This is a genomic window from Pseudoalteromonas sp. AWH4_217 (assembly GCF_056161105.1).
Genome location: NZ_JBSWYM010000012.1, coordinates 1 through 57,671, shown reverse-complemented (window position 1 = coordinate 57,671; position 57,671 = coordinate 1). Strand labels below are relative to the sequence as shown.

General features: G+C 46.9%; 48 protein-coding genes, 2 pseudogenes and 1 riboswitch (1 of these 51 running past the window's edge). Of the genes and pseudogenes, 29 read left to right on the top strand and 21 right to left on the bottom strand.

Going from position 1 to position 57,671, the window contains the following annotated elements; genetic code table 11:
• Nucleotides 1-283, top strand: partial view of a hypothetical protein gene (locus ACXAH1_RS15710; protein ID WP_475197919.1) — the end only. The gene continues 455 nt to the left of window position 1, outside the view; only the last 283 of its 738 coding nucleotides appear in the window; its start codon lies off the left edge, out of view; the stop codon is at nucleotides 281-283.
• A 73-nt stretch (nucleotides 284-356) separates the two neighbouring features.
• Here the strand turns inward: ACXAH1_RS15710 and ACXAH1_RS15705 are convergent, their stop codons facing one another.
• The gene (locus ACXAH1_RS15705) at nucleotides 357-1,322 is read right to left on the bottom strand and encodes a hypothetical protein (RefSeq protein WP_475197916.1); all 966 of its coding nucleotides are present in this window, start codon (nucleotides 1,320-1,322) and stop codon (nucleotides 357-359) included.
• Nucleotides 1,323-1,513: 191 nt separating this feature from the next.
• Here ACXAH1_RS15705 and ACXAH1_RS15700 point away from each other — a divergent pair, with 191 nt between their 5' ends.
• The 4 genes from ACXAH1_RS15700 to ACXAH1_RS15685 all read left to right on the top strand — a co-directional run bounded on the left by ACXAH1_RS15700 (nucleotide 1,514) and on the right by ACXAH1_RS15685 (nucleotide 3,380).
• The gene (locus ACXAH1_RS15700; RefSeq protein WP_475197915.1) at nucleotides 1,514-1,702 is read left to right on the top strand and encodes a hypothetical protein; all 189 of its coding nucleotides are present in this window, start codon (nucleotides 1,514-1,516) and stop codon (nucleotides 1,700-1,702) included.
• A gap of 212 nt (nucleotides 1,703-1,914) precedes the next feature.
• Complete coding sequence (locus tag ACXAH1_RS15695) at nucleotides 1,915-2,262, top strand: DUF5329 family protein (RefSeq protein WP_475197914.1); 348 nt, start codon at nucleotides 1,915-1,917, stop codon at nucleotides 2,260-2,262.
• Nucleotides 2,263-2,482: 220 nt separating this feature from the next.
• The gene (locus ACXAH1_RS15690; protein ID WP_475197913.1) at nucleotides 2,483-2,839 is read left to right on the top strand and encodes a cupin domain-containing protein; all 357 of its coding nucleotides are present in this window, start codon (nucleotides 2,483-2,485) and stop codon (nucleotides 2,837-2,839) included.
• Nucleotides 2,840-2,879: 40 nt separating this feature from the next.
• The gene (locus tag ACXAH1_RS15685) at nucleotides 2,880-3,380 is read left to right on the top strand and encodes an N-acetyltransferase family protein (protein WP_475197911.1); all 501 of its coding nucleotides are present in this window, start codon (nucleotides 2,880-2,882) and stop codon (nucleotides 3,378-3,380) included.
• A gap of 82 nt (nucleotides 3,381-3,462) precedes the next feature.
• Here ACXAH1_RS15685 and ACXAH1_RS15680 read toward each other — a convergent pair whose 3' ends face one another.
• Together ACXAH1_RS15680 and ACXAH1_RS15675 are read right to left on the bottom strand one after the other, a co-directional pair.
• Nucleotides 3,463-4,071, bottom strand: coding sequence for a LysE family translocator (locus ACXAH1_RS15680; protein WP_475197910.1), 609 nt, complete (start codon nucleotides 4,069-4,071; stop codon nucleotides 3,463-3,465).
• A 47-nt stretch (nucleotides 4,072-4,118) separates the two neighbouring features.
• Nucleotides 4,119-4,502, bottom strand: a complete 384-nt coding sequence (locus ACXAH1_RS15675) for a nuclear transport factor 2 family protein (RefSeq protein WP_475197908.1) — start codon at nucleotides 4,500-4,502, stop codon at nucleotides 4,119-4,121.
• Nucleotides 4,503-4,798: 296 nt separating this feature from the next.
• Here ACXAH1_RS15675 and ACXAH1_RS15670 point away from each other — a divergent pair, with 296 nt between their 5' ends.
• From ACXAH1_RS15670 to ACXAH1_RS15655, 4 genes are read left to right on the top strand one after another with little or no spacing between them, the layout of a single operon-like run.
• On the top strand, nucleotides 4,799-6,076 hold the full coding sequence (locus ACXAH1_RS15670; RefSeq protein ID WP_475197907.1) for a diguanylate cyclase domain-containing protein: 1,278 nt from the start codon (nucleotides 4,799-4,801) through the stop codon (nucleotides 6,074-6,076).
• Entirely contained in the window at nucleotides 6,073-8,052 is a 1,980-nt protein-coding gene (locus tag ACXAH1_RS15665; RefSeq protein ID WP_475197905.1) for a TonB-dependent receptor plug domain-containing protein, read from the top strand. The genes ACXAH1_RS15670 and ACXAH1_RS15665 overlap by 4 nt, the downstream gene beginning before the upstream one ends.
• Complete coding sequence (locus ACXAH1_RS15660) at nucleotides 8,045-8,551, top strand: YfiR family protein (RefSeq protein WP_475197903.1); 507 nt, start codon at nucleotides 8,045-8,047, stop codon at nucleotides 8,549-8,551. Before ACXAH1_RS15665 ends, ACXAH1_RS15660 begins: the two co-directional genes overlap by 8 nt.
• 47 nt (nucleotides 8,552-8,598) lie before the next feature.
• Nucleotides 8,599-9,363 (top strand): DUF429 domain-containing protein, encoded by a 765-nt coding sequence (locus ACXAH1_RS15655; protein WP_475197902.1) that lies wholly within the window; start codon nucleotides 8,599-8,601, stop codon nucleotides 9,361-9,363.
• 55 nt (nucleotides 9,364-9,418) lie between these two features.
• On the opposite strand, the gene ACXAH1_RS15650 is transcribed toward ACXAH1_RS15655, so the two are convergent.
• A complete protein-coding gene (locus ACXAH1_RS15650) occupies nucleotides 9,419-9,952 on the bottom strand; it encodes a dihydrofolate reductase family protein (protein WP_475197901.1) in 534 nt (177 codons plus the stop codon).
• 98 nt (nucleotides 9,953-10,050) lie between these two features.
• Here ACXAH1_RS15650 and ACXAH1_RS15645 point away from each other — a divergent pair, with 98 nt between their 5' ends.
• The 5 genes from ACXAH1_RS15645 (at nucleotide 10,051) to ACXAH1_RS15625 (ending at nucleotide 13,620) form a co-directional block, all read left to right on the top strand.
• Complete coding sequence (locus ACXAH1_RS15645) at nucleotides 10,051-10,614, top strand: TetR/AcrR family transcriptional regulator (protein WP_475197899.1); 564 nt, start codon at nucleotides 10,051-10,053, stop codon at nucleotides 10,612-10,614.
• A gap of 207 nt (nucleotides 10,615-10,821) precedes the next feature.
• On the top strand, nucleotides 10,822-11,298 hold the full coding sequence (locus ACXAH1_RS15640) for a GNAT family N-acetyltransferase (RefSeq protein WP_475197898.1): 477 nt from the start codon (nucleotides 10,822-10,824) through the stop codon (nucleotides 11,296-11,298).
• A gap of 173 nt (nucleotides 11,299-11,471) precedes the next feature.
• The gene (locus tag ACXAH1_RS15635) at nucleotides 11,472-12,563 is read left to right on the top strand and encodes a YHYH protein (RefSeq protein ID WP_475197896.1); all 1,092 of its coding nucleotides are present in this window, start codon (nucleotides 11,472-11,474) and stop codon (nucleotides 12,561-12,563) included.
• A gap of 17 nt (nucleotides 12,564-12,580) precedes the next feature.
• Nucleotides 12,581-13,093 carry a hypothetical protein gene (locus ACXAH1_RS15630; RefSeq protein WP_475197893.1) on the top strand — a complete coding sequence of 171 codons (513 nt, stop codon included), beginning with the start codon at nucleotides 12,581-12,583 and terminating at the stop codon, nucleotides 13,091-13,093.
• A gap of 332 nt (nucleotides 13,094-13,425) precedes the next feature.
• On the top strand, nucleotides 13,426-13,620 hold the full coding sequence (locus ACXAH1_RS15625) for a hypothetical protein (RefSeq protein ID WP_138543098.1): 195 nt from the start codon (nucleotides 13,426-13,428) through the stop codon (nucleotides 13,618-13,620).
• A gap of 93 nt (nucleotides 13,621-13,713) precedes the next feature.
• Here the strand turns inward: ACXAH1_RS15625 and ACXAH1_RS15620 are convergent, their stop codons facing one another.
• Complete coding sequence (locus tag ACXAH1_RS15620) at nucleotides 13,714-14,523, bottom strand: sulfite exporter TauE/SafE family protein (RefSeq protein WP_475197892.1); 810 nt, start codon at nucleotides 14,521-14,523, stop codon at nucleotides 13,714-13,716.
• A gap of 435 nt (nucleotides 14,524-14,958) precedes the next feature.
• Between ACXAH1_RS15620 and ACXAH1_RS15615 the strand changes: the two genes are divergently transcribed.
• From ACXAH1_RS15615 to ACXAH1_RS15605, 3 genes are all read left to right on the top strand, one after another.
• Nucleotides 14,959-15,933, top strand: coding sequence for a DUF1852 domain-containing protein (locus ACXAH1_RS15615; protein WP_054016280.1), 975 nt, complete (start codon nucleotides 14,959-14,961; stop codon nucleotides 15,931-15,933).
• A gap of 29 nt (nucleotides 15,934-15,962) precedes the next feature.
• Nucleotides 15,963-16,991, top strand: coding sequence for a methionine synthase (locus ACXAH1_RS15610; protein ID WP_475197889.1), 1,029 nt, complete (start codon nucleotides 15,963-15,965; stop codon nucleotides 16,989-16,991).
• 215 nt (nucleotides 16,992-17,206) lie between these two features.
• Nucleotides 17,207-18,241, top strand: a complete 1,035-nt coding sequence (locus ACXAH1_RS15605; RefSeq protein WP_475197888.1) for a Kelch repeat-containing protein — start codon at nucleotides 17,207-17,209, stop codon at nucleotides 18,239-18,241.
• 50 nt (nucleotides 18,242-18,291) lie between these two features.
• Here the strand turns inward: ACXAH1_RS15605 and ACXAH1_RS15600 are convergent, their stop codons facing one another.
• On the bottom strand, nucleotides 18,292-20,466 hold the full coding sequence (locus tag ACXAH1_RS15600) for a phosphatidylinositol-specific phospholipase C domain-containing protein (protein ID WP_475197886.1): 2,175 nt from the start codon (nucleotides 20,464-20,466) through the stop codon (nucleotides 18,292-18,294).
• 771 nt (nucleotides 20,467-21,237) lie between these two features.
• On the opposite strand from ACXAH1_RS15600, the gene ACXAH1_RS15595 reads away from it, so the two are divergent.
• Nucleotides 21,238-21,675 carry a cupin domain-containing protein gene (locus ACXAH1_RS15595; protein WP_475197884.1) on the top strand — a complete coding sequence of 146 codons (438 nt, stop codon included), beginning with the start codon at nucleotides 21,238-21,240 and terminating at the stop codon, nucleotides 21,673-21,675.
• Nucleotides 21,676-21,960: 285 nt separating this feature from the next.
• Here the strand turns inward: ACXAH1_RS15595 and ACXAH1_RS15590 are convergent, their stop codons facing one another.
• The 3 genes from ACXAH1_RS15590 to ACXAH1_RS15580 form a co-directional block, all read right to left on the bottom strand.
• Complete coding sequence (locus ACXAH1_RS15590; RefSeq protein ID WP_475197883.1) at nucleotides 21,961-22,932, bottom strand: Gfo/Idh/MocA family oxidoreductase; 972 nt, start codon at nucleotides 22,930-22,932, stop codon at nucleotides 21,961-21,963.
• A 14-nt stretch (nucleotides 22,933-22,946) separates the two neighbouring features.
• Nucleotides 22,947-25,379: a TOMM precursor leader peptide-binding protein gene (locus tag ACXAH1_RS15585; protein ID WP_475197881.1), complete on the bottom strand. Its 2,433-nt coding sequence runs from the start codon at nucleotides 25,377-25,379 to the stop codon at nucleotides 22,947-22,949.
• Nucleotides 25,380-25,472: 93 nt separating this feature from the next.
• Entirely contained in the window at nucleotides 25,473-25,673 is a 201-nt protein-coding gene (locus tag ACXAH1_RS15580) for a hypothetical protein (protein WP_475197880.1), read from the bottom strand.
• Between the two features lie 202 nt (nucleotides 25,674-25,875).
• Between ACXAH1_RS15580 and ACXAH1_RS15575 the strand changes: the two genes are divergently transcribed.
• Nucleotides 25,876-26,196: a hypothetical protein gene (locus tag ACXAH1_RS15575; protein WP_475197878.1), complete on the top strand. Its 321-nt coding sequence runs from the start codon at nucleotides 25,876-25,878 to the stop codon at nucleotides 26,194-26,196.
• Between the two features lie 407 nt (nucleotides 26,197-26,603).
• Here ACXAH1_RS15575 and ACXAH1_RS15570 read toward each other — a convergent pair whose 3' ends face one another.
• Nucleotides 26,604-27,725: a heme-binding protein gene (locus ACXAH1_RS15570; RefSeq protein WP_475197877.1), complete on the bottom strand. Its 1,122-nt coding sequence runs from the start codon at nucleotides 27,723-27,725 to the stop codon at nucleotides 26,604-26,606.
• 484 nt (nucleotides 27,726-28,209) lie between these two features.
• On the opposite strand from ACXAH1_RS15570, the gene ACXAH1_RS15565 reads away from it, so the two are divergent.
• The 3 genes from ACXAH1_RS15565 (at nucleotide 28,210) to ACXAH1_RS15555 (ending at nucleotide 31,917) form a co-directional block, all read left to right on the top strand.
• Nucleotides 28,210-28,830, top strand: a complete 621-nt coding sequence (locus tag ACXAH1_RS15565) for a glutathione S-transferase family protein (RefSeq protein ID WP_475197876.1) — start codon at nucleotides 28,210-28,212, stop codon at nucleotides 28,828-28,830.
• 501 nt (nucleotides 28,831-29,331) lie between these two features.
• Nucleotides 29,332-31,275, top strand: a complete 1,944-nt coding sequence (locus tag ACXAH1_RS15560; protein WP_475197875.1) for a RecQ family ATP-dependent DNA helicase — start codon at nucleotides 29,332-29,334, stop codon at nucleotides 31,273-31,275.
• A 327-nt stretch (nucleotides 31,276-31,602) separates the two neighbouring features.
• Nucleotides 31,603-31,917, top strand: a complete 315-nt coding sequence (locus ACXAH1_RS15555; protein ID WP_475197873.1) for a hypothetical protein — start codon at nucleotides 31,603-31,605, stop codon at nucleotides 31,915-31,917.
• Nucleotides 31,918-32,417: 500 nt separating this feature from the next.
• On the opposite strand, the gene ACXAH1_RS15550 is transcribed toward ACXAH1_RS15555, so the two are convergent.
• Nucleotides 32,418-32,594, bottom strand: coding sequence for a hypothetical protein (locus ACXAH1_RS15550; protein WP_475197871.1), 177 nt, complete (start codon nucleotides 32,592-32,594; stop codon nucleotides 32,418-32,420).
• Between the two features lie 434 nt (nucleotides 32,595-33,028).
• Between ACXAH1_RS15550 and ACXAH1_RS15545 the strand changes: the two genes are divergently transcribed.
• Nucleotides 33,029-33,511, top strand: a complete 483-nt coding sequence (locus ACXAH1_RS15545) for a GrpB family protein (protein WP_475197869.1) — start codon at nucleotides 33,029-33,031, stop codon at nucleotides 33,509-33,511.
• Nucleotides 33,512-34,024: 513 nt separating this feature from the next.
• On the opposite strand, the gene ACXAH1_RS15540 is transcribed toward ACXAH1_RS15545, so the two are convergent.
• Entirely contained in the window at nucleotides 34,025-34,336 is a 312-nt protein-coding gene (locus ACXAH1_RS15540; protein WP_475197868.1) for a hypothetical protein, read from the bottom strand.
• Nucleotides 34,337-34,897: 561 nt separating this feature from the next.
• On the opposite strand from ACXAH1_RS15540, the gene ACXAH1_RS15535 reads away from it, so the two are divergent.
• Together ACXAH1_RS15535 and ACXAH1_RS15530 are read left to right on the top strand one after the other, a co-directional pair.
• Nucleotides 34,898-35,422 (top strand): hypothetical protein, encoded by a 525-nt coding sequence (locus ACXAH1_RS15535; protein ID WP_475197866.1) that lies wholly within the window; start codon nucleotides 34,898-34,900, stop codon nucleotides 35,420-35,422.
• A gap of 95 nt (nucleotides 35,423-35,517) precedes the next feature.
• Nucleotides 35,518-35,940: a hypothetical protein gene (locus ACXAH1_RS15530; RefSeq protein WP_475197865.1), complete on the top strand. Its 423-nt coding sequence runs from the start codon at nucleotides 35,518-35,520 to the stop codon at nucleotides 35,938-35,940.
• A gap of 24 nt (nucleotides 35,941-35,964) precedes the next feature.
• Here ACXAH1_RS15530 and ACXAH1_RS15525 read toward each other — a convergent pair whose 3' ends face one another.
• From ACXAH1_RS15525 to ACXAH1_RS15510, 4 genes are all read right to left on the bottom strand, one after another.
• The gene (locus ACXAH1_RS15525; RefSeq protein WP_475197864.1) at nucleotides 35,965-37,830 is read right to left on the bottom strand and encodes a pentapeptide repeat-containing protein; all 1,866 of its coding nucleotides are present in this window, start codon (nucleotides 37,828-37,830) and stop codon (nucleotides 35,965-35,967) included.
• A gap of 388 nt (nucleotides 37,831-38,218) precedes the next feature.
• Nucleotides 38,219-39,445: a DUF1552 domain-containing protein gene (locus ACXAH1_RS15520; protein WP_052713331.1), complete on the bottom strand. Its 1,227-nt coding sequence runs from the start codon at nucleotides 39,443-39,445 to the stop codon at nucleotides 38,219-38,221.
• A 30-nt stretch (nucleotides 39,446-39,475) separates the two neighbouring features.
• On the bottom strand, nucleotides 39,476-42,646 hold the full coding sequence (locus tag ACXAH1_RS15515; RefSeq protein WP_475197862.1) for a DUF1592 domain-containing protein: 3,171 nt from the start codon (nucleotides 42,644-42,646) through the stop codon (nucleotides 39,476-39,478).
• 12 nt (nucleotides 42,647-42,658) lie between these two features.
• Nucleotides 42,659-44,401: a cellulose binding domain-containing protein gene (locus tag ACXAH1_RS15510; RefSeq protein WP_475197861.1), complete on the bottom strand. Its 1,743-nt coding sequence runs from the start codon at nucleotides 44,399-44,401 to the stop codon at nucleotides 42,659-42,661.
• Between the two features lie 289 nt (nucleotides 44,402-44,690).
• A riboswitch (cyclic di-GMP riboswitch) is annotated at nucleotides 44,691-44,773 on the bottom strand.
• 403 nt (nucleotides 44,774-45,176) lie between these two features.
• Between ACXAH1_RS15510 and ACXAH1_RS15505 the strand changes: the two genes are divergently transcribed.
• Both ACXAH1_RS15505 and ACXAH1_RS15500 read left to right on the top strand, forming a co-directional pair.
• Nucleotides 45,177-49,949: a DUF3320 domain-containing protein gene (locus tag ACXAH1_RS15505; RefSeq protein ID WP_475197859.1), complete on the top strand. Its 4,773-nt coding sequence runs from the start codon at nucleotides 45,177-45,179 to the stop codon at nucleotides 49,947-49,949.
• A 163-nt stretch (nucleotides 49,950-50,112) separates the two neighbouring features.
• Nucleotides 50,113-50,895 (top strand): class I SAM-dependent methyltransferase, encoded by a 783-nt coding sequence (locus ACXAH1_RS15500; protein ID WP_475197857.1) that lies wholly within the window; start codon nucleotides 50,113-50,115, stop codon nucleotides 50,893-50,895.
• 27 nt (nucleotides 50,896-50,922) lie between these two features.
• Here the strand turns inward: ACXAH1_RS15500 and ACXAH1_RS15495 are convergent, their stop codons facing one another.
• On the bottom strand, nucleotides 50,923-51,282 hold the full coding sequence (locus ACXAH1_RS15495; RefSeq protein WP_475197855.1) for a hypothetical protein: 360 nt from the start codon (nucleotides 51,280-51,282) through the stop codon (nucleotides 50,923-50,925).
• 566 nt (nucleotides 51,283-51,848) lie between these two features.
• Here ACXAH1_RS15495 and ACXAH1_RS15490 point away from each other — a divergent pair.
• A complete protein-coding gene (locus ACXAH1_RS15490; RefSeq protein WP_475197853.1) occupies nucleotides 51,849-52,874 on the top strand; it encodes a fibrinogen-like YCDxxxxGGGW domain-containing protein in 1,026 nt (341 codons plus the stop codon).
• Nucleotides 52,875-53,971: 1,097 nt separating this feature from the next.
• On the opposite strand, the gene ACXAH1_RS15485 is transcribed toward ACXAH1_RS15490, so the two are convergent.
• The 3 genes from ACXAH1_RS15485 to ACXAH1_RS15475 all read right to left on the bottom strand — a co-directional run bounded on the left by ACXAH1_RS15485 (nucleotide 53,972) and on the right by ACXAH1_RS15475 (nucleotide 56,852).
• Nucleotides 53,972-54,784 (bottom strand): sugar nucleotide-binding protein, encoded by an 813-nt coding sequence (locus ACXAH1_RS15485; protein WP_475197851.1) that lies wholly within the window; start codon nucleotides 54,782-54,784, stop codon nucleotides 53,972-53,974.
• Nucleotides 54,785-54,810: 26 nt separating this feature from the next.
• Entirely contained in the window at nucleotides 54,811-56,466 is a 1,656-nt protein-coding gene (locus ACXAH1_RS15480) for a 4Fe-4S cluster-binding domain-containing protein (RefSeq protein WP_475197849.1), read from the bottom strand.
• A gap of 125 nt (nucleotides 56,467-56,591) precedes the next feature.
• On the bottom strand, nucleotides 56,592-56,852 hold the full coding sequence (locus ACXAH1_RS15475; protein WP_475197847.1) for a hypothetical protein: 261 nt from the start codon (nucleotides 56,850-56,852) through the stop codon (nucleotides 56,592-56,594).
• Nucleotides 56,853-57,076: 224 nt separating this feature from the next.
• Between ACXAH1_RS15475 and ACXAH1_RS15470 the strand changes: the two are divergent.
• Nucleotides 57,077-57,223, top strand: a pseudogene (locus ACXAH1_RS15470) (transposase); the annotation flags it as partial.
• Between the two features lie 220 nt (nucleotides 57,224-57,443).
• On the opposite strand, the pseudogene ACXAH1_RS15465 reads toward ACXAH1_RS15470, so the two are convergent.
• Nucleotides 57,444-57,671 (bottom strand): annotated as a pseudogene (locus ACXAH1_RS15465) (transposase); the annotation flags it as partial.

Sequence of the window (57,671 nt, the reverse complement as noted above, 5' to 3'; positions counted from 1 at the left end):
TGAGCAAAACCAGGCAATTTTTTATGAGCTTATCAATGAGGACTCTAATGCGGATAAGCAGCTCGATTATGAGGGTGAGCTCATTTTTGCTTTGAGTCGCCTGGATGGCTCCGGCTATACCGAAATTATTCAAGGCTATACTGAAATAATAACTCAGGCTGTGAACAACGAGGGTAACTTGTTGCTTGTATTTTCCAAGCAGGAACAGGTGTTTAGTGCACTGATTGACCTGAGTACTTTTAAGCTACTCGATAAACGCACTTTACCTAAAGTGGGTGACTAGGTAAGCGCAGGTTGATCGCTGAGAAATGAGGCACTTATGAAGGTGCCTCTGCGTACTTGCTCAGTTTCTATATTTAGAGACAACTAACAGGGCAGGTATCAGGACCCAGCGGGTTCTTTCTGCGCTGACTGTCTAATTGTATTTCCAGTGTGTCAGAGAGCTTAACGTTTAAAGAAGCGGAGTGCGTGGTATAGCCCAGTGAATTACCAGAGATTGAAATACGGACTGACTGCCCACTGATGATGTGCTGAATAGCATCTTTTGCCTTTACACCTAAATCTTCACCACCATAGAAAAACTCACCGCTCGGGATGGCTTTATCCAGGGAGAAAATAGTACGGGAACCCGTTAGTTTATCACTGTTAATGGCACCGTAAACCATGCTCGATAGCTTGGACTCAACAAAGTTGTCTATCAGGTTTGACAAGCCAGGAATGCTGATCCCCAAAAAGCGGGTTTCAAAGTCAATATTCAGGTTCACCGGGTTAACTCTGATGTTGCTAACTTCACCACTATAAGGATTGTAGTCTGCAGTTGCCCAGATTTCAGGAGAATTGATTTTGCCATAGGCTTTGAAAATAAAGGATGGGGTGTTTTTTAACGTAATTTTTGCCGTAGAGCTAATACCTATACCACCTGCCTTAGCTAAAATACGGCCGCCAGATTCACGTAATTCAAATACCAAAGGTCCATTGAGGTTGGTGTTTACATAGTCCAGGTCAAAGCTGCCATTGAGGTTAGAGTCAATACTCTGATACACCTTTTGGCGGATATCAGCTTCGAGTGCTTGCCTGCGATAAGAGGTTTTTGTCAGTACTGATTTTACGTGATTGTTTCTGTCCAGTGCACAGCCTTGATAGCCTTTATAAGAAACAGACGCGGTAACCCGGGTAACATAATCGTCCCTATGGTGTTGCTCAAATAAACTGTAGAAATCACACTCACCGATATTGTTGTTGATTGCGGCTGATGCCATACCAGGCAAAAAACTAGTGCCTAAAACCGCTGCCAGTGTCAGTGCTTTTACTTTTGTACTCATCTTTCATTTCCTTTGTATTTTAGTTTTGCGCAACAATTTATCTACTTATGTTTCCAAACATCAAGAGAATAAATATTAATTTTTAATTAAATGGGCTGTAACCCATCTTTTTTCTAAGGTAAAAGTGGCCTGACAAAGTGGTTTTGGCGAGTTGTTGCGGTTGAATACAGATCCTCAATAAACTGGATACTGTGCGCGTTGAAGTGAGTAATAAAGACGAATATAGCTGGATTGCGCAAGGAAACCTGCGTCTTCGCGAACTGAGCAAGATAAGTAACTGCAAAGTGCAGGTTGAGGTGTTTGAAGGCGACCACAGCAGTCTCTTCGGTGAACGGATCAGCGAGCGAGTATTGCCATACTTGGTGACCTTGTTCAATTAATTAAGACAGGCATACTTCAGATTGAGCCTGCGATATTCAGTTCAATGATGAAGCAAGGTATGTTAACAAAGTGAATGACAACCGGCCTCTGTGAAGCAGGTTTATCGCGCAAGTGCAACATAGTGAACGTCAAAAAAATGATGAGAAATTTAAACTAATCGTCCTGAGAGGGCGTCAAACAACCCATACCTTTTTTATAATTGGAAACTGTTATGTTGAGTGTATTTTTGTTTGGTACGGTACTTTTGACTGCTCAAAGTTCTTCGATAAGTGAAATCAACCATCTTCTCATGTATGTCGCAAAGACCCAGTGCCGGTATGAACGTAATGGTACGCTACACACCGGTGCAGAAGCTGTTGAACACATACAGAAAAAATACGAGTATTTCTCTGAAGACATAGGGACAGCAGAAGAATTCATTCAGCATGCCGCAACCAAAAGCAACTTGTCGGGCAAGCACTATCTGGTGCATTGTGACGGGCAACCGCCATTAAGAAGTAAAGACTGGCTGTTGGATGAACTGTCCACGTATCGCTTGTCGACGAATAACAGTGAATAAAAGTAAGGCCTGCTACCTGAATTATATAGGCTTGTAAACAAGGCTCTGACGAAAGAATAGATACCACAGGTGGTACTTGTGCGATCACTACATGTTCTGTAAAAGGGGGTTAAATAACAAAACACGGAATGACGCTAAATGGATTACCTCTATGCTGTTGTACTCTGGTAACCGTATAGTGATACAAAGTACTGTAAAGGGCATTTACACAGGAGCAACCATGACCCCAGTTTCAAAAAATAACGCAGAGCATTATCAGTGGGGAGCGCAGTGTGATGGCTGGCATTTGGTCAAGTCGACAGCGCTCAGTGTGATACAGGAACGCGTGCCACCCTCAGGGGCGGAACGCCGACATTATCACAGCCATGCAGAGCAGTTTTTCTTTGTGTTAAGTGGCGTGGCCACGCTGGAAGTGGATGGTACTGTTCATACATTACAGTCACACCAGGGTCTGCATGTACCTGCCGGTATTGCTCATCAGCTAAGTAATACACATCATGAAGACCTGATATTCATCGTTACTTCAACGCCGCCCAGTCACGGTGATAGGGTTGAATTTGTGGCGACACACAACTGAATCGATTTATAAGTACAATAATAATGTAAGGATTACCCATATGATTACCTATCGACTCGCGCCAGCAACAGAAGCTGACATCTTAAAAAAACTATTATGGCAGCACGGTCAGAATGAATGGAACTACCTCACCGAAGCTGGAGTTAATGCCGAATTTGAGCTGCTCAAGTGCGGTGCAGCAAGTGCTGTGGTGGCAGTACAGAATGATGAAATTATCGGCTTTGCGGTGCTGATTGCAGGCGCCCACAGCCCGGATTACCTGGTCAAATATACCAATCACAGAACGATGTATTTTATCGGTGATGTGGTGGTTGCGAGTCAGCATAGCGGTAAAGGAGTTGCCACAGCTCTGCTGCAAGCTTGTATCGAACAGGCAAAGCAAGCTGGTGGTGAAGTAGTCCTAATTGAGCGGCATGAAGAGAACTTAGCTTCTGCGGGTATGATGCGAAAGGCAGGGTTTCATATTGTGGATACGTTTTTTGACCCGGACAAACGTAGTGCCGGGTCACAAAACAGCTGTATCCTTTCAATAGCATTATAACATCGAACTTAACCGAGTCTTTGAGGCTCAGCTTAGTCTGTTACGGACCACACAAATGCCAGTGTGGTCGTTACTGAAACTCTCAGCGCATAGCAACCGTCACACCAGATGCTGTCAGTGCTGAACCGGCACATCGGTTGAGCAAGGTGAGTCGTCGTGGTGTTGATATCAGTTTTCTGGCCTGACCACCCAAATAAACATAGCCCAGATTAACTGAGCCAAATGCCAGCGTTGCACATACCATGATCCCCAAAATATCCACATAGGTCATACTTTCTATGGCCACAAAGGTGGGAAACAAGGCGACATAAAAAACAATGGCTTTGGGGTTACTCAGCGTGAGCAAAAAGCCGCTGAGTATGGCCGAGCGTGTACTGGGGGTTGCGGTGTTTGTCAGCGTTGTATCGGGTTTGGACAGTAGTAGGGAAATTCCCATCCAGATCAGATAAGCGGCACACAGGTACTTGATGATGACAAAGGCGCTGCCCAGCACTTCGGCGACGACAGCCAGACCTGAAATCGCAAGTAAAATGAACACATAGTCGGCCAGCAGTAAGCCCAGTGTCATACTTATACCTCGCTTATAACCACTGGCAACGGAGGCTGAAGTAATCGCGAATACGGCGGGGCCGGGTATGACGGCGACAAGAAACATGGCAATAAATAATGCGAGATAATGTTCAAAGGTCATGCACTCTATCCTTTTTGGCTCAATAAAACATCCAGACTGATCATATCTCAGCTTACGTCTTTAATATAAGTGATTTTGTTATTGTGGAATCGAAATTGGGTTTCGCCCCTAAGCTCTAGTGTATCTCCTGCGCTCAAGCCATTTGGCAAGTCGGCTGCCAGGGTTGCCTGATATTGAATGTAGGCTGTAACCGCATACTCCCCCAGAGCCAGCTCGGTAATCGTCTGTTGACGGGTTTCGAATAACGCGGCGCTTTTTGCGGCGAGTTGTTCGAATGCCACTTTACCTTGAGTACGTGTTGTTATCTCGCCATTTGCTTCGTTTTCAAAAACGATCTGTTCATCCAGCAGCGCAAGCATAGCGCTAATGTCAAAGGTGTTGTAGGCGTGAATATAAGCCTCGATCAGGTCAATATGGTTGTGTGCTGACATGTAAATTCTCCTTATTTAAAACATGTGGGTCGCCCTGACTTTGCACAGGGTAAAGTCATTAAATCGACTGGCGCATTGTTTGGCAAGTGGCTTACTGGCAAATACAGCTAAAACATGCATGGTCAGGAAAGCGCAGCTGAATGCCCCTATCTGAGGTAACTGAACGGCTCAGCAAACGCTTTTGAATTGCAATAAACTCAATAAATTTCGTGAATTACCTGCTACTTACTGTTTTTTGTACAGCTCTCTTCTATATTTATTAAGACAATACAGTCATCTGGTTTATTGGGGGGCACTTGCGCGAGCCGTTACCATCTATGTCTCTGGTAAAGAGACTCACCCAGCTAAATTTGTCGGTGATGGCAAGTAGCATGCTATTGGTGTTCTCACTGACATCCATTTTGCTGTGGTTTGTCGTTCGTGACCGTCAGGCCGAAGCTGCTGAAATTAATCTTGCTCAACTGGCACACAATGTGGTGCCTATGCTGGTATTCAACGATGTAGATACCGCAACCAAAGAGCTCACACTGGTTGGGATCAAAAAGGATGTGCTGTTTGTGTCTTTGCGAAAAACCTCCGGCGAAGTATTCAGTGAATATGCCGACCCCAGTTTTGTTCCTTCCTCTGCACTATATCAGCAAATAGGATCTGAACCTCAGCGCGAGTACGAGGGCGTGCGAATGCGCTTATATTACCCGGTTGCGATTAAAGGCAAAGTCGAGGGTGATCTCATAATGGTGATCGATCTTACCAGTATGATGTACTGGTATTTGCATCTGGTACTGATGTTAGCGCTACTGATTGCTGCCTTGTTTACGGTGTCGGCTTTTCTGCTATCGCGTGTACAGCGCAAAGCCCTGACGCCTCTGATAGCTCTGTCAGAGCTGGCCCAGCGGGTATCCAGTGAGCATAACTTTCAGTTGCGGGCAACCGTGATCCGGGACGATGAAATCGGCATTCTGACCCGTAGTTTTAATGAACTGCTTAAACGTGTCGATATTTCTCAGGCCGAACTGCGCCAACAATTAGAGCAGGAACAGGCGCAGGGTCAGCAACTCAAACAAATGGTACGAACCGACCCGCTCACTAATCTCCCTAATCGGGTTGCATTAAATCAAATGCTCAAAGAGATTACCTGCGAGGCATGCATGCCAAGACCGCTCAGTTGTCTTATGTTCATTGACTTAGACAACTTTAAATTCGTCAATGACAACTATGGGCATGATGCCGGCGACGAAACCCTCATTGAAGTTGGTAAGCGGATTAGTGCCATGATCCGCAGTGATGATTTGTTATGTCGATTAGGGGGCGACGAGTTTGCATTGCTTCTGCCAAGCATAGAGTCGACAGAAAACGCAGAAAAACTGGCTGCAAGGATAGTCACCATTATTAACCGGCCTATTGTCATAAAAGATACTGTGATGCCAATTGGTATCAGTATTGGTCTTGCTTATACTCCGCTGGATGCCAGCGCACCTATGGACTTGTTAAATTGCGCCGACGATGCCATGTACGCGGCAAAACGTGCGGGTAAGAACAACTTTAAGGTCTTTAGTAAACAGGCATCAGTATGAAACAGTGTTATCTTATTGCCGGACTCATGGGCGTGTTGTCGCTCAGTGTTCAGGCAAAAAATGACCCACTCCCGGATCTTGAAGACTTGCTCAGTCAGCAGCTCAATCAATTGCCCAGCAATACGCAAATATCTACCGGGTCGCGGATCGAACGTTCCAGTAGCGACAGTATGGCCGTGACCCATGTGATCACGGATAAAGACATCAGACAATTCAACCTGCAATCACTTGCCGACATACTAACCATGTTTGTGGGTATCACCACGCGGGATAACAGCTCGTTTATTTATCTGGGCGCGCGAGGCATAGGCAGACCGGGCGACTTTAACTCGCGGTTTTTGTTTTTGCTTGATGGCACCAGAATGAATGAAAACCTGCTGGATGCAGGGCTGTTGGGTTACGAAAACTTTGTCGATGTAGGTTTGATTGAGCGGGTTGAATACAGCCCGGGCGCGTCCGCTGCTTTATATGGGAACAATGCGCTCTTGGGTGTGATTAACATAGTCACTAAAACCAGTAGTAAGTTACGAGGCCTGAACACCGCCTTGTCTGTGACCAATGATGACACACAGCATGGCCGGGTAACTGTCGGAATGCGCTCTGAGTCAGGTGCCGACAGCTGGTTATCCCTCAGTGGTTCCAGATTAAGATCAAAGGACTTTCCTGTGCCCGGCGCGCCAGCAGAGTTGCTGGTGTGGCAAGATCTGAACAAGGAGAGCAGCAGCAGAATTATGCTCAGTCATCAAACGGGTAGTTTGCAACTGCAGGCTGCGGCTTCGAGGCGTCAGCGTAGTTTTCCCGATGGTTTTAGCGTGTTATTTAGCGGCGGCGCTGAGCAGGCGACACCTGAACTTGAAACGTTGGATAATGAAGCTTATTTTCTGGCTTTAACCTTTGATGACAAGATTTCAGATGATATGGAAGCCTACTTTCATGTCTCCACCCATGGCAATGATCTGGTACGCAGCGTGCCATTGACACTGCAAAGCGGTGAAGTGGAGTTTGTTCGGCCCATGAATTCCGGGCGCTGGAGCAATCTGGACGGGCAGTTGGTCTTTTTAGGAGTCGAAAATCATGAACTGATGGTAGGTGTTGATTTTCAGAAGGATCACCGACAGGAATTTAGCTCTCGTTCCAGTTTACCGTCTCAGTTTAACTTTGAACAAAAAAGCAATGAAAGCCGCTACGGCCTGTATTTTCAGGATCTGTGGCGTATTACGCCAAGATTTAAGTTTCAGTGGGCCTTAAGACACGACGACTCTGATTTTAGTCCAGCCAGGTGGTCACCCAGTTTTACCCTTAAATACAGCTTCCTGGAAGGTCATCATCTGTTATTGCGTCACAGCCGGGCATTCAGAGTGGCGAACTTTCTGGAACGCAACGCCAACAGCGTGTTCAGTGAACCAAATCCGCAAAACGAAACGATAGATTACAACGAGCTGAGTCTTGTACAGCGCTGGAGTGACTCGTTGTCGTCTTTTGCCACTTTTTATTACGCCGACATAAATAACCTGATCCATCAGGACTTCTTTCGGCCAATTTACTTTAATCCGCCGCCTATCAGGAGCCATGGGGTCGAATTCGGGGTGGATAAACGCTGGGCGAGGGGAATGTCTTTGATTGCCAATTTGGCCGTCCAACGCTCCAGATTGAGAGGTGGATTCGGCATAGCGAACTCACCTGAATTCATTGGCAAAATGCGTTTTAGCATGCCCCTTGGAAACTCTGATTTTACGCTGAGCCTGAATGCCAATGGTGTTAGCAAAAGGAGAACCTTTGATAGCCATTTACCTGGGTATGTCAGCCATGACGTTAGCTTAAACTGGCAAAATAGCCCGGACCTGTTTGTTGCTTTGGGAGTCAGAAATATCACAGATAAAGACATACTTGAAATCACCGATGATGGCTTTACCCCTTATTTGCAGCGCCGCCGGCAAGTGCATTTGTCGGTTAACTGGAGCTGGGATAATGATTAAACAACTGGTTGCGCTGTGTTTATTAATATTTGCTTGCGAGGGGAAAGCACAAAGCCTGAGCGAAAATGAGCTCAAAGCAGCGTTTTTATATCGTTTCAGTCAGTTCAGCAAGTGGCCTCCGCCGCCGCCCAATAAATTGCGTTTTTGTGTTGTGGGCAACCCGGAGCTATATCAGGCAGTTACTTCGCTACTGCACACGCAGGATATGGATGATGATACCGAAGTGATGGAATTGCCAAACAACGAACAAATATCACGCTGCGACATTCTGTTTCTGAGCCAGCAAAACCGGCAGCAAACTCAGTACTGGCTCGAAGATCTGGAGCAGTCTCCTGTGCTGGTGGTGTCGGATACCAGTGAGGGGTTTCGTCAGGGCGCCATGATAGGCCTGATAGCCGATGCCAATAACCTCAGTTTTCGGGTAAACCTGACTGATGCAAAGCGCCGGGGCCTGAACTTTAGCGCACATTTACTTAAACTGGCCACTGAGGTACGGTGAGGTAAACAAGGCGAGTGTAAAATAGGGAAAGCATTAAGGAGAGTTTTATGAAATTGATGGGACTGGATCTGGCCTGGCATAGCGAAAAGAACCCCTCTGCAGCCGCGGTGGGTTGTTTGGACAACGGTGTTTTGTCGCTGGAGGAGCTGGAGCCCGCTTTATTTGGGCTTGGCGATATTTTGGCTTTTATCTCAAATCAGCCGTTGCTCACTGGCATTGCAATTGATGCGCCGCTAATCATCGAAAATCAAACGGGCCAGCGGGAATGTGAAAAGCAGCTAAGCAGAGACTATGGGTCGCGTAAAGCGTCTTGCCATACCTCAAACACCACCTTATATCCCGCCGCTGCCAGTGTCGACCTCTCGTTGGCCCTACAGGACAAGGGGTTTGGGCATCTGGCATTGGCACAATGGCAAATTGAGTGCTATCCGCATCCCGCGATGATCGAGTGTTTTGAACTTCCCGAGAGGTTACTTTATAAAAAGGGAGAGGTTGCTACGCGCAAGGCAGGTCAGATAGCGTTGGCCAGCTTAATTACGCAACTAGCGTCTTCACCGGTTTTAGCGCTTGAGGTGCCAGAGTCGTTCTCGCATATTTTGTCTGAGGTCTACATAGAATCATTGAGCGGGCAAGCTCTCAAAAGCAATGAAGACGCACTGGATGCCATTTTCTGTTTATACATTGCCGGGCTGTACCAGATAAAAGTGCCCGGAATAACCTATGGTTGCGACCAGCAAGGCTATATCTGGGTGCCGCAAGTTCAGTGTATTTCCTGGTCGCCACCCAGTCAGGAAAAATATGCGCAGCCTTGAGGTAATTAACCGCTGAGGCGCGCCATTTCATAGGCAGTACTCATATAAATAACGGTTATATCTGTCGTACGTAAGTGGATTGAACTAAGTCCTTCAACACTATCTCACTTCTGGCAACTTTAAACTGCAATGGCTGGGTGAGTTCGCCAAACAAAGGTGAACCGCCGCCAAGCAGCACAGGAAAGCGGGTGATCACCATTTCATCAATCAGATCGTCTTGCAGGAAGTTTTGAATCGTTACGCCACCATCGATATAAAGCTCGTTGAACCCTTGCGCATTGAGCTTATCAACAATATCTTTTGGCTCACCTTTGAGCAGAAATACTTTGTCTTCAAAGCCTTGTGGTACTTTTGTCATCATATTGCTGACGACGAATACAGGCTTGGTGTAAGGCCAGTCAACATCAAAGCTCATAACTATTTCGAAGGTATTGCGTCCCATCACTATGGCGTCTATTCGTTCCATTAAGGCATTGAAACCAGTGTCAATATTATCCGGATTTGGTACAGAGTTCAGCCAGTCGAGTTTACCTTGTTTATCTGCGATATATCCATCCAGGCTCGTCGCTATAAATACAATGTTTGCCATTAGTTTCTCCTCACACTCGCCGTGATTGAGTTTAGAAAATAAATCATTTAAAATTTATTCTACAGTGTAGAATATCTTTGGTTTATAAGGAAAGGCAGATGGCCGTCAATGAAAAGAAACGCGGACGACCGGCGGGCAAGCGGTCGCTTTTAAGTGCTGAAAGTATCCTGGATACCGCAAAGTACTTAATGAAAAGAGATGGAAAAGTGCCAAGTGTCCGTGCCATCGCAACGCACTTAGCAGTGGACCCTATGGCTATCTATCACTACTTTAAGAATAAGAATGTACTGTTGGAAGCACTGACTACATCGCTCGTTGCCCAAATCTATCAGCCCAGCCAAAATCCAGCTTGGCAGGCTGAATTAAAACGTTTATGTGTCAGCTATATTGAGTTGCTGAGCGAGTACAATGGACTATTACAAACCATACTGAGCATGAAATCTTATGGTCCTGCTCAGGTATTTACCGAGCGCTATAAAACGATTGTTGGCCCGTTGGGCTTGCACAAGAAAACAGAAGAAGACGGGCTGAATTTATTGGCGGATTACTTACATGGCTTTGCTTTGTCTGCCAGCTGTTGCCACGATAAGGCGCTGATTAAGTCCGGAATGATGGACGGACCCCTGGCACTTTTGTGTCACTCTTTGGAATCACAAACTTAAGGCTTACAGAAGCTGTCTGGTTAAGTGTGTAGGCTCATGTTCTATAGCTACTCCATATCTGAATAAATCTGACAGCGTTTGCTTTCAACGGCTAGCAGGCACCCAGCAAATGCGAAGTAATTACACGGCGATTTGCTTTTAGTAAGGTGCATAATTGTTTATTCTTTGATTTTGAAATCAAAAGATATCAGATACAGGAAGTTCAATATGGACCCTACTGCTGACCCACGCACTATTGAACTAAAAAAATCAAAACCATCAGACATAGAACGGTTTGTTGAAATGGAAGGGGTGGCTGATACATCTGGTTTTATTCTGCCAAACAGTGCAGAGCAACACCGTGCAGCGATGGCGCTGCCACACATAGTGTATTTGTCTATCTATGACAATCAGTCGCTGGTTGGTTTTATTATTCTGGCACGCGATGGTGAAACCTGTGTGGAATTTCGCAGAATTGTGGTCAGTGCTAAAGGCCGCGGTATTGGTCAGCGCGCCATTAGCAAGATGGAACAATATTGTGTCGATGAGCTGGGGTGCAAGCGCATCTGGCTTGATGTATTTGCCGAAAATACCCGCGGTATTCATATCTATCAGAAGCTTGGTTACAGGCAGTTTAAAGAAGGGGAGCACAATGGACAGCCCTTGCTCTTTATGGAAAAGTCACTCCAAAACCCGAAAGGTTAGCCTTGTTGTTGGTCGAGCGGTTTAATCTCAGGCTGCTCATCCCCAGCGAAGAGTTTGCAACTTGCATACTATTTGCACTTTTTTTGCGCCGTGTTTGCACAATCCACTCATATAGTGAAAACCAGAGGTAGCCAACAGGCTACCAGGTGGTTAGCACTGTGGGAGTATCAGATATGGTTACAATACATAAAAAGTCTGTTTTAGCGCTGTGGGTATCGATGTTTTTATTGTCGGCATGTGGATCCGGATCGGGTGGTGAGGCAAGTACTCAGAATGACTCTGTAATCACAGATGTCATTAGCACGAGTTCAGGTTCTGCAACGCAGGCTAACAACTCGGGTACCGAGGATTCCGGCAACGGGTCCGAAACTGATGACTCTGGCTCTCAGGATTCGGGAACAGGACTTGATACTGACAATGGTACCGCAGTGACATCCGGCTCTACCGACGGCGTGCTGTGTGATTACTTCTACAGCGAGTTCAATGATTCCGCCTCGGTACAAATGACCAGCAATGCCGACTGGAGCTGCACAGGCACCTCCCGACAACTCACAGCCAACGGCATTCCAGACCATGAAACGGGTACTTTTCCTAATCCGGGAAACCCGAACACCATCAGCGAGACAGCGGTTTCTGTCAGTTACACCCTGACGCCCGAACAAACGGATACGGTTTCAACGCTCGGCGGGCCAAGAGGCGCAACGGGGCACGTATTGAACGGCGTAAAAATAGACGCCAATACGGCAGGCTCATGCGATGATTCCGGCAACAGTTGTAGTTTGGTCGGCAACACCGGCAACTGGCATATCGAAGCGCTTGGCCAGACCAGTTTTGACTTTGGCACCGATGACAACAATGCCCATGTACAGCCCAATGGTGCTTATCATTACCACGGCATGCCGGAAGGCTTTATTGCTCTGCGTGGCGGTTCTGAAACCAGCATGACTCTGATTGGCTGGGCCGCAGATGGCTTCCCAATTTACGCCCGATATGGTTACAGCGATGCACAGGATTCAACATCGTCATTAAAGGTGATGACGGGAAGTTACCAGCTGGTGGATAGCATCAGCAGCAACCGACCCTCAACGTCTGTTTATGCACTCGGGACCTTTGCGCAGGATTGGGAGTATGTGGCGGGCAGTGGCGATCTGGATGAGTGCAATGGCCGCTATGGCGTCACTCCTGAGTTTCCGCAAGGCATTTACCATTACTATGCCACCGACACCTATCCGTATTTTCAGCGTTGTGTGAAGGGCCAGCTTTAGTCATAGGAGGTTTAATCATGTTTTATTTTATCAAACGTATCGCTATGATCGCCTGTTTGGTCACGTCGGCAGCGGCCAGCGCTCACTTAATGGTGGCCGAGCAGGGTACGCTGAACTTTGACGAGTCGGGTGCTTACCTGGTCGTGGCCATCGACCCGTCGAGTTTTCCTGACGCGGATGCTGATAACGATGGGCATTTGTCAGTTCAGGAATTTAAAGGAGCGCACAGGGATATCTTTAACGCAATTCAGCAGCAAGTCTTTATGACTCAGGGCGAGACCATACAAAAGGTAGAAGGCTTGATCCTCTCACCGCAGACCGCTCATCACGGCGACCAGACCGAGGTAGATCAGATTGTGGTCATGGGCAAGTTTGTCGGCGTTGACCACAAGCAAGGGTTGCGATTTCACAACGGATTTTACGGCAAGGGGAATGACAAGCAACTGGCTATGCGGGCCAAATACAAGCGGCTGGGTTTGTCACAGCGTTTTACTTTAACTGCAAAGCAGCAGGCAGCAAAAGTGTTCTGAATGACAGCGGGGAGACTGAGGAGCATGAGCTGTAGGCCTGTTTGGCGGGGCGACTTATGCACCTTCATTATTTGAGTGTTATGAGCTGCTGGCGCATGCCTGGTTGCTCGTATAGCCCCCATTTCTTTTTTGAGCATTATCCGGACGGTAAAAATGCCCTGTCAGCATTCAGACAACAACTGAGTGAAGTGAGGCATATAAAGGTGGCACAACGAATACCACTCAATAGCTCGCTCTGAATGGGGGGAGCTAAAAGTTGTTCCTCTATTGTAAACAATCTGAATTAAGTTAAGATAATTAATGAAACTTACTTATCTACACAAGGAATGATAATGAAACTGACATTTAAGAAAAAACAGATTAAAAACTTGAGCAACACCCAGGCGACTTTGGTACTTGAAGCCACACCCAATGTGGCAGGTGGACGAGACCTAAATCTGGTAACTATCAATCCTACTTTTCCAAGTCTTGCCAACGACTGCCCTTCATATTATCCGACGGCTTGCGAAACGACATTCATATGTTAAATGTATTTGAGTTGCTGCGCGTTTGGCGCTGCAACTCTGTTTTTGTTCTGAGTGTGAACTGGGCGATACCGGTTAAAGCGAACTAACACAGAGTTAAGCGAGTGTCATATTCGCCGCAACCAGCACCAGTAACCCAGCAAAAATTTTCTTGATGGTTGGTACGGGTAAATGGTGGGTCGCTTTAGCACCCAGCGGTGCAGTAAACCAAGACGTACAGACAATTCCCAGTAGTGCTGGCAGGTAGACAAACCCGGCAAACCCATCTGCTAAGGCAAATTGAGCACTGCCCGACGTGACGTAACCAACAGAGCCAAACAGGGCAATCACGATGCCACAGGCTGAGGCGCAGCCAATGGCTTTTTTCATATCAATGGAGAAAAACGTCAGCAGTGGCACCAGCAGTGCGCCGCCACCGATGCCAATCATGGCTGAGAGCCCGCCAGTTAAGGTTGTAAACCCCGTTAACACCCCTTTATTGGGCATAGTGCGCTCGTCAGACGCGGGTTTGTTATTGCCAAAAAACATCTTCAGTGCAATCAGGATCACGCTGATAGCAAACACCCAGCGTACAATTTGCTCGGGCAGCATGGCCGCTAAAAAGCCGCTGATCAGCGCGCCCAGTGCCACCCCCGTCATGATCCAGGGAGCCAGTTCCCAGGGCACATTGCCATTTTTGTGGTGTGCGATGGCTGAGGAGGTAGAAGTAAACAAAATAGAGGCCAAAGACGTGGCAATGGCGGCGACAATCACCTGCTCAGCAGGCAACACCGCAAAGTACAACAAGATACTGCTCAGCACCGGAACAATCACCAGCCCGCCGCCAATACCAAGGAGCCCGGCCAGAAAGCCCACACCGCTGCCCAGCACGGCGCAGCATATTATCAATAACAACAAGTCACTCATTGTGTTTGTCTCATTTTATTATTCGGATTTAGACAGATGACGAGGGGATTGCCTTGCAGACAACCGATTCGCCGCGTTCTACAGGAGTATATCAAGATAAGGACGCAGGCTTTTCAGATAAGCTTTGAATATTCCTCACGTTTTAGTTGAAGGAAATTCAATTTAAACATCTGGATGTCTAGATGTTTAAATTTCTAGGTGGTTTTGCGCCATTTTTCTTGTGGCTGGCCGGTAAAAAAACGTAGCTGAGTATCAACCATGAACACAGCTCAAGTTTTAGGTGAAATTAAACCGTTTTTCTTCAAGTGCTTGCCCGGGTAACAATGTAACTGCTCTCAACGCCGGACCTACTTGATTATGGCTAAGTGCAAACGCTGCACCGGGAAGAGCACTGTACATTTGGGTTAAATAAAGAAAATTGGATACCAGAACGCCATGAACAACGAGTTTACTTTTACAGTCAAAAGCCTCATTTTTGATGAGCACTACCATCCGTCAGACAATACACGGATCACAACCAACTTTGCCAACCTGGCCAGAGGGGAAAGTCGTCAGGCGAACCTGCGTAATGCATTAAAGATGATCGATAACCGTTTTAATGCGCTGGCGAGCTGGGACAACCCAAATGGCGACAGATATGCCATTGAGCTGGAGATCATCTCGGTAGACATCGACATTGCGGGCAGCGGCGAAGCTTTTCCTTCAATCGAAGTGCTGAAAACTAACATTATTGACCACAAAACCGGTGAGCGCACCGAAGGCATCGTCGGTAACAACTTTTCATCTTATGTGCGCGACTACGATTTCAGTGTGGTACTGCTCGATCACAATAAAGGTAAACCGCAGTTTAGTATCCCCGAAGGCTTTGGAGAATTGCACGGCAAGCTGTTTAAGCACTTTGTGAACTCCAGTGCCTATCAGCAAAACTTTAAAAAGCGTCCGGTGATCTGCCTGAGCGTGTCGGACAGCAAAACCTATGTCAGAACCGAAAACCAACACCCGGTACTGGGCTTTGAATATGAGCCAAATGAGTCGTCGCTGACCGAGCAATACTTTAAGAAAATGGGTTTGCAGGTGCGCTATTTTATGCCGCCAAACAGTGTTGCTCCGCTGGCGTTTTATTTCTTTGGCGATCTGCTGAATGACTACACCAACCTGGAGCTGATCAGCACTATCAGCACGATGGAGACGTTCCAGAAAATCTACCGCCCGGAGATTTATAACGCCAATGCAGTGGCAGGCAGACGCTACCAGCCAAATCTTAAAAACCAGGACCACTCACTGACGCAAATTGTGTACGACCGTGAGGAGCGCAGCAGGCTGGCGGTGGAGCAGGGTAAATTTGCCCATGAGCACTTTATTAAACCTTACCAGAATGTACTCGAGCAGTGGTCGGCGAATTACGCCTGATAGCTAACGACAAAGAAGCGGCAGAAATTATGAAAACACTTTTACCTACCTCCACTGCGGGCAGTTTGCCAAAACCTGCCTGGCTGGCACAGCCAGAGGTACTGTGGTCACCCTGGAAGCTAGAAGGACAGGCACTTGTTGACGGCAAACAAGATGCACTGCGTGTGTCGTTGCAGGAGCAGCAGCTGGCAGGCGTTGATATTGTCAGCGATGGCGAGCAAACCCGTCAGCACTTTGTGACCACCTTTATTGAACACCTAGACGGCGTGGATTTTGAAAACCGTAAAACGGTTAAAATTCGTGACCGCTACGATGCCAGCGTGCCAACCGTGGTCGGTCCCATCAGCCGCCAGAAGCCGGTATTTGTTGAAGACGCTAAGTTTTTGCGCCAACAAACCAAGCAGCCCATTAAGTGGGCGTTGCCCGGCCCGATGACTATGGTAGACACCTTGTACGACGACCATTATAAGAGCCGCGAAAAGCTGGCCTGGGAGTTCGCTAAGGTATTGAATCAGGAGGCCAAAGAGCTGGAAGCGGCCGGCGTCGACATCATTCAGTTTGATGAACCGGCCTTTAATGTGTTCTTTGATGAGGTGAATGATTGGGGAATTGCCTGCCTGGAGCGTGCCATTGAAGGTTTGAAGTGCGAAACGGCTGTACACATTTGCTATGGCTACGGCATTAAAGCCAACACCGACTGGAAAAAAACCTTGGGTTCACAGTGGCGTCAGTACGAGGAAGTGTTGCCTAAGCTGCAAAAGTCGAACATAGATATTATCTCGCTGGAGTGCCATAACTCGCGGGTGCCGGTTGAGTTATTATCCCTGGTGCGCGGCAAAAAGGTCATGGTCGGTGCCATTGATGTGGCGACGGATACCATAGAAACGCCGGAAGAAGTCGCCGCAACACTCAGAGAAGCCCTCAGATATGTGGATGCCGATAAGCTTTACCCCTGCACTAACTGTGGTATGGCACCGCTTGCACGGGACGTGGCTCGGGGCAAATTAAATGCCCTCAGTGCCGGTGCTGAGATAGTGCGCAAGGAGCTGGCTAAGTAAGTGTAAACCTGACACAAGACATGCAGGTGAATAAATTGACTCTTTTATCTCTGTAACATAAAGCTGGGTCAGATCTCATTGTGCAGTGCATACAACGGCTTTTTGTTGATGTTGGTTATATTTTGCGGTAACTGTACGTTAGATGACGGCATATGATCTGATCTTGTGCTATTACAACAACGTATAACCTAATCACAGAGTTTTAAGGAGTCAGAATGCGACGTTTATCAGCAAGTATCCTGTGTCTGCTGCTATCGGGTTCACTTCAGGCCACCCAGAGCAACACACCGGGCCAGGCCTATAGCTGGGTGGCTGGTCCCGACCTACCTGTGGCATTACAAGAGGTTTATCCTGCTGTTTTTAACAAGCGTATTTTTGTTGGGGGTGGTTTTACGCCCTCCGATCTCCCTTCGTTTTCTGACTTAGGTCCTACTACAGCCGTGTTTTTGCTAAACCCGGCTCACGCGCGCTGGACCAAGGCCCCCGCTTTACCCGCTGCCCGACATCATCTGGGCATGGTGGCTAACCAGCATTTTCTGTATGCCATTGGTGGTTTTACGGGGGCTAAGGATAATGCCTGGCAAATTCAGCGCTCGGTATTCAGGCTCGATGGCAACATGCAGGCCTGGCGCAACGCGCCGTCTTTACCCATACCGCTTGCTGAATCTGTGTATGCCAGCGTGGGCAAAAACATTCATGTGATCGGTGGTAAAACGCTCAGCCGGGACAGTGGTAAAAACATGGATACCGACGCACACTATGTGCTGGTTAACAATGCTTACTGGCGTAAGGTTACGTCTGCGAGTGTGGCGCGCAATTCGGCCGCCAGTGCGGTGATTGGTCATAAAATTTACGTCATTGGCGGACGCACCAGCGGTAAAGAGGGCGTGAACCTCAGTCATGCCGAAGTCTATAACACCAAAACGGATAGCTGGTCACCGATTGCGCCCTTACCCGTTGCATCGGCCGGGTTATCAGCCAGTGTGCTGGATGGCAAAATTATTGTGTCGGGTGGCGAAGTGTTCGGTGCCAATGGAGACTGGCAGGCAGGTAAAGCGCTCAATAACGTATGGGCATACGATCCGCAAACGGATCTGTGGCAGGCTCTGCCCGATTTGCCTCAACCGCGCCATGGCCATGGCTCAGTCTCGTTTAACGAGCAGCTCCATATTATCGGAGGCGCTGCCAAGGTGGGGCCACAGGAAACCTTGTCGTCTACCATGACGCTGGCTTTGGAAGAGCGCGAATAATGAAAAAGCGCCCGAAAGCGCTTTGTAAGAGTTCAGACTGCTTCACTCAGTTAAGGCAAACAACTGGCCTTGGTGAAGAAGTATCTCACTTCATAATCTTCACAGGTGGTGTAACTGCTGCTTCCGCCATTGCTGGAGTTCCAGCAGGCAAAGCCAGAGCTGTTATTGACCAGGTTTTGCCCGGTCAGGCTTGAGTCCAGCTTGCTGCCTTTGACCCGTGCAATTACCCCTGCAACATCACTGGTACTGCAACTGGCACCGATGTTACCCACTGACTGGTGGGAACTGAATAATTCATTATCGCCACTGGCTGGATCATCTCGGTCAAGCCAGCCGGTGGCGTAGAGCCCGCCGTTGACCTGTGAACTGGCGATGCGGTATACACCCAGTGCGTTAAGTTCTTTATTATCTGTGCCATGAAAGGCGAACAATTGCTGGCTGGCACTGGCCGAGTAGGTTGTACAACTGCCAGACGAAGTACCGCCTTTGATTGAACTGCCATTGCTGGAAGTCAGCTTCAGATAGTACACCGTATCATAGCCATATTTGCCATCATCTTTACAGATCTGCAGGCTCTTGAGATGCTCGCCCTTGCTGCTATCAAAGGTCAGTTTATCACCCCAGCTACCGCCGCTGCCGCCATAGGTAACGCACATTTCTGATGTGCCCACGCTGGCATGGGACAGGCTCTGTTTGGTCTCGTAACAGGCCTGAAAGCCATCCACCCGATTGTTTGAGCGAACCCGCACTGAGCTGAGATTAAAGGTGCCGCCCACCAGAGCTTTACGTTTTAATAAAGCAATGTCATTGAAAGTGTCGCCCTTATTGGTCGAACCCACCGCAGTGTTTTTCACATACTGCCAGTCGATATACTCAGCCGCGTTAGACAACCAGAAATCATCGAACGCCTTGTAATAGTTCACCCAGTGGTGCTCCGCACTGGCACCTATGGTGTTTTGTAGTTGCACATGTTCATAGGCATTGAATGGCATCGCAAAGGCATAGCTGCCGCCCAGGCTCTGACAATTCGCAAACCCCATCTCCCAGCTGCCCTTGCTGGTGGTTAGCTTCCAGTTACGGTTATCATCCACACAGGCGTGGTACTGATAGGTGGAGCAGGCTTTGTCGACAATAGCGGCGTCGCTTTCGAGGCTGGCACAGTCGCCCGAACCATTGGGCCGGTTCGATTTCCAAGACCAGATAAAGTCTTCAATCTGGACTTCATTGGCACCATAGCCGCTGGCAGCGCTGGTGTTATTGGCTTCGACCAGTGCCAGCTCGAGAATTTGCGCGCCTTTGTTGGCCCACTTGCTGATCACATTACTGCCAGTTTTACTTGAACTGGGGCCATCCGGATTCAGCTGCGTCGCGCCATCAATGATCACTGTTATATTGTTGGCAAGATAATGCGCGGTCTGATCGCCGTTCACACACTCATTGCTGCCGTTCTGGCAAAACGGTTGATTGCTTTGCAGATTGCCACTGGCATCGAAGGCATCGACGCCGATAAACACAGTATTCCAGAATTTAGAGTAACTGCCACTGCTGTGATAGGAGCACAGGTTGCTGTGATCCCTGGGTGTTTGCACCACCGCAACCAGCTGCTTACCCGCTGCCAGAATGTCGCGTTTGGTGAGGTGCGACACCGGCAAAGACGCACAGCTTTTATCGGCATAGCCCCAGTCAGAGGGCATCAGCAAATAATCGCCGATGTCTTTTTCCAGGCGCTCGCCAATTTTATTGTGCCAGTTTTTATGGTCGTTATGTTTGTACGACTCGATTTTCAGTAACACCACTTCGTCCGGGTTGTCTTTCAGAAAGTCTTTAATGTCGTCTAACCCTTCCGACAGCTTCGCGTGAAAGCTTGAACAAATGGCTTTATTTTCCAGTGAGTTGTGGCACAGCATAGGGGTTGAATCAAAAGTGCCTTCCGGGTATATATCAAATTCTATCACCCGTATGCCGCGTTTTAGCAGGCTCTTGGGAGAATAGTACTGATTTACATCGGTATACGTACCTTTACTCCAGGCATGTGAGGCATAGGCATTGTGCGCCCCGGCCCACAGAGTTTTAGAAAAGGGCGCAAAGTTATCTATCTGCCCTTGCAAGTCCAGTCGTGTCACTTTCTCATCATCGGTATCTATTGCGGCATGTACCGCAAACGATGCACCAGATGCCGCGACTGCACCTGCCAGCAGCAACGCCAGTGTATTGCTTGGTTTCATAGTCAAAATCCTCTCCTTTTAGTGTGAAGCTGGTCCTTAATCAGAGTGCCGTTTACGCACCCCGTACGAGCAACCGCGGCAAATATAGGCGCGAAAAGTGCAAGAAGTGTGAATATGAGAGTTTTAGCTCTAATTTTGGTTGGTTTGAGTATTGCCAGCCTCTTTTTGTAGTGAGAAAAAGACCTAACCTTGGTACGCGGGTAGTTTTATGGAAAAAGTAAACGGATGGTATTTCAAAAACTGTAGTAGCAATGAAGGCATGAGAACGGGGAAATTACTAATATGCTGCTCAGTATTTTCCTGCTATTGCGAACTCGATAAACTCCCTCATTGTCCTGAGAGCTTGGATCTATTAACCCGCGATACTGTGGCCCATTTTGGTCGCGAACCCAACCAACCCCGTCGTCATCCCGGACGCGTGCGAGCCGGGATCTATTAACCAGCAATACTTTGGCCACTTTGATTACGAATCCAACCAACTCCACCGTCGTCCCGGACGCGTGTGAGCTGGGATCTATCAACCGGCAATACTTTGGCTCCTTCTGATCGCAGACCTAACAAACCCGTCATCATTGGCTCTCAAGACCCCTACCCAAAACTCACCGGACTTCGTTTAGCTTGTTGGTAGGTGTCGTTTCACTTTGCACTCAATTTTTGATGGTTTTGTATAGGCTGGTGGCATCACCGATAGTGATGTAATCTGGTGAGTCTTCCATAAGAGAACATAGCGAGAAGTGTCGCTAAAGCGCTTTAAATAATCGAGGGTATACAATGAGATATAAGCACGTCAAAGCAGGCAATGCTGAGAGGTATGATCTTGAACAGGGGGAGATCACGTCCATTCTTGCATCCGGTCCTGATACTGATAACAGAGTCTCTATTTTTGATAGTAAACTGCCTAAAGGCAATGAGGCTCCGTGGCACTTTCACGAGATTGATGATGAGATCTTTTACATTATCTCAGGAGAAATAGAGTTCGGTGTAGAAAACGACGAATTTGTTGCAAAAGCAGGCGACCTTGTTATGGCTGGTCCCAATGTAAAAAGACGTTTTAAGGCAATCACCGATAGTCACGTGCTCGTCATCAATACACCATCAGGCCCCTCTGAGGGATTTATTCGGGATATATCCAAATTCACCGCTGACAATCCTCCGACGGAATCAGACAGGCAAGCATTTATTGAAAAGTACAAAATCCACATAGTCTAGCTGTTTGGAAAGCCTGGCTTCGGCGCCTGAGTGGCGCTTGCGCTGCAAATTCATGAGCGTTCGATGATTATAACGGTGAGTATTTGGCAACATGATTTGCCGTCTCTGACCCTTTTAAACCCCTCCATCATCCCGGACGCGTGCGAGCCTGCAATCCTGCGGTATCTTGCTCTCACAGACAGGCACTTCATGGCTTGCCATCCAGATGTCACAGATATGCTCAAAATTGAAATTCACCTTTTAATTTCCACCGGGCGCTAAATACATCCGGTGGAAAGCACATGATTATGCGGCGCAGTCGTCTTTGGCCTGGGGCTGTAATTCTATTAGCACAGCCTGCCACAACCCGCTCAGGGCTAATAAATAATCTGGCTGCTGGTATACCGGCTGTGTTTCGCCTTGTACTGTGGCTGCCAATGCCGCAATGGCGGCAAGGTTGCACTGATCTCTGTGGCCCATTAGCTGTTGTTTGTCCATGGGCGCAAGCTCAACAGGCATATAGGTTCGCCAGGTCTCACCTGGCAGGCTTTGGCTTGAAGGAAACCAGCTTAACGGGCCTGTGGTTTCACTGAGTGTTAAGGTGCCATGAGGAAATAGCGCAGAGCACTGATGGTTTAAAAAAGTCGCGCTGCCGTCATCCTCAGCGGACGAAAAGTTCTGGCACAAGAGAGAGATTGTAAGATTGTCGGTTTTGAGCATAACCGGCTGAAACGCCATAGGCTCGCCGCTGTATTTGATGACCTCGAGTCCTGCATACCCACCGAGTGCGCGGCCCAACAGATCCAGCGCTGAATAAAGCGTTCTTAAATTAGCCCCCATGGCATAATGCATACAGCTAAACCCTTGCTGATAAGCGCTCAGGATTGATTGTAAAAATGCCTGGGGGGCGTAGAGGTCGGCAAAGTGTCCATTGACATGAAAATACGCCTGATGCTGCTTGGCAAGTGTCAGTGCTTTTTGTACAAACGCCTGGTCAACGGGGTGCTCACATAACACGGAGATACCCTGTTTTAACAGAGATAATACAATGGCCTGGCCAGCGTCGCCCGATATCGCGACACATGCGATATCAATGGAATCAGCCGGCAATGTGGCAACATCTGTGTAATAGGGCACGCCCAGTTGCTGTGCAATTTGCTGAGAATGCTCACTGCCTTTTGACAGGACACCCACACAGGTGAAGCTGTCTTGTGGGAACTGGGTTAAAGCGCGAATATAGGTGGAACCGTAGTGGGTACCACAAACGAGTACTTTCATAATATTGTCCTTTTCTAAGCAATTGGATGTGGTTCTTTATTAACCGGACGTCCTTGCAGTAACTTGCGCAGCCTTGGGTTGTCTACTCGTTTAAACTGCTCACCAAAATGGATGGGCTGCATGTTGACACCGATGGCACGCGCAACCCTGAACGGGCTGAGCGCCATATCGGGTGAAGTAACGTCTACAATGGCGACTTCTACGCCTGCTTCATCCAGGCGTTGCTTGAGTTGGCTGACGTGTGTGATCACTTCATACGACCAGTCTTCCAGCGTTTTTGCCTCGCTGATTGGTCGGCGCATAAAGTCAAAGGCCGCAAGTTTGTTGCTACTAAAATAATAAGCCGCGTGATCTTCCAGGCCGGTTACCTCACTGACCTGCTGAGGGATTTTTTGCCCTGAGCGCATTAATTGGCACAGGTAAGGCATCACATGGCCTTGCTCCAGCAGCGCTTTGCGCATCGCCACTTTGATATCGCCATGCGTGGCCAGGGCCACAGAGGCTGCGGGAGTGCGATAGCCGTCTCCCAGTGCCAGACATACAACTGTGGGTACGTGCAATCCCACATCCAGCAAATAGCATTCAAGCTCAATGCCCAGCTCTGTTAACTCCTCAATCATTACGCGCATTTTGCCCCGGTTAAGCGCCTCATAGCTGAGTCGTTCGCAGGGCTGTTGTGCATACCAGGTGAGCATCATGGCGTCGCGCTCAATGAGTTCATAACAGGCTCTGAGTGCGGCATCATCGTTGTTTTGTCCGGCTGCGAGCCCGTTTGACGACACCTGGCTAAACTGCTCTTTGTAAGGGCAGGCAAAGTTAAAATAACTGACCAACGCCGGCACCCAGACTGGGTCATTGGTTGCCAGCCAGCTGCCGCGACACCAGTGTATTTTTTGTTTTCTGTGCCATTTATGAAACGGGAAATTAGGGGTGCTGTATTGCTTATTGGAATACAGTACCAAAGTATCCGGGTCGACATAGTCACCGTTTAACTGGCTAATTGAGGCATATTTACAATCACTCAATTGATATCTGGCCGCCGAGTAGCGCTCCAGTGCCTCACCAACCGCACTGATATGTGCTGAAATTATATCTAACCCTTTACCGGATCCGACCTGGCCTGCAGCTCTTGGGTCAAACTCGCCCTCGGTAAATGAGGAGACCCCGGCAGATGCGGTGATCGGGTAGTCTGGTAAATGTGGCGCATGTCCTGTGAGCTGACGGACTATCCCAGTTACCGGGTCCACCCAGCCTTCAAATAGCGATTTAAATTGCTCAACATCCTGGAGCTGATTAAGAGGATTGCTAGCAGACTGGTTATCGCGGTGCATGGATAACGCGTGGGTGGTTGCATGGTTATGATCAAACCCACATACCTCACACCAGGGAATAGGGATAATGGCATGTTTTTCAGCCTGGTGCGTAACCAGGTTTTGTACCATAACACGCGATACCAGTTCGCTTTCGCTATAGCCCCAAAGGAGTTTTAACGCCTCCATGGCAAGCTGTTGGCCCGTGATGGCAGACATAGGCGTGAGCATGCTGCGGGCACGGCCTTCGCGATTCTTTTTATGGCTTTTTTCTAATTCGTGCGCCAGTTCGCCATGTTGCTCTGTGCCCAGCTTTCTGAGTCGCAAACAGTTCCAGCATGAGCCTGAGTGAGCGTCGTCTACATTGACCACCGGGCCTATCCAGCTCTCCAGACCATCCAGGTGACCATAAAGGGTTTTAATCTTGTGTTGATGCACATATTCAGAGACTGTGTGTGACCAGAAATGCGCATCTTTACTGAAAGTGACAATGGCCAAATCCCAGTCATTTGATGGGCTGCCTAAGTGCGGGTGCTCGCTGGTGAGCGTTGAGTGGCTGATCTGCATCCAGGGGTTGCGTTGTTGCAGGGCCGCTTTAAACACTTGGGCTCTGGGTTTGCCAATGTCTTGTGGTGTGAGAAAGCGGTGGCATGTTAAGTCGTCACTGGTGATATTTTCTTTATCTAATAAATGAATATGGCCGACTCCCGCCGTGCCCAGCTCTTCCAGCAGTGTGATTGCCCAGGGCTCGAGACCGACGACGAGTACCCGGCAGGGATCAAGGGAGTACACCTGACTTTGGCTATGAGGTTGCTGGTTTGTTTGCTGCCAGGGCCGTAAAAAGCGCGTTTGTACTAAACCGGGCGGCTTAAACTCGAGTTGTTCAGAGACTTCTTCTAACAAACCATACTGGCTTAGCAGTTGCAGCACAGCCTCAATACTCGAATCGGCATACTCAGGTAAGCGGGTGCAAATTTCAGCCTGCGTCAGCTCGCCCTGTAGTAGTGGCAGGATCTTTTCAACAAAGTCTGAGGTATCCCGACCGTGAACCTGGAAGTCTCCCAAATCTGAACTTAATAACACACCGTTACTGTTGGGATTAATGCTCGCAGCCGGGGTTAATCTTAGCTTTTTCATAAATTAAACATCCAATTTCAGAAGACACTCCCCGCACAAAGCGGGGAGTGTCAATAACCGCGTGCTAGCCGCCGGTACTGCATGGTGTGCAAGTTACACATTGGTAACACTGCACACACTGGTGGGCGCATTGAACGCATTGATGAGCACATTGCACACAATGGTGGGTGCACTGAAGGCATTGATGAGTACACTGCACACAATGGTGGGTGCACTGAAGGCATTGATGAGCACACTGCACACATTGAGACGCACACTGCACACATTGAGACGCACACTGATAACATTGCGCACAGAAGTTCACTACGCAGGGATAGCAGGTGCCACATTTTGTGATGTGTGCGCACTGCTGGCAAAGCACCTTCTGTTCCGTTTGACATAAAGCACAAAAGTTCACGGTGCACGGATAACAGGTGTCACACTTACTAACTGGCTGACACTGCTGGCAGAAGTTCACTATGCAGGGATAACAGGTTTCGCATTTGGTGATGGTACATTGCTGGCATTGGCCGTTTTGACCTGGCTGGCACATGACACAGAAAGTCACAATACAGGGGTAACAAGTATCACACTTAGTGACAGACTCGCACTGCTGGCAAAGGGTACAAGGGTAGCAATAGACGCATTGCGTGACTGGAGCACATTGCTGACAGAAGTTAACGATACAAGGGTAGCAAGTATCGCATTGAGTGCCAGGTGCGCATTGCTGACATTGCAGATTCTGGCCCTGTTGACACTGTACGCAGAAGGTCACGATACATGGATAACAGGTGACACAGTTAGTCACAGGTTCACAGGTAACGCATTTGTGGGTTGACTCACATTGTACGCAGGCAACACAGGGGGTTGGTGGGCCCAGCGGCTGATAGCTGGTACCAACAGGTGCACAGGTTGCACAGAGTGTGATTGTACACGGGGCACATAAGACGGTTGGTGCGGCACATGGCGCACACGGTGTGCAGTAGTAACAGACAGCACAGTCTGCAATGCCAGACGGATTACAGCGTGCTTCTAGTGCTTTTACTTTTGAGGTGAGCTCAGTTACCTGTAACTGAAGTTCTTTGATAGCTTGTTCGCTCATCGTACTTTCCTTAAGTTAAGTTTATTGTGTTATTTGGTATCGCATACCAACAACAACCTAGGTTTGTTGCTTGCCCCATGCGTGTAATCAGTGGCAAACAGTATGTCTTTAAAAGACACATTCATCACATTGCAATAGGGTATTTATTGCACTTTAAATAGCGTATTGGCCGTTATGTGTGGAAACGTATAGCGGCTGCGTTTGCTGGGGTCTTTGCCGCTTGCCAGGCTAAAGTCCAGCGAAATATCCTGGGTGTATTGCAGCATATTCTGGCCATTGGATAGTCGCTCTAACCACATAGTGTTTTTGAACCGGGGCACATTAGAATGCGCTTGCATAAAGGGCGTGTTAGCGATATCGCCATCGGCCTGCGTATCGACATTCAGCAAAGTGGTGTCGATCACACCTATGCCTTGCTGGTAAAGGCTGTCTAAGGCAACCTGCAGCACAATGTTGGGATTAACATTGGGGTTTTCAGGAATATCGGTACCATAAGGAGCCTTAAAACTTGCGCCGCCAGCCGCAGGCAGAGCATTGGCAACAGGAATGCTGGGCGCGCCTCTAAAGCAATCGTGACCTCCCAATGCTAAAATCGAGTTGCCGTGTGGTATAGACACCTGTTTTACCAGCGTCCGGTCTGGCGCTTGCACCGGGAGCGGGTTGGGGGTATCCGGCACCCAGGGTTGCTTGTTCAGGGTACCTTGCCCCTGAGGAGCGATGATCAGATGTGACCAGCTGCCGTTTTCAGCATGTACCAGCTCATCTTTTTGCGGACCGTCGGCAAAAAACACCCGTTGAGAATAAAAAATGGTGTAGGAATCTTGCTCATAGTTACCCGCCCGATTAGCCACTTTGCCCTGGATAGCGCTAAACGTCATGACTTCGTAGTAGGACATGTTTTTTAAGATAAACCCATTTGGGGCGTTATCTTGCGGGATGGGCATAACATTAAACCCCCCATACCGGGTACTGACCCAAGTCCCGATTAACCCGGCTAATGGCCCGAGTTTTTCCAGGATCTCACAGTCTTGGTTGCCACCACCGTCAGCGATGAGCGGCACATTAAAATCAGGCACAAAATTCGGCTGTTGCGGGTTAGTGGGTTTGTTTGTGCAGTGACTAAACTGCTGTGGGATGCACGAGGCGCAGCGTAATATGGCACCGTGCGTATTGGTTGTAGAACAGTGTTTGTTGAGATCTTCAAATGCTGATTGAAGCTGCGCGATTTCAACTTGTAACTGCGCAATGGGGTCTTGCTTACTCATGGTGTACTTTCCTTGCTGTGTAAAATTATCGGTAGATTAATTTTTCAACAGTCTTTGAGTCTATCAGCAAGGTTTTCGAAATATTATTACATCCTATTACATAAAAATAACGTGCAGAACGCATGTATAATCTGAGTCACTTTAATTAAATAGAATGCATAATGTAAGTGCTTACTTTTTATTTGTTTATTGAAATACATAAGCTCGGTGTTAAGTTGGGATCTACCAACATACAGCGCCGTTATATTCTGCGCACATCGAATCCAATCAACCCCGTCGTCATCCCGGACGCGTGCGAGCCGGGATCTACCAACCTGCAACGCAGGGGCTCTTTCTGGTCAAGAACCCCACAAGCTATTCGGCAGCAGCTATTTAGCAATTTGTCTTTGTTATGGGTATGATACCCATCATCTCGCTGCAAAAGTGACAGGTAGTACGCAGCAAAATCATGGCAACTTTGAATAAAGAAAAATAACTAGTGATTATGGTTGAAGAAATTAATATCAAATTGTTTGAACTAGGTCCCACGAGGTCTGCCCGGGTACGTTGGGCGTTGCGCGAGGCTGGGTTAACATTCGAGTCCGTGCAAAACGGAGTAGACATTTTTAAGTCTCAGGAGCTGCTAAATATTCACCCATTGGGTAAGTTACCTGCGGCACTAATCAATGGACAGCCCCTGTTTGAATCAGCGGCCATTGTTACGGCGATAGCTGATTTAGTGCCAGATAAAAAGTTGATAGCAAAGCCTTCAAGCTGGTCGAGAAACCTCCATAATCAATGGGTTTGTTTTACATTGAGTGAGCTGGAGCCTTTTGTGCAGTCCACCGAGATCAACTCAATGGACTTTGTTTTGCCAGCAGAGCAGCACGTTCGGGAAATTGTCCCGCAAAATAATATGCTATATAAAAAAGCTGCCGCAGCTTTAGAAAAGCACTTCTCTCAGCACGACTACCTAATTGACGACCAATTCTCGGTCACAGATATCGTACTTGCATACACACTTTGTTGGGGACAAGAACAAAAACTACTGGATGACTACCCCAATATTAATGAGTATATGGATCGACTCTATAACCGCGAGCATTGTACGTTAAAAAAACCATAGGGGCAGCTAGCGTCTTAGGGGCTGCTTAGCGTCTTAGTGGTTTGCTCTCGTCGAACATACAAACCCCTCGGTCATCCCGGACGCGTGCGAGCCGGGATCTACTAACCGGCAATACCGTGGTTCCGTCTGTTCGCAAACCCTACCAACCCCACGGTCATCCCGAACGCTTGCGAGCCGGGATCTATTAACCCGCAAAATCGTGGCTCCATCGTGGCCGCGAATCCACCAACCCCACCGTCATCCCGGACGTTTGCGAGCCGGGATCTATTAACCCGCAATACTGTTGCTCCTTCTGGTCGCGAATCCAACCAACCCCACCGTCATCCCGGACGCTTGCGAGCCGGGATCTATTAACCTGCAATACGGTGGTTACTTCTAGTCGCGAACCCAACCAACTTCGCCGTCACGTGGAAGCCTGCCACTCGTCAAACTGGCTAGGTATTACTGGAGAACTGTAATGTGTTATCTTACACGGCAGTTGATAACATGGAATTTTGCATCATGAACGAATCGGCGCTCCACCAGACCTTATCGCAGCGTTTTGGCTTCTCAGCATTCAGGCCGGGCCAGGAACAAACAGTCACCCAGCTGGTCAACGGCCACTCTAGCCTCGCAATTTTCCCAACCGGTTCAGGTAAATCCTTGTGCTATCAGCTGACGGCCTTACAGCTACCCCATTTAACCTTAGTTATCTCGCCACTGCTGGCGCTTATGAAAGATCAGCTTGAGTTTTTACACAGCAAAAACATCAATGCGGCCAGTCTAGATTCAACGTTAACCCGCGAGCAAAGCCAGTCTGTGATGCAAAATGTCAGAAATGGCAGCATTAAAGTGCTGATGATCTCGGTTGAGCGCTTTAAAAACGAGCGCTTCAGAGAATTCATTAAGCAAGTGCCTATTTCTATGTTGGTGGTTGATGAAGCGCACTGTATCTCTGAATGGGGCCATAATTTCAGACCTGATTATCTTAAGTTACCCGACTATCGCAATGAGTTAAAAATCCCACTGGTGTTGCTGCTTACCGCCACGGCGACCAAAAAAGTAAAGCGCGACATGGCGAACCGGTTTGATATAAAACCTGAACATATTGTGCAGACGGGCTTTTATCGCGCCAACCTGGATTTAAGCGTGTATGCCTACCCGGAAGAGCAAAAAGTGCAGGCACTGATTGGCTATTTAAAGCAACAAGCTGGCGCAGGCATTGTGTATGTCACGCTGCAACAACAGGCCGAGCAGGTGGCTAAGCAATTGCAGGCGGCCGGCGTAAACGCCGCTGCCTATCATGCCGGGCTGGATGACAGCCTTCGTCAGAGTATCCAAAACGATTTCATGAACAATCACAAGCAAGTGATTGTTGCCACGATTGCCTTTGGTATGGGCATAGACAAATCCGATATTCGTTTTGTGGTGCACTACGACCTGCCAAAATCGATAGAGAATTACAGCCAGGAGATTGGCCGTGCAGGGCGCGACGGGCAATTTTCTGAATGTATTACCCTGGCTAATTTAGATGGCGTTGCGACGCTTGAGAACTTTGTTTACGCCGACACCCCGGAGCAAGCCAGCATTCAGGCACTGATTGATGAAATTCAATCGCAGCAACAGCAGGGCTTGTGGGAAATGCAGGAACTCAGCGCCTCTAAAGTCAGCAATATCCGATTACTGGCGTTAAAAACCTTGCTGGTGCAGCTCGAACTCAAAGGCGTAATTGAGGCCAAATACGCGTTTTACGCCGACTTTAGATTCAAATGGTTACGCACAGAGCAGGACGTCATCAGCATGTTCGATGCGAACCGTCAGCAGTTTATTCAGCAGATAATTGCCAATACGCAATTTAAGAAAGTATGGGGCACCGTTGATATTCAGGCCTTAGTGCAACTGGGGCACGACAGAAATCGCATTGTAGCGGCGCTGGACTACCTGCATGAGCAAGGGCATATTGAGCTTGAGTCAAAACGCATGATGCAGGTTTATCAGGTGGATGAAACTAAGCTGGCTGAGCCAAGTCTGGCCAAAGAGCTTGCCGATTACTTTTTAGATAAGGAACAAGCCGAGGTGAAACGCATCGCCGCCATGCTGCGCTTTTTTGAGTTAAATACATGTTTAAGTTACAACTTAGCGCGCTATTTTGACGATGAAAACGCCCCAGAGCAATGCGGGCACTGCTCAGCGTGTCGCGGTCAAGTTGCACAACTTGCCCAGTCTAAGCAGACAGAATTTCCCTCGGACGATACATTACGAAGCGACCTAAATGCGCTAAAACAGCATCTGATGCAAATTGGCGTTACGCCCAGCCTGGCAATACTGACCCGATTCCTAACCGGCATGACCTCGCCATTAGCAACGTCTTCAAAATTCAGACAACGCGCCGGGTTTGGCTGCTGTGCAGACATCCGCTATCAGCAGGTTTTGAATAAAGTACAGCAATTAGGTTTTGGGACATAATGGTGGATCAAAGGTGTAGCGCATCTTTATCGGATAGCACCAAAATCAAAGTGAGACATTATTTGAATGAGTAGCCACCTGGTAGTCAGAACTGGCGTACTCTTTGCGTCCTGGAGTCTATTAAAGTACAGCGCAAGTAGTATCCAGAGTTGTATCGGGCAGGGGGCGTCGTTTTCTTACCCGAGGTAACTAAAACGAATGAATCAATTAAATACAGCACTTGTTTTGCACCATATAAATTTTAGGTAATTTATGCACTTATACTCAGTTTGGCTTGTGTACATGGTTCTATCTAGTTTTTCTTTTTTGATGCTCATGATTGGAGAGATGATAGGCGTAGTTTTTTACTTTGGATTTTTACTGGGCTGCTATTATTTGCCCCTGTTTAAAGAGTGGCGGCACAACGTAGAAGGCTTTAAAAGAGTTGAAGTTGTCAATGTAGTAATTTGCTTATCACCACTTTTAATGATGGTTAATGAATCATTTGAAATGTTGGTTTTATGGGGGTGGGTATTTATATTCAGCATTAATAATTTTGGAGTGGACAGAAGAATTAGAGCGTTATATGAAAAAAAAGAATTAAACAAAACGCAAATGGTCGCGCCAGCGGTGCCAAGCCGAGTAGGTCGGTGGGATAGCTAATGTGTACTTGCCCAGACTTGACCTGACAGTTACCCTTTTTCCATTTCTGATGCTTTGTCTAGTCCGCTGTAAATGTGTTGCTCTGACATGTATCCGGGCTTACCTGATTATCCAGCACCCCTAATGAATTCCGAGCCAGCACCCTTAAAATTGGTACACCCATCGGTCATTAGTGATCATGTATTTGTCGGGTTTTGCGTCGGCAGGTTGGACTTTTTTCATAAACAAATAAGTACTTTCAAAACGACATCCCCCACCGTCATCCCGGACGCCTGCGAGTTGGGATCTATTAACGTTCAGCGTAGTAGTATCCTGAAGCGTGTAAATTTGGGGCGAGATATCACCCGTTTTCCAACAATTGACTTGTGAATCTATGGTGAGAATTGTATGTCGCGGCAAGTATCACTAAATTAGGTAATCGTTGCCACCCATAGAGCCTTCACGACTCTGGCAAAAATGAGAGCGCTCATCAGCGCTCTTTTCCGTGATTTAGAGCTAAATTAAGCTTCTATTTTACACGTACGGCCCCAATAACACGTGTATTGATCGGTCGGGTTTAGGGCTGGACTGGCAGGGATGTCAGGCCCTGCGGCACCAACAACTGGCGTTAATCGCTGAGAAATTGCTTTGTCTGCTGATAATTGCTTAATGCTTTTTTTACTTAATTTTAATTTCATGGTTAATCCTTTATTTAAAAATTTAAACCCACATTAACTGTGGAGTTTTCATACTAGACAAACAAAAAATCTATTTCAAGCTTGAATTCAGATAATATACACACTACTCATTGCTAACCGGTGAGAAAAGATCAACTGCCCTTTGATGGTAGCCTCCTTGCTGTTGAACTCACAAACCCCACCGTCATCCCGGACGCATGCGACCCGGGGTCTACTAGCGCGTGCATAGTGGCACTCCGTTACAGTCGAACTAACAAACCCAACCGTCATCCCGGAGTCTTGCGAGCCGGGATCCATTAAACTACAAAACAGCAGTATCCTGACGCAGTCAATGTTGGAGCGCGTGTCGCTTGTTTTCTCCTCCTCCGTCGCTTATCTTTACCTGCTATATTTCGCCCGTTAAGCGAGGCATTGGACAAAAGTGGGGACTATTAATGTATATATTTCCGCACAGTGAACTGTGGAAGGATGACTTTGAGGGCGAAGCAGAATCTATAAAGTTGGCTTTAGGCCTAGATATTGAGCTGATTCATATAGGTTCGACCTCAGTACCAGGTTTACTAGCCAAAGATTGTATTGATATTCTTGGCCAGGTTGAGGATTTAGAACTAGTTCGAAAGGCTCGCAAAAAGCTTGAGGACATTGGTTTCGAGGCGAGAGGTAGTTACGGTATCGAGGGGCGTGAATATTTTTCGAAAAGCTCACGAAAATGCCATTTACACATCTTTGAGTTTGGTAGCACCGAAGCGGCTAAACACCTGAACTTCAAGGACGTTATGTTGAAAAGCCCCGAGCTTGTTGAGCAGCTGAACCGTTTAAAAACAGAGCTTCACGCAATGTATCCAAATCATAAAGAGAAATATCAGGCGATGAAAAAGCCGTTCTATGACAGGATTCACAGTAGTCTTAAGCTCTGATGTGGGGAGCGATCTGCACATTAACCTAAACGCTGATGATCTGTCTATTTGAAACGGCCAAAGACTGCCCGACAAGGCTGTAGCTTGTGGGAGGTCGTTTTTTTCGACACTGATAACGCCAAAATTTGCCTTAAAAACTGACACCCCGCTCTGTCATCCCGGGCGCTTACGAGCTTAGAGCTACCAACGTGCGGCGCAGTGGTCCCCGTTTACCGCCGAACTCACAGGCCCACCGTCATCCCGGACGCTTGCGAGCCGGGATCTGCCAACGTGCGGCGCAGTGGTCCCCTTTTACCGCCGAACTCACAGGCCCACCGTCATCCCGGACGCTTGCGAGCCGGGATCTGCCAACGTGCGGCACAGTGGGACCCTTTTACTGCCGAACTCACAGGCCCACCGTCATCTCGGACGCTTGCGAGCCGGGATCTACAAACGAGCGATGCAGTAACACCCCGTTGCAGCTGAACTCACAAGCCCCAGCGTCACCCCAGACACTGCGTATTGATTCAGAGTTTAGGGGTTAATGATTACGTATCTGGCACTCACATAATCAGGAAGTGACGAGCAGCTAATGGAGCCATTTTTATCATCAATGTAAACTTCCACGCTTTTATCTGCCGCGAGGGCTGCTAAAACAATGGCGTTACTTTTGTCCGACGGTGGACAAATCCACTTTCCATTAGAGCCGCTTGTCTTGAATGCAGTGTTGCCACTACATTGTTGAGGATAATCCATCACCCAGGTGACTTTGCCTTTACAGTTGATATCTGCTGCATTTGCCAATACAGGGAACAAAATAAGTAGAACTGTTAATAACGCTTTCATAGACCTTCCTTTAGTGTTTAATATTTTCGCTAACGGCACAAAGTGCTTTGTTTAGCATTGCTACGAGCAGGCACTGGCTGTGCTTTTATGACAGACTGTAACTGCCCGCCACAGAGCAAGTTTACAAACTTCTGACTTATTATGGATAATTTTTGTTGGTTTGTGATTACAGAATTGTAACGAGTTGATTGCGTTTGTAGAAAGGGTTATGAATAGAGCGACCTTGGCTAAGTGAACAGCGCTCTGGACATCCACCTAAAAGTTATTGCTCTTTGAACCTGCCCACAATTGATTTGCGAGTTTTGAGTGAGTGTTCAGGCAAAGTCATAAAATATAAATATCTGAAGATTTTTAAGATACTAGCGTTAGCTTTTAGCAACAGGCTTGTTAGCTCATCGGATATTCTTAGGTGGATGTCCTCTAAACAACTCCTTGCAAAAACTTTTGCGTTTAAGGTGGTATTCGGGAGCTTCAGTATTGTGTTGCTCACATCTTAACAGGGCGTTATACTTCGTGAACTATTTTCTGCATAAATCGCAGGCTACTAATTTAGAGTGAAAAATGAAAAAGCTTTGTACTATTTTGATCAGCTCAGTATATCTGGCCACCACAACTGGTTGTTCAAGTCTAGCAGGTATTGACCCGTCTACGTTGAATAAAACAAGTAAACAAAGTTATGTAGAAATAAAAGCCCCCTTTAAGTGGGAAGAACATTTTAGTGTTGCCCCAGTAACACATCATCTAACTTTGAAGGCTGGTAAGTACACAGCCTATTTAGACGATCGTAAAGGTACTTACTATGAAGGTGTTGGAGAGTGCTTAGAGTGGAAGTATGTGTATGATGATAAAGAAAAAAATCCTGACATAAATAACTATCGCTGTGGGGTTTATGTTCCTGATAATAAGACTGGACGGATTAAAGTTTATTTTTATTCAAACCCTGAAGCAGAACGAAGTATTTTGAAATCTACTAACTCTGGAATACTAGTAAGAGCACTTGTTGAGGCCGAATTGGACAATTTAAAGCATCTAATGTATCAGCCAGATGAAGAAATAATCCGTAAAGCCATTGAGGTTTTAAAATAGACTCTTTAAATATAATTAGCGCCTTAAACATCGCGGCCTCCGGCCACTGGACTCGCAACAAGTTGCTCGCCGTTTAGGCGGATTTTAGGTAACCAATGGAATTCCGCAATCAACTTATAATTGGTATTTCAATCATATTTGGCTGGGTGCCATCGTTGATATTGGCTGCGTTAGCGTGCTTGGGTGTTTTTTTGGGCACACTAAGTTTATTCAATAAAGCATCCCCTATGGCAATTGTTTTTGTGACGCTTGGCGTTATGGGCATATTAGGCTTTGTTGGCTCTACTTCAGTATGTTGGGGTTTGAAAATCTCTTATCGTAAAAGGTTTTGGTTTCTTTTATGTGGCATCGCTTCTTTATTAGTTGCTTCTTTGTGGCTATTTAATGGTAGCTACAATCAGCCTAACCTTCACGATGATGCAGCGGCTTATTTGTTTTTTTATATTTTTATATGCCCTTTATTAATTGGCATGTTTCATGTTGTTTTACATTTAAAAAGTGTGGGTAAGGTTACCTAACAAGCCAAGTCAACGGCACTATCCCTATATCCTGAACCTATTACGTAGCGCCAGGCCAATAAGAAAGACCAGAGCTATTGAGGCGAGTGATTGAAATCCTGCGACAGCAAATACTGCGTGAGGTATGTCAACAACCAGCTTGTCATTAACCAAAGTCCCATACAATGCAGCTGATGATTCTGAGCGCGCATCTTTTGAACTCGGTATTACGGAAAACATCTGTGAGAAAGAAAATAACATCGCATCGTATGCAATATCTTTCTTGTCAGATGAATAGGCATATATTGGTGCACATGTCAGCCAAAGTAAGACAAGTGATAGTGTGGGCCTGAAGACACTCCGGCCGTAATCACCAAGTTTTTGAAATAGAAACTCAGTGAGCAATTGGTACCATGGGGTTTCAATCCATCTACTACATTTCATTTCTTCGACGTGTAGGTCTAAAGCGAGTTTATGATGCTTGTTCGTCTCCGCCAGTTCTTTCAAACGTCGAATACGATCTATGTCCTGCTTGTCGGCGGCAGCGGTTTTGCTTAACCAGGGTAGCTTTCTGGATAGTTTCTTAGAAAGCCCTAAGGCACTCTTGGCTTTAGAGTATTGAAGTGGAGAGCCAAACCAAATTTTCTGAATTCCAATTAGTATTTTGAGAATGAACCTGCTTTTATTGGAAGTCTTTGCTTTAACAGAGAAGTGGCTCAAACTTAGTTGGTGTGAAAGTTTGGTGTTGGTGAAGTCAGGTACGCAATTGAAACTATTTCCATCTAGGCTCACGGGGCCGTCAAAAGTTGCAAACTTAAAAGACAGGGATCTAATCTGTGCTGTTCTTGTGACAGCTGAAAAATTGAATTGTCCTGATGTATTTATGGACTCGAAGCAAACGTCACTGTTACCAAATTGTGCATAATGGAAGCTAACGTTACCCTCACCAAATCGTGTACTCTTGAAGTAAACGTTACACTCTCCAAAGTGGGTGTCTCGAAAGTCAACATAGCCCTCATCAAATTGTGCGTTTTGGAAATTAACGAACCCCTCATCAAATTGTGCGTTTTGGAAGCTAACGTTACCTTTACCAAATTGTGCATAGTCGAAGTTCACGTTACCTTTACCAAATTGGGCGTCATAGAAACTTACGTTACCCTCTCCAAATTCGGTAATCGCGAAGTGTACGTCGCCCTCTCCAAATTCGGCAAGCATGAAGTTTAAGTCACCCTTACCAAATCGAGTATCAATGAAGTTCACAGTACCGTCCCTAAATTGTGCGTGACGGAAGTTAATGTTGCCCTCTCCAAATTTTGCGTTACGGAAATAAACGTCGCCCTCACCAAACTGTACGCAGTCGAAGTTAACGTTACCTTCACCAAATTGTGCGTAATAGAAGCTAACATTACCTTTCCCAAACCGGGTGCCATAGAAGTTTACGTAACCATCACCTATTCGCACGTTATAGAAGTTTAAGTTGCCCTCACCAAATCGGGCGTGCGAAAAGTTGACAGTCTCACCAAATTTTGCCCTAGCAAAGTGAACGTTACCTTCTCCAAAGTTTGCGTTTGAGAAGTTAATATCACCTTTACCAAAGTTTGCCTCTGAGAAGTCAATGTCACCTTTGCCAAAGTTAGATCTAACGAAGCTAACGAAACCCTCATCAAAAAGCGATTTTGAGAAGGTTACGTACCCCTCGCCAAAATGTGCGTTGGAGAAACTAATGTCACCCTTTGGAAACATGTAACCTTCAAACGAAACAACAGCGTACTTTGTGAAGTCTGCCCCCTCAAAACTCACGTCAGCAATTGGGTTTTCTTCTACCCATTTGTTCCAAGCCTCTTTACCTTGAAGCCAAAGGTCAATTGCGGCCTGGCCTTCTAAGACTGTTTTGTTGTCATCACGTGCCATAGTGTGTGTCGGTCATTGGTGGGGTTGGTCGGCATAATTTACGTCCCTTTTAATCAGAGGTCAATTTTGAATCTCGATGCCTTGTTACTCCCTAATGTTATGAATAATCTAAATTATATGGATGGTTATACCAGCCTGAACTTATATGCAGATATCGATTTTATTATGGTAATGCCTACGCTGATTAGCGTCAGTTAGCCAGGATTGAACGGTTTTTTAATGCTGTATAATCGCTCGAGTAATCAAGCCACATCCATCAATGAAGGTTCAGATATTTGGATCATGCCTCTTAAGAAATGAGAGGGGGAGGTGTGACTAAGAAAGCGCCAGCTAAAGCGCTCTCTTAATCACAGACGTTCTATTAATTAGCCGCTTTCAATACAACCACCTAAACAATCACCCCCGGAATTTCCTTACCAAACCCAAGGTCTACGCCACACGCTTTGGCTGCGGTGTGCAGTACATCGTGCTGGTTGTAGCCTGAGCCGATGTCGCTGACTACGCCGCGGTTAATGCGGGCGCCGCCGCCTGCGATTAGATAGGCGCAAGGGTTGGCAGAGTGCTTGTCTGCGTGGCCCATGTCGGTGGTTTCTAGTACCACTGTGCTGTCTAAGATGCCGGCTGCTTTGAGTTTTTGGATCAAATAGGCGCTCAGGCTGCCCAGGTGGCTGCGCATTTCGGTGTAGTACGGGTAGTTTGGCTGGCCGTTACTGCCACCGTGGATGGCGTTGTGATAGTGCCCCTGGAAGTTCAGCTCAGGAATACGGAACTCAGACTGGTGGTTACCAAAGGCCAGTGATACCGAGCTGGTCAGGTTGCATTGCAAAGCTGCCACGGCAATGTCTGCCTGCAGTCTGGCCTGCTGACTGAAGGTATCAAAGGTCAATGGGAACTCAGTGTCATCGGGGGCAATGCCACAGGAGGTGCCGCCAGAGAGCTCATCTAAACGCCGCTGGGTGTCTGCAATGGCATCGAGATGGTCATTCATGCGCTGTATTTCGTAGCCTGCGAGTCTGTTTTTTATCGCGTTGGCTGCCGACATATGCGCATTCATGATAGGCGTTTTACTGTTGCTGCCCTGGGCGCCGCCAAACACCATTTTATACACGGTGAAGGGGTTTTCCTGGAACGGCAAACGGTTACGGTTGTCTTTGGTTAAGTGACCCTGGCCATTACTGTGAACGCCTAAGTTCAGATAACGAAATGGCAGGTTCGGGCCTAACGCGTTACCCATAGTGACGTCGTAACTGTCACCGCCCCAGCTCTGGGCGAGCAGCACCGGCATACGGCCATGACCCGCGTTGGAGTGGGCCATATTGACCATAAAGTTACATTCGGTTTTAACCGGCTCATAGCCTGCCGACATCACACCCAGTTGCATGGTTTCACCGCTGCCTGTGGGGTTCCAAAGCGACGCAATAGAGCCGCCCGGAATATAAATAGACACGGTTTTGTTGGGCAGCCCGGCGTCCATGGCATCGGCATGTCGTGCGTAAAGCAATCCTGATACCAGCGGCGATGTGCGGATCAGGGCGGTCGAAATACCCGACGCCATAAACATTTTTAATAAGCTGCGGCGCGATATCGCCATGTTATTTAAATGCTCTTTTTTCATGTTACTAACCTCTTAATGTTGTGACCCGCATTACTCGCTTCTGGACCAGGCTTTGCGATAACGCACCGACTTGAGTGAACCAAATTTCTCCAGCATGGCTCTCGGGCTTTCCTGCATCATGGTGTTGGTCAGTGTGTCGATTTCGCACATATAACCGACCTGCTCTGTCTGAGACAGTCGCTTGTCTTCTTCACTCGTCGGGTCGATTGAGTCATGACCCACACCCATTACGTAGCGGAACATTTGCTGTGGTAAGCAGCTTTGAGCTGAAGACAGGTCGGCTATCACAGCACCTAACTGTTTAGTGCCGTTGAATGGCACAAAGTCACTGACCTGAGCGTACTTCTCAGGGGCGTAGAGGATGCCCGATGCGTCGATCACATTACCGTTGTTGTCTTGATTACGGATGTTGCCCACGGCATCAAAGTCTTCCATACCAAAGCCCATCGGGTTGATGTACTTTTCGTGGCAGCTTGAACAAGGCTGGCCTTCGGTCAAGCTGTGGTACTTGAGTCGGTTAGTGGTCGTCGGGTCTTGCAACAAGTCAGACAGCTCGGCAAGCCTTTGCTCTCTGGCTTCAAAGGTACCGGCTGGCGGATCGGGTTGATCCTGGCACAGCATACGGCGGCGCACTCTGACCGAGCGTAAGATAGGGTGCGACTCGTCAACTTCGGCCCAGCGCGACATAAACGCACCATTGGCTAAGATACCCCCGCGCTGCGTGGTCTCTACCTTTTGCAGTTCATCGCCCGATACGCCGGGAATGTTATAGTGGTTGGCCAGTAACTGGTTCACGAACGTGAAGTTGGCGGTATACAGCGAGCCAAATTTTTCGTCCGGCTGAGTCATGATGTAGGAGAAGGTTTCGTTGATCTCCGCTTTCATGGCGGGTACCAGATTGGCAAAGCCCGGATAGTGGTCCTGATCTTTACTGGCAACTTCTAAACTGCCTGTGCCCAACCAGCTGCCTACAAAGTCACCCAGCACCGGTTTGGCTTGCTCTGCCAGGCGGTTTGCATGGGCAATGATATGGGCTTCATCACGCAGCTCATCACGCTCAGCGGCTTGCCACAGTAGTTGGTCAGGCGTTGACCCGGTAAAGGTATAAGATAGGAAGGTAGCCATTTCCCACGAGGTCAGCTCAAAGGCGTCGTAATCCAGCTCTGAGTTATCCGGGTTCGCTTCGCCTAACTCATGACGATAAATAAACTGCGGCGAAGACAGCAAGCCTTCCAGCGCTAACTGCATGCCCGCTGCAACGTCGTTATTGTTGAAAAATCCGGTTGCGATCAGTCGATAACTGTCCGCTTCATCCTGCGTTAGCGGACGGCGGAATATCTGCGGCGCTAACTCATCAATTAAACGGTTGGCACAGTCTTCATTAATGGCTGCACAACTTAAAGCGGGCGAATAGCCATTATCAGCCACCCATTGTGCGATTTCTTCGGCAACCAGCAGGTAGTTGCTGTAGTTAGAAGGCTGCACAGCGGCATGGGTATTATTGATGAAAAAGCCCACCTGAGAATCCGGCGACAGGCCGTCTGACACTTCAAAATCAACCCCCAGTAAGTCTTCTACTGTGTTTTGATATTCGGTTTGCGTCAGTATTTTCAGCTGTCGTGCACCGTATGCCACAGGCGCGACACCCACATCACAGGTTAATGGCGCAGGCCACAGGGTTTGCAGGTAATCTGCGATATCCGTGGCACATTGCTCATCACAGGCACCCGGCGCGCCATAAGGCATAGTCGCGGTTATCACATCAATCATGGCCTGTACATCGCGTTCTGTATTGAGCGCAGGGAATGAACCCAGACCGCCACCCTCAGAGCCATGACAACCGGCACAATTAGTTTTGTACAACTCCATACCACGGGCAATGGGGTCGGTTTGCGTGACTGTGATACGGGCAATATTACTGGGCTGGGAGGGCACTGAGTTGTTCAGCGCAATCACCTTGTAATCAAACTCGCCGGACTCCGGTAAACCCGATTCATAATAACTGGCGTTAGAGGCAAGCGTAGCGGCGGTGTGCCAGCGGCCATCAAGTGATTTTAAACGCACCAGATAGTTGGTTTCGTTATTGCTGTTGTCGTACCAGCTTAATTGCGCCTGCGCTTCGGTAGAAAGCACACTGGCGCTGAGCTCGGAAGGCGCAGCCGGTTTCGCCGCCATATTAACCGGCTCAAAACCGTCTTGCTCGGCTGATAAAAAGGTCAGGTTAAAGTAAACCGGTACGGTCTCGCCAATGCCACTCAGGTTAGCAACTACTCGCAGTGCCTCAATACCATAGTCCATATCAAAGGTCTTACTGTCGATGATCATCGGCGTAAGCGTACTGACATTAACATGGCCCGTTGCCAGCTTCACAACCAACACATCCAGGCTGAGTTCATGGTTAACGCCATGCAGGCTCATCTCGCCGGTAACGGTTTGAACCGTCGGGTTGCCCACTTCCAGCGTGCTCAATAGTGCAGGGTCAATCTGAGTACTGAAGTATGCCGTTGGCAATAATTCTGTTTCAAACAGTAAGTCCATGACCCGGCTGTTTCTGATATCCACACCGGTAGACACGCTATTTAAATCAACTGCCAGGATTACGCGCCCGTCGGCATCAATACTGCCCGATAGCGCGGGGGCCGCGTTATTCTGCGACGCAAACTGGTTCAGCTCTGCCACATGGTCTTTTTTGACCGACACGTAGCTGAGCGAAGACTCTGCGCTGTCCAGTGCCCACAAGCCCGTTTCTGTGACCGCATCCGGGGGCGTAGTCGGGCCAGAGTTGCTGCACACATCACCATTGAGGGTAATGACAACGTCTTCACTCAGGCCATTTTTATTGGCAACAAAGCCGAGACCAAATGACTGATTTGCATGAACTGTATGACCTTGTGAGGTGATGGTACAGCCCGTGTCGTTACAGTCGAAATTGCCGTTCCAGCTATTTTGCAGGGAGATGCCCGGGTTCCAGGTGAGTTCCAGTGACCAGTTGTTAATGCTATGCTCTGAGTCATTCTCTATGACTATTTCAGTTTTAAAGCCGTTGTTCCAGTTATCCGGAATGTTGAATGAACACTGTGCTGCCTGAGCAAACGGCGCGCTTGCGATTAAACTGATGCAGGCGGCAAACTTTGTAATAGCAGGTGCTGCAGATTTGCTACGAGTCAGGGTAGAGAATCGTGGTAAAATATTGAATATCATTTTCTTTCCCTCCTATTGTTGAGCTTCAAAAACTAAGTTAAAGCTCACGGGAACCGCGTAACTGATCACAGATAAATTCGCCAATGTTCTCAGTGTTTCTATACCTGGCTCTAAGCCAAAATCTGTCGCGTCCAGCACAACAGGGGCAAGGCTTTGCACCATCACCTTAGTGTGCGTCAGGCGGCGAACTGCCACGTCCGCTGTTACTTCGGCTATCACGCCTTTGAGGTTGAGCGTGGCGGTAACTGTCTGCTTTTCAGTGCTGCCAATGGGCAAGGTTGTCAGGGCTGCATAATCAACCGCGAGCAGCACTTCGGCGTGCGGGAACAAGCTGGTATCGAATAAGTGTTCCTTCATTCTGCCGTCCCGGGTGTCATTGCCCGTATTAACACTGGCCAAGTCCAGAGTGAGCCTTGCCGCACCTTGCTCAGAAATACTGCCGCTGAGGTTTTCGAAGGTGTGTGCTTCAACCACGTGCTGTTTTTTGGTTGAGACAAAATACACTCTGGAGCTTTGCGAATTTAACTCAAACGGCCCGGTGATTGGCGCTACATCCGGCTCTGCGACCTGAATGCTGATAGGCTGGCTGACTGTGGTATTGACCCCGTCATTGACCGTTAATTTGACTGTAAATGTACCTGTTTGATCGAAAATATAAGCCGGGTTTGGCTCGCTGGATGTATTGCCATTGCCAAAATCCCAGCTGTAGGTCAGGGTATCGCCATCGGGGTCGGAAGAGCCACTGCCATCAAAGTTCACTGTTAAAGGGCGCTGGCCCGAGGTTACAGAGGCTGACGCAACGGCCGTTGGCGCATGGTTAATGTTGCCATCTGTCGAGCATAAGCCGCCGAGCGAAGGCGTAGTTGGGGCATCGTTTTCCTGCGCCTTTTGGGCATTAAAGCCAAAGTTTAAGCTCTGGCCTGGGTTAATGGTGCCGTTGTAGTTCTCATTCACAATCTCATAGGGGTTATTGCCACTGTGATTACCATGCCAGACGCCGGTCAGTTTGGTGTTGTCGGCAAATTCCATCAGCACTTTCCAGTCTGAAATAGCCACGCTTTCGGTGTTAGTGATGGTGACCTTACCGCGAAACCCTGAGATCCATTCCTGCTCCACTTCAAATACACATTGTGCCGATTCTGGCTGCGCTTGTTCAATCGAGAGCGAAATTGGTGCTGCCTGGTAGTCATTGGCGCCGTCGTTGATGGTTAACGATACCTGGTAATCACCCGGCTGCTCAAAAGTATGCTGTGGGTTCATTTCATCTGAGTTTTGGCCGTTACCAAAATCCCATAGGTAGCTCACTGTGTCTGAGGCCGAATTGGCAAGCTCGCTGTTGAATTGGATGGTGGCAGGCGCCGTGGCCTGGGTGTCAGACGCGGTAATGGCAACACTGACTTCGTTATTGTCATCCTGCCCGCTGCTTGCGCAAATGCCAGAGAAGACAGGTGCAACGGCGGTTTGCCCGGCCGCTTTTTGCACGTTAAAACCAAAAGACTTTGACGAGTTTGGGTTAATCTTTCGGTTCCAGCTGAGGTTCTCAAACTGATAGGGGTTGCTGCCGCCCAGTTGGGCGCGCCAGGCATTGTTGATTGACTCACCCTGATTAAACTCAAGCCCGACCGTCCAGCCATCTAAGGCAACGTCGGAATCGTTATATACCGTGACTTCTGCGGTATAACCGCTTTGCCACTCATTTTTTACCTTGAACTCGCACTGCGCTGCCAGGCCCGGCATCGCGTGTCCTAAAGCCATTAAACAGAGCCCGACTTTAAAAAGCCGGCGCTGCTTGTTGTATCTATGTTGTCTCATGAGTATTCCCCAGAGCATTGTCATCTGACATGTTGTTTCCCTGCTGTTCTTCGCTGAATAGGCGGTCGACCAGAATGAACAGGTTAAAATCGCAACGACAAGCTCAGGGATGAGGAAAGACTAAGAGAGGGCGGTATGACAACAGATGCCATAGGCGTGAATGCCAATATGCTACGCAATGCGCATACAAAACAACAGTATGCACACTACGCTTCATTATCACTCGTTGGCATTCAGCAACCCCGCTATCTTAGCACTCACCTTAGACCGGAAGCTTTGCGTCCCTTCCTTTCGAAAGGTTTGCTATTTTAAGCCTGTCTGTGGAAGTTAGCCTAAAATTGCAATAACCACAAAGGCCAAACCGCAACTTTCACATTATTTGCACATTTCACCTGAAATAAGGTAGGAAGGCTGTTTGAAATTTACCCACCATCATTGTGAAGTCCTTTAAATTTAATGATTTATGCTCATTTTTAGAAATGTGCACAATGTGGCTCAATTGTGCACAGGGGAAGAGGAATGTGTCCTAAATTTGAAAAATGGCATGTGCCATTTATTCACCCTTAACTCGCTTTGTTTGATTCAATCCTGCTCGTAGCAACTATCTGATTTGCTTATGAAGTGGCAAAACCAGTCTTGTGGCTCTACGCTTTATTGTTAGCTCTATTTTATTCCATTTATTCAAGGTTGATTGGGTAGGTTATTACAAGGGTTGTTTATGACTATTGAGCAGAAATTGGAAAGTGCACGACTGGAGTTGCTTGATATGGGGCTGCGAGCAAACCCGCAGCTTAACTATCGTAGCAGTGGAAAAGCGATAGATATAATTGACGAAAAGTCTGAGCAAGTTTTTGAGTTGCTTGTCGAAAAAGAAAAAACAATGAGCTTTTTGCCATTACCAAAGGCTTATCAAAATAACATCAGCGACGATGATCAAAATACCTTTTTTCAGTCTGATGAAGACACTGAGTTACCTCCGCTGGATTTGTATTTGGAGCAGCAAAAGGGGGAGGCACGATTTAGTGATAAGTATCTTCAAACTGGGTTTATGCCTGCAAAGCTTGATAAGGCACTGTTAAAGTTAGAGGCGGATGCACACACAATGTTGCAAGAGCAGGGCATAGAAGTAATGTACCTGGCGCTGGGGTTTTTGCAATGGAATGAACCGTCCAATACGCGAGTGTCGCGCTACGCACCTTTGATCCTGGTCCCCGTAAAGCTTACAAGGTCGTCCGCCAGGGATAGCTTTAAGCTGAAATACACGGGTGAGGAGATGGGCTCCAACCTGACGCTGGCCGCAAAATTGAGAACCGAATTCAAACTACAATTACCTACTTACACGGTTGAAACTACTTTAGCAGACTACTATCAAGCAGTTGCGCATGCTGTTGAGAAGCAATTAAGCTGGAAAGTCCACCCGGATAAAATCGGCCTGGGGCTTTTCTCGTTTGGCAAGTTCCAAATGTATATGGATTTAGATCCGAGTGGCTGGCCAGAAGGTAAAAAGCCTGAACAGCTGCCGCTCATGACACGTCTTTTGAGTGAGGGGTTTAGCCCAGAGGCCGAGTACAACGCCAGTGAATTGGCGCACCCAGAGAAGCTCCATTTGGTAAAAGATGCCGACTCCAGCCAGATAGCGGCGATTTTGGCAATGAAGTCGGGTGCTGATTTTATCATCCAGGGTCCACCTGGTACTGGCAAGTCTCAAACCATTACCAACATCATTGCTGAGGCTGTTGCTTTGGGTAAAAAAGTGCTGTTTGTGGCACAGAAAATGGCGGCACTAGAGGTGGTGAAGAAGCGACTTGATGAAACTCACCTCGGGCTTGCTGTGCTCGAACTGCACAGTCACAAAAGTACCAAGAAGGTGGTACTGGCTTCCATCTCAGAGTCACTGGCACAAGGCAAGCCCCAGATAGCAGACAGAGAGAAAGAGTTTGCTGAGCTTACAGCTGCCAAATCACTACTGGATTCTTATGCGAAAGAAGTGAGAGTGCCCATTCTCAATAGCAAAATCAATTATATCAGTGCTTTGGGTAAGCTGATGCAGCTTGAGCAAGCGTCGACGGGCAAACCAATACCCCTGTTGCCATTTAGTCTGTTTTCGCAATGGACAGACGAAACATACCATCAAGTAATAAAAATTGTCGACGAACTGGTCCAGCAGATACAGCAAGTGGGGGAGCCAGCCGCGCACCCGTTTGCCATGTCTACCCGCCAGGATTTTTCTCCCGCGATGCATCAGGCGTTATCCGCTGCGATGCTGGCACTGAGCGATGAATTAAGCGCATTGGGTTCTCATTGCCAAACGGTTGCTGAGCGCATACAGCTTGAAAGCCCCGACAGCTTGCAGGCGGTATCTCAATTGATTTCCACCGCGTACTGGTTGTCTGAGGTGCCTGAACTGCATGGGGTACAAGTAGATAGCGCTGTGTGGGTTTCGGATGAGCAACAGGTAGTGCGTGGTCTGGAGAGTCTTGAACGCACCATGTTGCTTAAAAAGGCAGTCGAAGAAGAGTTTATTGCACTTGTATTTGAGGCCGATTTACTGAGTATCCGTGAAGGGTTAGTTGGAAAAACGGATAAATGGTGGCGCTTTTTGTCGCCTAATTTTAGAAAATCGAAAACTAAGCTCTCTGGTCTGTACAAAGGGACTTTGCCGAGCAACCCCGCAAAGTGGTTAGAGTCGTTAGATACAGTGTTGGAGTATAAAAGCGCAAAACGCGAGTTTGATACCTACTGTACGTTTTTATCGAATGCTTTTGGCTCGCTATGGCAAGGAGAGCACTCAGACTTGGCAGAGCTCAAACGGGTTTTTGAATGGATCTGCGACTATTATCAAAAAGTGAATAGTGGTCAGTTGCAATTGAAGCTGGCAAAAGTAATTGATGCTGGTGTAGACAAACAACTGCTATTGAATGAGTCAGACGGGCTAAAACGATTACATAATGAGTCGTTACACCTTTGCAATCGACTAACAGAAATCGTTGCGATAGACCCACAAAGGTCAGAGTATGAACTTGCGACAATGAAATTTGGTGCTTTGTCAGATCTGTTAGCGAGTTGGAACAAGCCAGAGCAGTTGTATGAGTTTGCGCGATATAACCAGATAATTACTGCACTTGAGCAATATCAGATCCAGCCCTTCGTAAAACTGGCCTTCAATTGGAAAGAGTCCCCGGAAGCCTTGCAGCATGTATTTGAAAAAAGCTATTACCAGGGCTTGGTTGATTATGCGTATGCTAATTCCGCATCTATCCGGCAATTTGATCGGACAAAGCACGAAAAGACCATCAAAGATTTCAAAAAAGTGGACGAAGAAAGTCTGTTTTTTGCTCAGGAAAAGCTCGTCGGTCAGTTGTTTGAACAGTTACCGAACAAAAATGCAAAAGGAGAAATGGAACTGGTACTGCGGGAGCTCAGCAAGAAGACGCGTCATATTCCTTTGCGGAAATTATTGAGTGAAGCGGGCCATGTTATTCAACAGATTAAACCTATCTTTATGATGAGTCCTATGTCTATCGCAACTTACCTTAAGCAAGGTGCGCTGGAATTTGACTTGATTGTTTTTGATGAAGCCAGCCAGATCCCCGCTCCAGATGCATTGGGTGCGATGATGCGGGGGAGTCAGGTGATCGTTGTTGGCGATAGCAAGCAGATGCCACCTAATAGCTTGTTTGCAAAGTCGGTGGAATTGGAAGAAGAAGAGCTTGAAAAGAGTGATACCGCTGACATCGAAAGCATACTGGCACTGATGGAGTCTAAAGGTGCGCCAAGCCATATGCTGAAGTGGCATTACCGTTCACGCCACGATTCGTTAATAGCCGTTTCAAATGAGCAGTTTTACAAAAATGAGTTGATCGCATTTCCGAGCCCCGGGTTTCACCGTGATGCAACCGGGCTGAAGTTCCATTATTTGCCAGAGAGCTGGTACGACAGAGGGGGGTCAAGAACTAACCCCGGAGAAGTAAAAGCAGTGGTCGCAGCTGTGCTTAAGCACGCTCTGACCAAACCTCATTTATCGCTCGGTATTGTTGCTTTTAGTTTGTCTCAGCGCGACGCAATCCTTTTGGAGCTTGAAAAAGTGCGCCGTTTACACCCTGAAACTGATGGCTTCTTTGAGCGCCATGCTGGTGGTGATGAGTTTTTTGTAAAGAACCTTGAGAACGTTCAGGGTGATGAGCGAGACGTCATCTTTATTAGTATTTGTTATGGAAAAACAAAGTCTGGCCAGATAAGCCAGAATTTCGGTTTATTAAATAAACCCGGGGGAGAGCGCAGGCTCAATGTATTAATATCAAGGGCACGATTGTCTATGGAGGTCTTTTCGAACTTCCACGGGCAAGAGCTCAGAGTGGATAGTGGCAGCCCATTCGGGCTGCGTGCATTGCAGGCGTTTTTAGAGTTTGCTGAATTCAACAAATCAGAAACGGCTGTTGAAGGCGAGCAGGAGGCAAATTTTGCTTTTGGTCGTGTACTGCAAGATGCTATTCAAAACTTGGGCTTTGATGTTGCGGCACAAGTGGGAAATCAGGGGTATTTTATTGATTTGGCAATACGCCACCCAAGTTATCCTGAACAATATGTTTTGGCATTTGAGTATGATGGTGAGGGCTACTATGAGGCGGTTTCTGCCAGGGACAGGGAGCGGTTGAGACAAAGCGTACTAGAGGGGTTAGGGTGGAAATTTGCGCGCATCTGGTCAACCGACTGGTACAGAGATCCGAAATCAGAGCTGCAAAGACTGAAAGTGATGATTGAGGAGGCCATACTGAATCACGATGCACACCTTGCTGCACTGGAAGGTGACACAGAACAGGCTGCGGTATTGGCTGATACTTTATCTGTGACTGCAGAAACCGAGGAGCAAGGCTCAGTCCCGGTAATACAAAGAAATGAAGTGGCAGAAGAGGCGATATTTGATGCATGCAAAATCCCTTATAAAAAAGTGGATGCTTCTGAACTTAACATGCCCAAGGTTGATGATTTTAGTGCTATTCCATTAAGCGCGATAGAGCATGCGATTGAGCGAGTTGTGGCCAGTGAATACCCTACTTTTGCTTCCATAGTTGCAAGCCGTTTGGCCAATGCCGCAGGGTTATCTCGCGTTGGCAGTAAAATAAAACGGATTGTGGATCAAGCTATTGATGGTTTAGCGGACAAAGGAGCAATTCAAAAAGACGATAACAGGGTTCTATGGCCCAAGGGCGTCTCTAGCGTTAAATTACGCAATTGGGATGCCACAGACCCCTCAATGAAAAAGCTGGAAAATGTCTGTGACGCTGAGCTTACCAACGCGCTGTTGTTGACAGTACGGGACGCACATGCAATCAACATGACTGACTCGGCATCTGCCGCCCTTGGTTTACTAGGATTTCAACGTGCCACCGCACAGGCTGTTGAAAGGATGAACCGTCTGGCACAAGAGCAATGTAAAAAAGGCGTGCTAACCAGTGAAAACGATAGACTGAAAATAGCGGTAAGAAATTGATAGATGCGAAAAAGGGGTTTTCTCATTAACAGGTCGCCTGCTTATTCATGCGCCTGCATTTCGTGTGTTCTGTTGCCAACCGTGTCTGGATTGTCTCTGGTTCCACTTCAAGTTACAGTGTTTTGTTAGTTGACCTGAAAATATAAAAAAGTATGGAAGGATCATGGATTACCTGAGCATTAATAAATCAGCCTGGGACAAAAGAACCCAATTACACGTTACGTCTGAATTTTATGATGTTGCCGGGTTTAAGGCCGGACAGTGTTCATTGAACTCGATTGAACTGGCACAGGTGGGTGATGTGCAGGGCAAGTCTCTGCTGCACCTGCAATGTCATTTTGGCCAGGATACCTTATCCTGGGCACGCCAGGGCGCCGATGTGACCGGGGTAGACCTATCTGAAAGTGCTATCGCACAGGCAAATAACCTCAAAGATGCACTTGGTCTTAAAGCTGAGTTCATTGAAAGCGATGTGATCGAGTTTGGTCAAAGTAACACACAGCAGTTTGATATTGTGTTTACCTCTTACGGTGTGTTGTGCTGGCTGCCCGATTTAACCGCATGGGCAAACACGGTGGCAGGCGCGCTCAAACCTGGTGGTGTGTTCCACTTGATTGAGTTCCACCCTTTCAATGACTTGCTGGCAGGCTATGCTTATTTTCCTCATGGTGCGCCGGATATTGAGGAAGAGGGCACTTATACAGAAAACTGCGATGGCAGCAAAAGTACCACAGTGACCTGGACCCATTCCGTCAGTGATGTGATCAATGCATTGATAAAGGCAGGCCTGAGTATTGAGCTCTTTGCTGAACATCCGTATAGCCCATACGATTGCTTTGAAGGGCTGGAGTTTGTGTCTGAGCTGGGATACCAAAAGTTGCACCAGGGTCAGCAGGTGCCAATGCTGTATTCGATTAAGGCGCGTAAAAGCCAGACACTTTTATAATGGATAATATCACTACCCTTTATGCTACTAATGGTAGTGATACCGTTTACGCTCCAAGATCCAGCAAAATACTAAAGCCGCTAAACCACAGGCATAGGTGATATATAAGGGCACTAAAGTATTGGCGTCCTCGGCATACATAAATGCGTTAGACATCACCCACGCAGCTACTGCGCCAATTCCCAGCCATGCGGCTGCATAATACAGCCTATGGCCTGGTGCGCTCATATAACCTGAAAGCACCACACATGCCGCTGCAACGCCGCCTATCACGGGTTTTTTCCACCAACCTGCATATTCGGCCATCATGCCTGCAAGGGTTGCAGAAGCGATAAAAGTAATGACCACGATTACAATGGACAGTAACAGCTTAAGTATTTGTTGCATAGACCACCTTTTCATCCATTAAATATTACTCAGGATAGCCTAATCGCGTCATAGCGCTATAGTTTGGTGAATCTTCAAGTGAGCATTCTAATGGCACGGACTGGACGTCCGAGATGTTTTCTCAGGCTGATTAATACCAATTTCGCTTAATACCTGTTCAATTTGAAGAAGCAAATATGACGCTAACTGTGTTAAAGATTTCTCATTTAGAACCTTTACCTAAGGTATGAGTTCGCAAATCTTTGCCTTGTTATCGACCATATTTTCTCGCCTCAAAATAGAACACTTAATTAAGAAAATTGGTATAACTTTAGTTAGCATGCCATAAATTAGAATTGGGTTTGCAAGTGAACAAATCGGTTTTATAAGCGTTTAAAGGACAATGTGTTTACCTGGCCCTCCAAGCTCAACTACATTGCACTACATATAGACTGTTGCTAAAATCGCTTTGTTAGACAGGGGCTTACGTTTATGATTCGTGTTCAATATCATGAAGGTCGGTTCCGTCCGAACAACCAGTCATCTTAGAATTAGATACGGACTGTTAGAACTAGATAAGGAACTTTATGAACAAGCTCACTCTTGCTATCGGCTTAGCCATGCTAAGCACTGCCACGACTGCCCAAACCGAATTCAATGCACAATACACTTTAGAATATGATCAGACGCTAGATGGTCAACTTAACAATGTTTTATATAAAAGCTACGACTTTAAAGGTGACGCGAGCCACTTTATCGCCGAAGTTACGGGGAGTATATTATCCGGCTCGACCACTTCTAACGGTAAGCTAGTTAGCTTCCAGATAACTACGCCGATGAGCGGTGAAACCCGTTACTATGTAGGTTCTCAGACTAATATTAGTGACTATAGTGGTACTTGGTATTCTAATAAAGATACTCAGGGTGATTGGCGACTTAGAGCCAATAATCCTGGTTCTTATTACTCATGTAACGACATTTTGCTCGCTGGTATGAGTATGGGTGACGGTGTTTACGACATTAGTACAAAAAGTGGCGAAACGCTCTCTGTTTATTGTGATATGACAACAGATGATGGTGGCTGGACCTTAGTTGGTAGCTATCCAAAGACAGCACCTGGAGGTATGGCCCGAGTTGCAGACTATGGTACTGAACCAGAAACCAATCCGAATGATCCAACCAAACTGTGGCTCTTCCAGAAAGACTTAAGCCCATTTTCTGATGCGCGAGAGCAAATCTCTTGTTCGCAAACTGCATGTGCAGATGGTAAGTACGCTTTCGGAAATAATCTGACAACGTCTGATTTGGAAAAAATTCGTTCTTCCTGGGGATATCAGGACCGAGTAGAAAGTGCGCCTAAATTTATCGACGTACCAACTTGTAGGAGTACCTATGTGCAAAACGGCATTGAATATCCAGGCTGTGTAGAACCCGCCTCTTGGTCCCCCACATTATCCAATGATCCCTCTAGAATAGGCTGGCAGGCAGCACTTGATAGTTCTTATTGCTGGGCCGCACGTGGCACCTATAAACCAGGCTCTATGGGATCTGCTTTGTGTACCGGTAGTAAAGAACCAAACGGTACTCAGTGGGCATTGCTCTGGATGCGCTAGTCTATTGAGGTGGCGATAGCGTAATACAGGCCGTCAAAACTGTGACTACGAATGTTTACCAGGACAGCCACCTAAAAAGGGTGTACTTTTATCTGGACCAAAGTGCACCCATTGCCAAACAAGATTTAAAGTGGATGCCGGAGGGAATGTTTCATGTGAAAACGTGAATAAGTTCGAAGCTGAGCAGCCAGGCATCGGGTCTCAGAGTCGTGGCATTTTTGCAGAATATTTAGAGGAAAACCATGCGAACTACCTTACTAATCGTTACGCTTATTTTATTGAGCGCAAAAGCGAATTCGTGCTCATGCTCTGAGCCTGCTTTAAGTAGCCGGGTTCTAAACTCAGACCGAGTGTTCATAGGGAAAGTCATTCATTTACAAGATCTAAAGTATTCAAATTCGCAAGTAGCCCAGGACAGTTACGGTGTACAAGCCGAAATTTTAGTAACGGAAAATTTAAAATCTGAAACACCGAGCAGAATAAGTGTGACAACAGGGTATGGAAGAGGAGATTGCGGTATACCTTTCAGTATTAGCAATGAGTATATCTTTTTTCTAAAAAAGCAGCAGACTTCAGTTTCCATATGTCAGGGGCATATTTCCAAATTTGATTACGTGCCACATAGGTTCGAATCCAAGTTGAACGACGTGTTAAACTTTCTCGCACATGGCGAGTGAACAGTAAAACACAAGCAGCAAAACACAGACACTCAGAAGCAGCAAAACACAGACACCCAGAGTTATCTGTCTCTTTTTTAGGTTGGCAGACAAGTTTTTGAATGGATGTCTGCGTTGTTTACATGCTCTCACCCTGGTTCACAGTATTCAATGCCGCGTGGGTGTATTCTACTTTTTGGGTGACTAGGTTCGAAACTCATTAGGGGCGCTGAAAGTCAGTTAAGCCCGAATATATGTCAGAGCGGCACCTTATTAAGCGTGACTTAAAGTGACGGTTTGTCAATGCAAAAAAATAGTAAATGAGAGATAAATAAAAGAAGCAACAAGGCTGTTAACACAACCTTGTTGGGTGAGTATTATTTGACAACAGCAGAGCGTCCATATATGTCAATTATTTTTATTAAACTAGACGAAAGGCTTTTAATAAAAACTATCTAGCTGCTTTCTCAAATCTTCAACCATCGAGCTGTAAGAAAAAGTAGGAAACCCTTGATGCAATAGAGTAGTTGGATCAATAAAACTCTCGATTCGATTGTTGTATAATTTAGCTCCATGAATAATAATAGGTTTAAGAACTTCCGAAGCAATCTGATACATCGTACACGCACCTTCAGTGGTTATAGCTAAACAACGCCCCTTGAAACCTTGTAGTAAGATCTGCTTTACCACTAAAATAACATGTTCGGTATAGGTTGGCTGAAATCTCCAAAAATTATCGTAGGTTATCGGTGACTGTATTTGAATCGTACTTATTATTTTATTAAAAGGTCTATTATTCGAAGTATTTGGACTGAGTCCAAATGTCATCGATAACCTTAGTATCTCGTATCCCGCACGGACCTTCCGAATGTGCTGTTCAGCTAGTTGCTTACTCATTCCATACACTGATGATGTATCAAGGGCTGCTAGAGAAGATATAAAAATAACCTTCGCACCAATTTCATTAGCCGCCTCAACAATGTTTTGTGTTCCCTCAACATTAGTATTAAACGCTCGTTTAGGTTCTTTCTCGCATATCGCAACTCTTGGCATAGCAGCAGCGTGAATAACCACATCGGGGTTGAGACAAGAAAAGCATATATTAACTGCTTGTTTATCCGTGATTTCTAGTGCGAAAATACCCAATAAGGAATCTCCAACACGAGACGAACCAATCACGTCATAATCACACCGTAAAGCCTCATAAAACAAAGAGCCTAAATATCCTTTTACACCAGTTATTAGTATCTTCATATTATTTAACGCTTTTTATCCTAGCTCTAATTGTTAAACATCGACAAACCATCATAAAATCTTCTACTATGTAGTAATTTGGAGTCAATTTCTCGAGCGGCCTCCTGTAAAACATCAAGTTCTTTACTGCTTAACTGCTTAATGTCGTACCAGTTATTTTCAATTCTTTTAAATAAAAGACACCACTTATCGAGCCGATAACGTGGTATTACTCCTTCATTTTCAATAGCGATAAACAATTTTTTAGTACAACCTGTTTGAGCATGAGTACGTATTTCTGCCATCAAAGAAGAAAACCCAGGCTCAGTATCTTCAAACTGTTTTAATATGTCATAATTTGAGGATAGATAAAGCACTTTCAGTTCGTCCTTAGACATCCGTATAAGGTTTCTAAGTTCAGTTGGATAATTATCGATTTCTTGATTTTGGAGCCTTCCATCTATAAAAAAATCCTGTATTGCGCGAATACTGTAATATAGCTTAACAGTATCTTCTTCAAGTAAAATAAGACTGGTGTAATCTCGGATATTGACCGCTTTCGCGCGAGTACAGGCTTTTGTACAAATCTCGTCAATGATGGCAAACCTATAAGCTAGGCCACGCTCAATTGTCGCAAGAGTGGCGGGATCTGAAAGCGTTTTGTGCATTATGCTATCGTAGTTATCCAAATCGACGTTGATCGGAACATCAGGCATCTCACTCTGCCAGCCACCTGCAACTCGACCATCGTAGATAACTAACATATCATTCCCGACCGTCCCATCATCGTTAAATTGACATGCACTAAAGCCTTTCTCGTTAACAAATGCATCCTTCTCCCAAAGCTTGATTCGCTTATCAAGCAATTCTGTGTCACGTAAATCTGCTGCAACGTCAGAGAGCAGCAACTTCGCGAAAGTGATTTCAAACTCGTAACCGGAGGGCATTCGCAATATCTTGGCTGATTCAGTAGCTTTCACATTTGTGTGCAGCAACGAAGCGTTTGATAGTTCAACGGCAGAGATCCTTTGACAAAGATCCTCGACAAGTTCTTCCTCTCCTTCAATACAGTGGAGCTGTAAAAAGAATCCATTTTGATCAGAAAATTGAGATTCAAAAGCACTTATAATGTTGACAATGTATCTGAGGGGATCTTCACTATCAGTAGCCAGCTTTTCGACATGGTGATAGTCAAAGCTAACGCGAATACAAACTCGCCTATCCAACTGAGTCCTATTACCTTGTAAGTAAGCTTGATACATTCTTTTGAGAAGTTGTTTGGCGTTGCTTTCTCTTTTTGCCCAAAAACCACTTGTTACCATCCACGTTAAATCGGCTGATGACTTCGATATAATTTGACACATAAGATCTGGCTCTAGGAATCCCTCACCACCACCAGATACAAGCAAGTACCCCGTATTCGAATCACTTACAAGACGCATTAAATTACTAATTCGTTGTGATGTCATAGTGTTCGTTTCATTTTTTCTCTCTCCCATATTCGATGCAAACATACAATGTGCACATCCAACGTGGCACCTAGAGTTTATAAGTGCACAGATAAACCCCTTTCCTTCAAACTTTATGTTTGAATCCACTCTTACATGTTCCAGAACCAACCTACGCATCACACGAGGATTATCAAATGGATTTTTGGACACCTTACTAATATCGATTTTTTGTGTGCCCGGCAGTTCTTTCATTCTACGAATCCTTCACATTTTCAAAAATCAATGGTACAAACCAGATTAATCTAAGCCCCCATCAATTACCGAAACCTAAAATTTATTAAAAAATACAACTAGTCCAATAAAGATGTATCTAACAATCAACTTGTCTTTACTCCTGTCGAAATATTGTCCATATAATTTATTACCCCTTTGGGGTACTCATAAACGAAAAACGATAGGGAGATATAAGAACCGCAATCCACACAGTCAAGTTCACAAGCTAAACGGTATAAAACTTCCTCACCCATATTTCGCTCAGTCTTACCTAAACATTCAACAGAAAAAAACTCCATATTGACCGTTTCTATTGCACCACAGATATCACACTCACATTTTATTGGACTAAGTTGATCCCACATGACTTGCTTTTCCTTCAATACATAGAAAAATAATTTCAATTCAATGATAGTGCCGAGCCTTAATTGACCTGAACTGTGCATAAGAAATTGAACTAAATGCCCTTGTGGTGATCAGATATTTCGACCAAGAGTAACAAATCACCAACTCCCACCACTAATTTGCACCTTCCAAAGATACCGCCTACGCTTTAATTCTGTACTCAAAGGATTGAGGAAACCAAACTATGGCAACTGCCCGTAAAAAGCAAATCAGTTTAACCGACACCAAATACTTCCACTGTATTTCCCGCTGTGTCAGGCGTGCCTTTCTGTGCGGTGAAGATAAATTTACTGGAAAATCATACGAACATCGCCGGGATCAAAGGGAAGACACCCAGCAAAGGGAAGACACCCAGCGTTATTTATCCCCTTTTCGGGTTCTCAGTTGATGAATACGAGTGTTATATAGATTTAAATAAGCGAGAAACCGCGAGAGGTGGCTTCATGGGTGAGGAGTTTCAGCAGAAACAGTAGTTTTTGCATACTACGTAGCACGGTTAAGCACTGCTTGAGTGTGACAGTCATCATTTGAACTTTAGGTAGTGGCTTATGCTAGCCCAATAAGCGCTCACAATTGATTAGATTGGGGCGTCGCCTTTTTTGCAGATGCGCACAGTATTCAGTCATTGCCTGCCGTCTGCCGACGGCACCATGGAATATTCTGGTAAATCGTGTAGTGAGTTTTAGCTAGTTTTCTGGCTCTATTTGTAATCGGGCGAGAATAGGCTGGATTTCGCAGATGTAACCTCGCTTGTCTGCTCGAACGCATCGGCCGGTGAG

Excerpts from the sequence above, each read along its gene's own strand:
- ACXAH1_RS15705 (WP_475197916.1), bottom strand. The coding sequence starts at position 1,322 with ATGAGTACAAAAGTAAAAGCACTGACACTGGCAGCGGTTTTAGGCACT.
- ACXAH1_RS15630 (WP_475197893.1), top strand. The coding sequence starts at position 12,581 with ATGTTTTATTTTATCAAACGTATCGCTATGATCGCCTGTTTGGTCACG.
- ACXAH1_RS15570 (WP_475197877.1), bottom strand. The coding sequence starts at position 27,725 with ATGAGTAAGCAAGACCCCATTGCGCAGTTACAAGTTGAAATCGCGCAG.
- ACXAH1_RS15690 (WP_475197913.1), top strand. The coding sequence starts at position 2,483 with ATGACCCCAGTTTCAAAAAATAACGCAGAGCATTATCAGTGGGGAGCG.
- ACXAH1_RS15525 (WP_475197864.1), bottom strand. The coding sequence starts at position 37,830 with ATGGCACGTGATGACAACAAAACAGTCTTAGAAGGCCAGGCCGCAATT.
- ACXAH1_RS15595 (WP_475197884.1), top strand. The coding sequence starts at position 21,238 with ATGAGATATAAGCACGTCAAAGCAGGCAATGCTGAGAGGTATGATCTT.
- ACXAH1_RS15500 (WP_475197857.1), top strand. The coding sequence starts at position 50,113 with ATGGATTACCTGAGCATTAATAAATCAGCCTGGGACAAAAGAACCCAA.
- ACXAH1_RS15565 (WP_475197876.1), top strand. The coding sequence starts at position 28,210 with ATGGTTGAAGAAATTAATATCAAATTGTTTGAACTAGGTCCCACGAGG.
- ACXAH1_RS15590 (WP_475197883.1), bottom strand. The coding sequence starts at position 22,932 with ATGAAAGTACTCGTTTGTGGTACCCACTACGGTTCCACCTATATTCGC.
- ACXAH1_RS15540 (WP_475197868.1), bottom strand. The coding sequence starts at position 34,336 with ATGAAAGCGTTATTAACAGTTCTACTTATTTTGTTCCCTGTATTGGCA.
- ACXAH1_RS15520 (WP_052713331.1), bottom strand. The coding sequence starts at position 39,445 with ATGAAAAAAGAGCATTTAAATAACATGGCGATATCGCGCCGCAGCTTA.
- ACXAH1_RS15495 (WP_475197855.1), bottom strand. The coding sequence starts at position 51,282 with ATGCAACAAATACTTAAGCTGTTACTGTCCATTGTAATCGTGGTCATT.
- ACXAH1_RS15645 (WP_475197899.1), top strand. The coding sequence starts at position 10,051 with ATGGCCGTCAATGAAAAGAAACGCGGACGACCGGCGGGCAAGCGGTCG.
- ACXAH1_RS15640 (WP_475197898.1), top strand. The coding sequence starts at position 10,822 with ATGGACCCTACTGCTGACCCACGCACTATTGAACTAAAAAAATCAAAA.
- ACXAH1_RS15675 (WP_475197908.1), bottom strand. The coding sequence starts at position 4,502 with ATGTCAGCACACAACCATATTGACCTGATCGAGGCTTATATTCACGCC.
- ACXAH1_RS15680 (WP_475197910.1), bottom strand. The coding sequence starts at position 4,071 with ATGACCTTTGAACATTATCTCGCATTATTTATTGCCATGTTTCTTGTC.
- ACXAH1_RS15545 (WP_475197869.1), top strand. The coding sequence starts at position 33,029 with ATGTATATATTTCCGCACAGTGAACTGTGGAAGGATGACTTTGAGGGC.
- ACXAH1_RS15530 (WP_475197865.1), top strand. The coding sequence starts at position 35,518 with ATGGAATTCCGCAATCAACTTATAATTGGTATTTCAATCATATTTGGC.
- ACXAH1_RS15610 (WP_475197889.1), top strand. The coding sequence starts at position 15,963 with ATGAAAACACTTTTACCTACCTCCACTGCGGGCAGTTTGCCAAAACCT.
- ACXAH1_RS15605 (WP_475197888.1), top strand. The coding sequence starts at position 17,207 with ATGCGACGTTTATCAGCAAGTATCCTGTGTCTGCTGCTATCGGGTTCA.
- ACXAH1_RS15480 (WP_475197849.1), bottom strand. The coding sequence starts at position 56,466 with ATGAAAGAACTGCCGGGCACACAAAAAATCGATATTAGTAAGGTGTCC.
- ACXAH1_RS15585 (WP_475197881.1), bottom strand. The coding sequence starts at position 25,379 with ATGAAAAAGCTAAGATTAACCCCGGCTGCGAGCATTAATCCCAACAGT.
- ACXAH1_RS15560 (WP_475197875.1), top strand. The coding sequence starts at position 29,332 with ATGAACGAATCGGCGCTCCACCAGACCTTATCGCAGCGTTTTGGCTTC.
- ACXAH1_RS15475 (WP_475197847.1), bottom strand. The coding sequence starts at position 56,852 with ATGTGGGATCAACTTAGTCCAATAAAATGTGAGTGTGATATCTGTGGT.
- ACXAH1_RS15625 (WP_138543098.1), top strand. The coding sequence starts at position 13,426 with ATGAAACTGACATTTAAGAAAAAACAGATTAAAAACTTGAGCAACACC.
- ACXAH1_RS15535 (WP_475197866.1), top strand. The coding sequence starts at position 34,898 with ATGAAAAAGCTTTGTACTATTTTGATCAGCTCAGTATATCTGGCCACC.
- ACXAH1_RS15555 (WP_475197873.1), top strand. The coding sequence starts at position 31,603 with ATGATAGGCGTAGTTTTTTACTTTGGATTTTTACTGGGCTGCTATTAT.
- ACXAH1_RS15695 (WP_475197914.1), top strand. The coding sequence starts at position 1,915 with ATGTTGAGTGTATTTTTGTTTGGTACGGTACTTTTGACTGCTCAAAGT.
- ACXAH1_RS15505 (WP_475197859.1), top strand. The coding sequence starts at position 45,177 with ATGACTATTGAGCAGAAATTGGAAAGTGCACGACTGGAGTTGCTTGAT.
- ACXAH1_RS15600 (WP_475197886.1), bottom strand. The coding sequence starts at position 20,466 with ATGAAACCAAGCAATACACTGGCGTTGCTGCTGGCAGGTGCAGTCGCG.
- ACXAH1_RS15650 (WP_475197901.1), bottom strand. The coding sequence starts at position 9,952 with ATGGCAAACATTGTATTTATAGCGACGAGCCTGGATGGATATATCGCA.
- ACXAH1_RS15685 (WP_475197911.1), top strand. The coding sequence starts at position 2,880 with ATGATTACCTATCGACTCGCGCCAGCAACAGAAGCTGACATCTTAAAA.
- ACXAH1_RS15550 (WP_475197871.1), bottom strand. The coding sequence starts at position 32,594 with ATGAAATTAAAATTAAGTAAAAAAAGCATTAAGCAATTATCAGCAGAC.
- ACXAH1_RS15510 (WP_475197861.1), bottom strand. The coding sequence starts at position 44,401 with ATGGCTTTAGGACACGCGATGCCGGGCCTGGCAGCGCAGTGCGAGTTC.
- ACXAH1_RS15485 (WP_475197851.1), bottom strand. The coding sequence starts at position 54,784 with ATGAAGATACTAATAACTGGTGTAAAAGGATATTTAGGCTCTTTGTTT.
- ACXAH1_RS15635 (WP_475197896.1), top strand. The coding sequence starts at position 11,472 with ATGGTTACAATACATAAAAAGTCTGTTTTAGCGCTGTGGGTATCGATG.
- ACXAH1_RS15660 (WP_475197903.1), top strand. The coding sequence starts at position 8,045 with ATGATTAAACAACTGGTTGCGCTGTGTTTATTAATATTTGCTTGCGAG.
- ACXAH1_RS15515 (WP_475197862.1), bottom strand. The coding sequence starts at position 42,646 with ATGATATTCAATATTTTACCACGATTCTCTACCCTGACTCGTAGCAAA.
- ACXAH1_RS15620 (WP_475197892.1), bottom strand. The coding sequence starts at position 14,523 with ATGAGTGACTTGTTGTTATTGATAATATGCTGCGCCGTGCTGGGCAGC.
- ACXAH1_RS15655 (WP_475197902.1), top strand. The coding sequence starts at position 8,599 with ATGAAATTGATGGGACTGGATCTGGCCTGGCATAGCGAAAAGAACCCC.
- ACXAH1_RS15490 (WP_475197853.1), top strand. The coding sequence starts at position 51,849 with ATGAACAAGCTCACTCTTGCTATCGGCTTAGCCATGCTAAGCACTGCC.
- ACXAH1_RS15615 (WP_054016280.1), top strand. The coding sequence starts at position 14,959 with ATGAACAACGAGTTTACTTTTACAGTCAAAAGCCTCATTTTTGATGAG.
- ACXAH1_RS15665 (WP_475197905.1), top strand. The coding sequence starts at position 6,073 with ATGAAACAGTGTTATCTTATTGCCGGACTCATGGGCGTGTTGTCGCTC.